General features: G+C 74.0%; 24 protein-coding genes and 7 pseudogenes (2 of these 31 only partly in view). 18 read left to right on the top strand and 13 right to left on the bottom strand.

From position 1 onward, the window contains the following. The 5 genes in view from ACXKR8_RS47395 to ACXKR8_RS47415 are tightly spaced (at most 13 nt apart) and all read right to left on the bottom strand, a layout consistent with a single transcriptional unit that may run on beyond the window. Positions 1 to 2392, bottom strand: the 5' portion of a protein-coding gene (locus tag ACXKR8_RS47395; protein ID WP_462100164.1) for a dipeptide ABC transporter ATP-binding protein. Its footprint begins 83 nt before the window's first position; the window shows 2392 of its 2475 coding nt (coding positions 1–2392); the start codon lies at positions 2390 to 2392; its stop codon lies beyond the left edge, outside the window. Next, positions 2386 to 3249 carry an ABC transporter permease gene (locus tag ACXKR8_RS47400; protein WP_458270742.1) on the bottom strand — a complete coding sequence of 288 codons (864 nt, stop codon included), beginning with the start codon at positions 3247 to 3249 and terminating at the stop codon, positions 2386 to 2388. The genes ACXKR8_RS47395 and ACXKR8_RS47400 overlap by 7 nt, the downstream gene beginning before the upstream one ends. Then, a complete protein-coding gene (locus tag ACXKR8_RS47405) occupies positions 3246 to 4202 on the bottom strand; it encodes an ABC transporter permease (protein WP_458270743.1) in 957 nt (318 codons plus the stop codon). Before ACXKR8_RS47405 ends, ACXKR8_RS47400 begins: the two co-directional genes overlap by 4 nt. A 13-nt stretch (positions 4203 to 4215) precedes the next feature. Beyond that, entirely contained in the window at positions 4216 to 4731 is a 516-nt protein-coding gene (locus tag ACXKR8_RS47410) for a hypothetical protein (protein ID WP_462100165.1), read from the bottom strand. Beyond that, positions 4728 to 5870 (bottom strand): ABC transporter substrate-binding protein, encoded by a 1143-nt coding sequence (locus ACXKR8_RS47415; RefSeq protein WP_462100166.1) that lies wholly within the window; start codon positions 5868 to 5870, stop codon positions 4728 to 4730. The genes ACXKR8_RS47410 and ACXKR8_RS47415 overlap by 4 nt, the downstream gene beginning before the upstream one ends. Before the next feature lie 418 nt (positions 5871 to 6288). Between ACXKR8_RS47415 and ACXKR8_RS47420 the strand changes: the two are divergent. Both ACXKR8_RS47420 and ACXKR8_RS47425 read left to right on the top strand, forming a co-directional pair. Further along, positions 6289 to 6705, top strand: a pseudogene (locus ACXKR8_RS47420) (rhodanese-like domain-containing protein); the annotation flags it as partial. 102 nt (positions 6706 to 6807) lie between these two features. Continuing rightward, positions 6808 to 7035, top strand: a pseudogene (locus ACXKR8_RS47425) (winged helix-turn-helix domain-containing protein); the annotation flags it as partial. A 40-nt stretch (positions 7036 to 7075) separates the two neighbouring features. Here ACXKR8_RS47425 and ACXKR8_RS47430 read toward each other — a convergent pair. Beyond that, positions 7076 to 8100, bottom strand: a pseudogene (locus ACXKR8_RS47430) (phosphotransferase). A gap of 588 nt (positions 8101 to 8688) precedes the next feature. Between ACXKR8_RS47430 and ACXKR8_RS47435 the strand changes: the two are divergent. The 14 genes and pseudogenes from ACXKR8_RS47435 (at position 8689) to ACXKR8_RS47500 (ending at position 50319) form a co-directional block, all read left to right on the top strand. Next, positions 8689 to 9897 carry a cytochrome P450 gene (locus tag ACXKR8_RS47435; RefSeq protein WP_458270746.1) on the top strand — a complete coding sequence of 403 codons (1209 nt, stop codon included), beginning with the start codon at positions 8689 to 8691 and terminating at the stop codon, positions 9895 to 9897. 69 nt (positions 9898 to 9966) lie between these two features. Next, the gene (locus ACXKR8_RS47440; RefSeq protein WP_458270747.1) at positions 9967 to 11343 is read left to right on the top strand and encodes a serine hydrolase domain-containing protein; all 1377 of its coding nucleotides are present in this window, start codon (positions 9967 to 9969) and stop codon (positions 11341 to 11343) included. 66 nt (positions 11344 to 11409) lie between these two features. After that, complete coding sequence (locus ACXKR8_RS47445) at positions 11410 to 12210, top strand: AMP-binding protein (protein ID WP_462100167.1); 801 nt, start codon at positions 11410 to 11412, stop codon at positions 12208 to 12210. Continuing rightward, positions 12108 to 12815 (top strand): annotated as a pseudogene (locus ACXKR8_RS47450) (AMP-binding protein); the annotation flags it as partial. The gene ACXKR8_RS47445 and the pseudogene ACXKR8_RS47450, both read left to right, overlap by 103 nt. A gap of 164 nt (positions 12816 to 12979) precedes the next feature. Then, positions 12980 to 14479 (top strand): annotated as a pseudogene (locus tag ACXKR8_RS47455) (condensation domain-containing protein); the annotation flags it as partial. 84 nt (positions 14480 to 14563) lie between these two features. Next, positions 14564 to 28458, top strand: a pseudogene (locus ACXKR8_RS47460) (amino acid adenylation domain-containing protein); the annotation flags it as partial. 13 nt (positions 28459 to 28471) lie between these two features. Continuing rightward, a complete protein-coding gene (locus tag ACXKR8_RS47465) occupies positions 28472 to 32998 on the top strand; it encodes an amino acid adenylation domain-containing protein (RefSeq protein ID WP_462100168.1) in 4527 nt (1508 codons plus the stop codon). Between the two features lie 89 nt (positions 32999 to 33087). Then, positions 33088 to 39840: pseudogene (locus tag ACXKR8_RS47470) on the top strand (amino acid adenylation domain-containing protein); the annotation flags it as partial. Between the two features lie 98 nt (positions 39841 to 39938). Further along, the gene (locus ACXKR8_RS47475; protein WP_462100169.1) at positions 39939 to 42224 is read left to right on the top strand and encodes a condensation domain-containing protein; all 2286 of its coding nucleotides are present in this window, start codon (positions 39939 to 39941) and stop codon (positions 42222 to 42224) included. Beyond that, positions 42221 to 44374, top strand: a complete 2154-nt coding sequence (locus ACXKR8_RS47480) for an amino acid adenylation domain-containing protein (protein WP_462100170.1) — start codon at positions 42221 to 42223, stop codon at positions 44372 to 44374. Before ACXKR8_RS47475 ends, ACXKR8_RS47480 begins: the two co-directional genes overlap by 4 nt. Positions 44375 to 44385: 11 nt before the next feature. After that, the gene (locus ACXKR8_RS47485; RefSeq protein WP_462100739.1) at positions 44386 to 48339 is read left to right on the top strand and encodes an amino acid adenylation domain-containing protein; all 3954 of its coding nucleotides are present in this window, start codon (positions 44386 to 44388) and stop codon (positions 48337 to 48339) included. A 29-nt stretch (positions 48340 to 48368) separates the two neighbouring features. Beyond that, positions 48369 to 48572 carry an MbtH family protein gene (locus ACXKR8_RS47490; RefSeq protein ID WP_458270750.1) on the top strand — a complete coding sequence of 68 codons (204 nt, stop codon included), beginning with the start codon at positions 48369 to 48371 and terminating at the stop codon, positions 48570 to 48572. 20 nt (positions 48573 to 48592) lie between these two features. Then, on the top strand, positions 48593 to 49105 hold the full coding sequence (locus tag ACXKR8_RS47495) for a GNAT family N-acetyltransferase (protein WP_458270751.1): 513 nt from the start codon (positions 48593 to 48595) through the stop codon (positions 49103 to 49105). Then, positions 49102 to 50319, top strand: coding sequence for an MFS transporter (locus tag ACXKR8_RS47500; protein ID WP_458270752.1), 1218 nt, complete (start codon positions 49102 to 49104; stop codon positions 50317 to 50319). The genes ACXKR8_RS47495 and ACXKR8_RS47500 overlap by 4 nt, the downstream gene beginning before the upstream one ends. Here the strand turns inward: ACXKR8_RS47500 and ACXKR8_RS47505 are convergent. Continuing rightward, positions 50316 to 50702: a hypothetical protein gene (locus ACXKR8_RS47505; protein ID WP_458270753.1), complete on the bottom strand. Its 387-nt coding sequence runs from the start codon at positions 50700 to 50702 to the stop codon at positions 50316 to 50318. The two genes, ACXKR8_RS47500 and ACXKR8_RS47505, sit on opposite strands and share 4 nt — an antisense overlap. Positions 50703 to 50824: 122 nt before the next feature. Next, the gene (locus ACXKR8_RS47510; protein WP_458270754.1) at positions 50825 to 51178 is read right to left on the bottom strand and encodes an STAS domain-containing protein; all 354 of its coding nucleotides are present in this window, start codon (positions 51176 to 51178) and stop codon (positions 50825 to 50827) included. Between the two features lie 203 nt (positions 51179 to 51381). On the opposite strand from ACXKR8_RS47510, the gene ACXKR8_RS47515 reads away from it, so the two are divergent. Further along, positions 51382 to 51789, top strand: coding sequence for an ATP-binding protein (locus tag ACXKR8_RS47515; RefSeq protein ID WP_458270755.1), 408 nt, complete (start codon positions 51382 to 51384; stop codon positions 51787 to 51789). On the opposite strand, the gene ACXKR8_RS47520 is transcribed toward ACXKR8_RS47515, so the two are convergent. Next, positions 51782 to 51997 carry a hypothetical protein gene (locus ACXKR8_RS47520; protein ID WP_458270756.1) on the bottom strand — a complete coding sequence of 72 codons (216 nt, stop codon included), beginning with the start codon at positions 51995 to 51997 and terminating at the stop codon, positions 51782 to 51784. The two genes, ACXKR8_RS47515 and ACXKR8_RS47520, sit on opposite strands and share 8 nt — an antisense overlap. A 28-nt stretch (positions 51998 to 52025) precedes the next feature. Next, the gene (locus ACXKR8_RS47525; protein WP_458270757.1) at positions 52026 to 53024 is read right to left on the bottom strand and encodes a hypothetical protein; all 999 of its coding nucleotides are present in this window, start codon (positions 53022 to 53024) and stop codon (positions 52026 to 52028) included. Between the two features lie 102 nt (positions 53025 to 53126). On the opposite strand from ACXKR8_RS47525, the gene ACXKR8_RS47530 reads away from it, so the two are divergent. Continuing rightward, positions 53127 to 53507 (top strand): VOC family protein, encoded by a 381-nt coding sequence (locus ACXKR8_RS47530; RefSeq protein WP_458270758.1) that lies wholly within the window; start codon positions 53127 to 53129, stop codon positions 53505 to 53507. Between the two features lie 38 nt (positions 53508 to 53545). Here the strand turns inward: ACXKR8_RS47530 and ACXKR8_RS47535 are convergent, their stop codons facing one another. From ACXKR8_RS47535 to ACXKR8_RS47545, 3 genes are all read right to left on the bottom strand, one after another. Beyond that, positions 53546 to 54205 carry an HAD family hydrolase gene (locus tag ACXKR8_RS47535; RefSeq protein WP_458270759.1) on the bottom strand — a complete coding sequence of 220 codons (660 nt, stop codon included), beginning with the start codon at positions 54203 to 54205 and terminating at the stop codon, positions 53546 to 53548. A 46-nt stretch (positions 54206 to 54251) separates the two neighbouring features. After that, a complete protein-coding gene (locus ACXKR8_RS47540; RefSeq protein WP_458270760.1) occupies positions 54252 to 57092 on the bottom strand; it encodes a penicillin acylase family protein in 2841 nt (946 codons plus the stop codon). Between the two features lie 214 nt (positions 57093 to 57306). Next, on the bottom strand, positions 57307 to 57671 hold the 3' end of the coding sequence (locus tag ACXKR8_RS47545) for a pyridoxal phosphate-dependent decarboxylase family protein (RefSeq protein WP_458270761.1). Its footprint extends 1183 nt past the window's final position; only the last 365 of its 1548 coding nucleotides appear in the window; the start codon falls outside the window, past its right edge; it ends in the stop codon at positions 57307 to 57309.

Consider the following 57671-nt stretch of genomic DNA (forward strand, 5'->3'; position numbering starts at 1 on the left):
AGCCCCGCCGCGAGCCGCCGGGGGCGGTGGTCCGGGCGGGAGCGCCGGCTGGAACGGCCGTGGCCCGGCAGGTCCACCGCGACGGCCGGGCGGTCCAGGGCGAGCAGCAGCTCGTCCCAGGACCTGGCGTCCGCGCCGAGGTCGTGCAGCAGCAGCAGGTCCGGGGCGGCGGTGTCCCAGAAGACCCCGCTGACATGGCCGCCGGTGGCGACGGTGACCCAGCGGCGCTGCACGGTCGGCAGCGGCGCGCCGGGATCCGCGGCGCGAGGCGAGCAGGTCGGCGAACTCGTCGGCGACGGGGACGGCGGCAGGGACGGTGGTCGGCTGGGTCACGGATGCTCCCAAGGTCGGTTCGGAAGGAAACGGGGTCAGGGCGCGTCGACGGCAGCGGCCTCGGCGCGCCACACCGGCAGCGCCTCGATCTCCAGGTGGCAGCGGACCAGGTGCCCTGGCCCACCGTGCGCTCCGGCGGCAGCACCTCGGCGCACAGCCCGTCGATCCGCAGCGCGCACCGGTCGGCGAAGCGGCACCCGACCGACCGCCCCGCCGCGCCGGAAGCCGCGGGCAGCGGCTCGGGCAGGGCGGCGGCGGAGTGGCCGACGGTCCGTGAGGCTGCCGCCATCAGCACCGCCGTGTAGGGGTGGGAGGGCCCGTGCAGCACCTCCGCGGCGGGACCCTCCTCGACGATCGCCCCCCGGTACATCACCGCGATCCGGTCGGCGAGGTAGCCCACCACCGCGAGGTCGTGCGAGATGAACAGGTAGGAGGTGCCGGTGCGGTCGCGCTGCTCCGCCAGCAGTTCCAGCACTCCCGCCTGCACGCTGGCGTCCAGCGAGGACACCGGCTCGTCGCAGACCACGAGTTCGGGCTCGCCCGCGAAGCTGCGGGCGATCGCGACCCGCTGCCGCTGGCCGCCGGACAGCCGCCCTGGTCTGCGGTCCAGCAGGTCGCTGTCGATCCTGGTGCGCTCGGTGAGCCGGTCCAGCGGGGCGGGGCCCTCCGGTCCGGCCAGGGTGCTGAGCGCCCTGCTGAGCACGGTTCTGACGGTGTGGCTGGGGTTGAGGGTGGTGTCCGGGTTCTGGAACACCATCTGCACCCGGCGGCGGTCCTGCGGGCTGCGCCGGGACAGCCGGGACGGCAGCGCGCGGCCGCGCAGCCGCAGCGTGCCGGCTCCGTCCGGGCCGAGTCCTGCCACGGCCCGGGCGAGGGTGGTCTTGCCGCTGCCGGACTCGCCGACCAGGCCCAGCACCTCCCCCTGATGGATGGTCAGATCGACGTGGTCCACAGCCGTGGTGCGACCGAAGCCGCGGACCAGGCCACGGGCCTCCAGCAGTACTGCGGGACCGTCCCCGGCGTCGGGCACCGGGACGGACTCGGCGAGCGCCGGCGGTTCCGGGGCTGTCCGCAGCGGGTGCAGGCAGCGCACCGCGCGTCCGGGCAGGGCGTCGCTGTCGAGCGGCGGTTCGGCGGCGCGGCAGGCGTCCTCGGCCCAGGAGCAGCGCGGGGCGAAGGCGCACCCCGGCTCGGCGGAGCCGGGCAGCGGCAGCCGTCCGGGGATCGGCCGCAGCGGGCGGGTCCGCCGGGTGGTGCCGAGCTGCGGCACGGCTCCGAGCAGCCCCGAGGTGTACGGGTGGGCCGGCGCGTCCAGCACCGGGCCGGCCGGGCCCACCTCGACCAGCCGTCCCGCGTACAGCACCCCGACCCGGTCGCACATCCGGCCGACCAGGCCCAGGTCGTGGCTGACGAAGACGACCGAGGCGCGCAGTTCCTTCCGCAGCTCGGCGAGCAGGCCCAGCACCTCGTGCTCGACCGAGGCGTCCAGTCCGGTGGTCGGCTCGTCCAGGACCAGCAGCCGGGGCTCGACGGCCAGCGCGGCGGCGATCACCACGCGCTGCTGCTGACCGCCGGAGAGCTGGTGCGGGTAGCGCCGGACCACGGACTGCGGGTCGGGCAGCCGGACCTGGCGCAGCAGTTCCAGGGTGCGGGCGGAGGCCTCGGCCCGGGTCAGCCCGCGCTGTCGCAGCACCTCGTCGAGCTGGGCGCCGATCCGCATGGTCGGGTCGAGCGCCCCGGCCGCGTCCTGGTGCACGAAGGCGAGGTCGGCGGCGCGCCAGCGGCGCAGTTCGCCGGGGGCGAGGGTGAGCAGGTCGGTGCCGTCGAGGCGGACGCTGCCCCGGTCGATCCGGCCGCCGGGGGCCAGGTGCCGGGCCAGGGCGTAGGCCAGCGTCGACTTGCCGCAGCCGGACTCGCCGACCAGGCCGAAGATCTCACCGGGCGCGACGGTGAAGGAGACCTCGTGCAGCACCTGGGCCGGACCGGCCGCCGAGTCGTAGCTGACGCTCAGCCCGTCCACCACCAGGCCCTCGGTGCTCTGTCCCGACGGCGTCACCATGTGCGGTCCCTTCTGTTCCTGAGCGTGTCCGCGACCAGGGCCACGCCCACCACCAGCGTGCCGATGGCGAGCGCGGGCGCCAGCACGGTCCAGGGCGCGTTCTGCAGCCAGACCCGGTTGTCGGAGATGGACGAGCCCCACTCCGGGGAGCCCGGCGGCTGCCCGAGGCCGAGGAAGGACAGCGTCGCCGCCGCGAAGACCGCGTCGCCGAGCCGGGAAGTGGCCTCCACCAGCACGGTGGCGCGGATGTTGGGCAGGATCTCGCGCAGCAGCAGCGAGAGACCCGGCTCGCCGCGCAGCCGGGCCGCCTCCACATAGGGCTTCTCCCGCTCCACCAGCGTCGCCGCCCGCACACTGCGGGACACCAGCGGCACGAACGCCGCACCGATCACCAGCAGCAGTACCAGCACCGAGTGCCCGAGCAGGGCGACGAACAGCACCGCGGCGATGATCGCGGGGAACACCACCACGGCGTCCACCAGGCGCATCACCACCTCGTCCAGCCAGCCCCCGTAGGCGCCGGTGACCAGGCCGATCGCGGTGCCGACCAGCACCGCGAGGGCGGTGGCGGCGGGCGCGACCTCGATCACCGGGCGGGAGCCGGCCAGCACCCGGGACAGCACGTCCCGGCCGAACTGGTCGGTGCCCAGCCAGTGCGCGGTGCTGGGGGCGAGGAAGCGGTCCTGCGGCAGTTGGGCGTCGGGGGCGTAGGGCACCAGGTGCGGCCAGAGCAGCGCCACCAGCGTCCAGCCCACCAGGACGGCCGCGCCCAGCAGCAGGAGCAGCGGTGGACGCCGCCGTCGCGGCCGCTCTACCAGCGCCAGAGGCTCGGCCGGGGGCGCGGTGAGGGCGCTCATGCGGCGGCCCCCAGCCGGACCCGGGGGTCGAGCAGCCGGTAGACCAGGTCGGCCAGCAGCACCACCAGCATCGAGAGCAGGCCCAGCACCATCGCGGTGGCCTGCAGCGTCGGCAGGTCCTTGTCGACCGCGGACTGCAGCAGCAGGGCGCCGACGCCGGGGTAGTTGAACAGCAGCTCCACCACCACGATCCCGCCGAGCAGGTACTGCAACTGCACCCCCAGCGCGCTGGTGGCCGGGACGGTGGCGTTGCGCAGCACATGCCGCAGCACGATCCGCCGCTCCGGCAGCCCGCGCAGCCGGGCCGCCCGGACATGCGGTCCGGCCAGCACCGCGATGGTGCCGGCCCGGACGTGCCGGGAGACATAGCCGAGGCAGACCAGCACCAACGAGACCGCGGGCAGCAGCAGGTGATACAGCGTCTGGCCGAGGCCGCCGTTGCCCGGATCGGTCTGCGCCGAGGCCGGCAGCCAGTGCAGGTTGACCGAGAACACCACCAGCAGCACCACCCCGGTGACGAACTCCGGCGTCGCGCCCAGGGCCAGGCCAGCGGTGCTGATCACCCGGTCCAGCGGCCGGTCGTGGTGCAGCCCGGCCAGCACGCCCAGTGTCAGCGCGACCGGGACCAGCAGGGCGAAGGCGAAGAGCGCCAGCACCAGCGAGTTGCCGAGCCGGGTCAGCAGCAGCTCCCTGACCGGGGTGTGCAGGGTGTAGGAGGTGCCCCAGTTCCCGGAGAGGAACTGGCCGAGCCAGTGCCCGTACTGGGTCAGCAGTGGCTTGTCCAGGCCGAGTTGACGGTTGATCTGCTGCACCGAGGCGTCGCTGGCCTCGCGGCCGAGGATGGTTCGGCCGACGTCGCCGGGCAGGACCTGGGTGGCGGCGAAGACCAGGAACGACAGGATGAACAGAGTCAGCGGGACGGCGCCCAGCCGGCGCAGCAGAAAGGTCCTCATCGCCGCCGCCCCCTCAGGCCCGGGAGACCGTGCTGAAGTCCACGAACTGGCTCGGGTGCGCCTTGATCCCGGTGAACTTCTTCTTGTTGAAGGCGCGCACCGCGCCGGACCAGTAGGTGACGACGATCGGCGCGTCCTCGTACAGCGCCTTGGCGATGATCTCGGCCTGGGCGTCGCGCGCCGCGTCGGTGGTCGCCGCGTCATAGGCGTCGGCGGCGGCGTCCAGGGCCTTGTTGGCGTACTTGGAGCCGTTCCACACCGCGCCGCTCTTCACCATCGGGGTGATGAACTGGCTCGGCACCGGACGTCCGGCCCAGGCGACCAGGTTGGCGGTGGTGAACAGCCAGGGGGTGTCCTTGGCCTGGTCGCCGCCGTAGAAGTCGCTGGAGGAGCGCTGGTCCAGGTCGACGGTGATGCCGACCTGCTTGAGCTGGGACTGGACGGTGACCGCGTAGTTCTTGTTCGGCGGGTCGAAACTGAGCGTGAAGCGCAGGTTGCCGACACCGGCGCTCTGCAGCAGCTGGGTCACCTTCGCCTGGTCCTTGGCGCGCTGCTCGATGTCCTTGGGCGCGGCGGGAACAGCGGGGCGAACAGGTGGTCGTTGCCGAGGTCGCCGACGCCGGCGCCCACGCCCTCCTTGATCGCGGGACGGTCCAGCGCGTAGGCGACGGCCTGGCGGACCTCCTTGCGGTCGAACGGCGCCTTGTCGACCCGCAGCGTGAGCACCGTGACCCCGGTGCTCTTCACCTGGTCCACGGTGATGTCGCCGCCGGCCGAGGCCAGCGGCTGGGTCAGGTCCGCCCGGCTCAGGAACTGGGTGTCGATGCTGCCGCTCTGCAGGGCGACCAGGTCGGCCTGGTCGTCGGCGAAGAAGGTGACGTCGACCCCGTCCAGGTAGGGCTTGGGGGCGTCCCAGTAGGCGGGGTTGCGGGTGAGCACCGCCCCGGTGGACGCGTCGTAGGACTTCAGCAGGAACGGTCCGGTGCCGACGGCCTTCTTGGTGAAGTCCCCGGCGTAGTCCTGCTTCAGGACCACCGCGTTGTAGTTCCCGGCCGAGACCAGGTAGGGGAAGTCCGAGAACGGACGCTTGAGGGTGAAGACCACGGTCGCGGCGTCCGGGGCGGTGACGCCGCCCTGGGCCAGCACGGTGTCGAAGGCGGACAGCGCCGAGGACTTGTTGGCGGGGTCGAGCAGCCGGTCGAAGGTGGCCTTGACGGCGGCGGAGTCCAGCGCCGTCCCGTCGGAGAAGGTGACGCCCTTGCGCAGGGTGAAGGTCCACACCTTGGCGGCCGGGTCGGAGGTCCAGGCGGTGGCGAGCTTCGGGACCAGCTTGAAGTCCTCGTCCAGCCAGACCAGGTACTCGGCCACCAGCTGGATCAGCGCGACCGCGGTGCCGTCGTAGGCGGTCACCGGGTCGACGGCGGTGGGCGGCGGCGGCGAGCCGACCCGCAGCGTGCCGCCGTGTCTCAGTGCGGCGCCGCTGCCGCCGGTGGCGGGTGCGGCGGCGCCACCGGAGCTCTGGCTGCCGCAGGCGGCGAGCAGCGCGGCGACCGCGCCGCCGGCGCCGAGGGCGAGGAAACCGCGCCGGGAGGTGCCGGGGAGCAGGTCCTGCCAGCGTTGCGACGCGGGGTCGGCAGCCGGGGAGGCGGAAAGGGGGGATTCAGGCATGGGGGTCTCCAGGGAGGTGTTCAGGCATGCCGGCAGGGCAAGGCGACAGACCGTCAGTTGCCTTCGGGCGCACTGCGGCTGTGGGGAAAGGAGGGGCCTGACGGAAGGGCCGGTTCTACCGGCGGCAGAGCGGACACACGGACGCACCGACGCGCTGGAGGTCCACGTGGAGCCTCCGGGTCAGTGTCTCGGTCCTGGTCACAAGGTCATTGATAGCACCGGGCGGAGGACGTCCACAACGGTCGGCGTGTATCGGAATCGAGACGCAGGCCCGGTGTGGGACGGGACCGGTCCCGTAGGGTGGCCCCGTGACCTCCACCGCGAGCCCCGTGCGTGCCGACGCCGAGCGCTGTTGCCCCTGCGGCGACCGACGACGAGTCAGGCGAAGCCTCCGCACCAGGCCCAGGAGCAGTCACCCATGCAGACGTACCCCGACCAGGAGCAGCCCCCCGTGCTGCGCCGTCCCGCCACCTCGGTGGACCAGCTGCTGCGGGACGCCCGTTCCCGGCTGAGCCGGTTGACGCCGCAGCAGGCCGCCGCCGAACTGGCCGAGGGGGCGCTGCTGGTGGACATCCGCTCCGAACTGCTGCGACGGGTGCACGGTGAGATACCCGGCTCGCTGGTCATGGAGCGCAATGTGCTGGAGTGGCGGCTCGACCCGTCCAGCGAGTGGCGGGTGGAGGAGGCGGTGGACCATGCGCTGCGGGTGGTGGTGGTCTGCCCGCAGGGCTATATGTCCAGCCTGGCCGCGGCTTCGCTGCACGATCTCGGGCTCTACCGGGCCACCGACCTGATCGGCGGCTTCGAGGCCTGGGCCGAGGCCGGTCTGCCGGTCCTCCCCGGGCCCACCCTGACCGGCTCCTATGTCGCCGCCGCGCCCGCCAGGATCGCCCTGGACCCGGGCGGCAGCCGGCTGCTGGTGGACGGCAGGGCGGTCGCGCTGACGCCGCTGGAGTTCCGGCTGGTGAGCGAACTGCTGCGGAGCAACGGGCGGGTGGTCACCCGGGAGGAGCTGAGCAGCAGCATCGGCGACTGGTCCGGCAGCCGCAGCCGTTCGGTGGACCTGCACATCCACCGGATCCGCCGCAAGCTGGAGCCGTGTGCGGCCGCGCTGCTGACCACCCAGCGCGGCGTCGGCTTCCGCTTCCGGGCCCGCCCGGAGTAGCGCCCGCCGGGAGTAGCGACCACCGGCCGGAGGCCCGTGGTCAGCCGTGGGCCGCCGGGAGTTGGGCGAGTGCCTGGTGGAGGTTGTACTCGATGATCTCCTCCATCCCGGCGCGGTCGGGGAAGTCGCCGTCGAGGAGCCGCAGCGGCCCGGCGACGCAGGACAGGTGCAGGGCCAGGGCGTAGAGGGCCAGTCGCCGCTGGTCCAGGCCGCCGCCGTCCAAGGCCGGGTAGTGCTCGCCGAAGCGGAACCGCAGGAAGGCGTGCTCCCACTCGACGTCGAAGAACATCAGGTCCTCGATGTCGATCAGCACCGGCTGTCCCTCCCGGTCCACCAGCACATGGTCCGGGCCGAGCTCACCGTGGACCAGCCCGTACTCCGCGCGGGGGAGCACGGCGGCGGCCCGGGCCCGGAGCGTTTCCTCCAGGCCGTCCCGGGCCGCGGCGACCCGGGGGTCGCGCGAGGCCGCCTCGGCGAGGTCGTCCAGCGCCCGGTCCAGGACCAGTTGCTCGCACGAGCGGCCCCGGGAGGTTCCGCCCGCGTCGATCAGCGCGACCTTGCCGAACCGCGGCCCCCGGTGCGCCTGCATCAGCGCGAGCGCCTCGGCCAGCCGCGCCAGGGCGCCTGCGCGGCGCTCGGGTCGCGGTCGAGCAGGTCGTCCAGGTTCTCGCCGGGCACGTCCTCGACCACCGCGAGGTCCGCCGGGTAGTGGGTCCGGCTCCGGTCGGTAAGATGGATCCGCGGGACCCGGATCCCCAGGGCGTCCAGTCGGCCGTGGGCGGCCAGGAACAGGTCGAGGCCGCCGGCGGGGGAGAAGGGGTCGGCGTGGTCGTCCGACGGATCGGGCTGACCGGCCTGAGCGGTCTGAGCGGTCTGCGCGGTCTGCGCCGCAGGCCAGTAGCTCTCGGTGTCGTCCCAGAGGTAGGCGATCGCGCTGGAGGCGTCGTCGAAGGTGAGCCGGTACACCCCCTTCTTGCTGCCGCCCCGGAGCCGGGACACGCCGACGAGGCGGTGCCCGTCCCCGAGGGCCGCTCGCGCGACGGCGTCCAGACGCTCACGCGTCACAGTCCTGCGTTCCACAGCAGCCCCTTCGAGAGTGGTGTTGCTCACCAGCACACACAGTCCCACACCTGGCAACGGGATTTTTCGGTCATCAACTGGCGCTTTGGCATATGCATATGACGAGTATTCGGGACATGTCCGGACGGACCTCGATGGCGTCCCGCCGGGATTGCGGTGCCACCCGGTTCGATGCGGTTCAACTGCGGCGCGACGGGAGCAATCGCCTGACCGGTGCTGCGGAGGAGCGGACGGATTCGCCTCTCACTGCGGCGGGACGGACCCCTCGGTGGGGAGCTCTTCTCGGCCAACTCTGGTTTGTGTCGCATCGCTTGGGCACACGCATGAGTGAGTTGTCAGGACACGACTCGCACATGAAGACTAAAGTTGCTTCGTGTCCGAGCGTTCGGGTCGTCAGGTCCACGCCGCCTGTGCCACCCGCAGTTGCAGGGCCTCGCGCAGCGGTTGCGCGGAGGGGGATCACCGGGGAGTTGCTGTATCGGGTCTGTAGGCAAAGGGCTGCATTGTCATGGACGGGACAATTCCGTTTTTCCGCTGACTCCACCACGGCTGCGAAGCAACCAGGGAGAAGACGTGACCAGCAATCAACTCGATCGCCCGTCCGTTCTGTTGGAGGACATACCCGACCGCTGGCGGCAGCTGCGCGAGGCGGGACCGATGCGCTACGAGGAGGGCCAGAACGCCTGGCAGGTCATGGACTACGAGACGGTCGCCACCGTGCTCGCCGATCCGGCCACCTTCTCCTCGGACCTCTCGTCCCTCGCCCCCACCCAGGAGGACTTCGAGACCTTCCGTGAAGGCAGTTTCGTCGGCATGGACCCGCCGGAACACCGCAGGCTCCGCACCCTGGTGAGCCAGGCCTTCACCCCGCGGGTCGTGCAGGGGCTGGCACCGCGCATCGAAGCCCTGTGCGCGCGACTGCTGGACGCCGTCGCGGACCGCGACCAGTTCGACCTGGTCGACGCGCTGGCCTATCCGCTCCCCATCATCGTCATCGCCGAACTGCTCGGCGTGCCGGCCGAGGAGCACCGGCTCTTCCAGGAGTGGGCGGGCATCCTGTTCGGCGGTGACCTGCTCGGCGACGCACCCGACATGGCCGAGCTGGAACGGGCGCTGGAGGCCATCGCGCCCACCATCCGGGAGATGAACGGCTATGTGCTGGAGCACATCCGCAAACGCCGCGCAGATCCGGGGGACGACCTCACCAGCATGCTGATCGCCGCGGAGGTGGACGGCGTCCATCTGGCGGACCAGCAGATGGTGGGCTTCATCGCCCTGCTGCTGGTCGCCGGGCACGTCACCACGACCGCGCTGCTGGGCAACGCCGTGGTGACCTTCGACCGCAACCCCGGCACGGACGCCGCCCTGCGGGCGGACCCCGACCGGCTTCCGCAGGCCATCGAGGAGGTGCTGCGCTGGCTGCCCCCCTTTCCCGAGCTGGGGCGCCGGGTCACCCGGCCCACCGTCCTCGGCGGTCACGAACTGGCGGCCGATTCCATGGTGATGGCCCATCTCGGTCTCGCCAACCGGGATCCCGCGCGCTTCGCCGCGCCCGAGGTCTTCGACGTGGCACGCGACCCCAACCCCCACCTGACCTTCGGCCACGGCATCCACTTCTGTTTCGGCGCACCGCTGGCCCGGATGGAAGCGCGGATCGCGCTACGCATGCTGCAACAACGGTTCCGCTCGCTGACGGTCCCCTCCTACGACGAGGTCACCTACCAGAACCCGTCCGTCATCATCGGCGTTCGCCGGCTGCCGGTCGAGGTCGTCAGGCCGTAGCCGGCCCACCACACCCGCACCGGAGACCCACCCAACGCCGGAGACCCACCCAACGGGAGTTCCTTTCTCATGCCCTCCACCACCGACGCCTCGCTCGCCGAGCGCGTGCCGTTCCGCTTACCCCGCGAACCGCGCCGGGAGTTGCGCCGCGAGTTGCAACACCGGCTGGACACCCTCGCGCGGGTCCACCGGGTGCCCGGCGCCCAGCTGGTCCTGGACACCGGATCGGAGGTCGTCGCCCTGCACACCGGGGCCGCCGACGCCGCTTCCGGCGCCTCCTTCACCGCGGACACCGCGGTGCCGCTGGGGTCGCTCACCAAGCCCTACACGGCCGCCCTGGTGATGCTCCTCGCGGACGACGGGGACCTCGATCCGGACGCCCCCGCCGCCGACCACCTGCCGGAGCTGCGGGACCTGCCGGAGGTGACGATCCGCCATGTGCTGAGCCACACCGGTGGCCTGCCCACCGGGCCGGACTCCGACACTGCCGCCCTGACCACGACGGCCCGCTACCTGTCGTCCGTGTGCACCGCCAGGGACGCGCTGTTCCCGGCCGGGACCGACTTCTCGTACTCCAACGCCGGCTATGTGGCCGCCGGACGGCTGGTGGAGACGGTGACCGGGATGCCGTGGCACGAGGCCGTGGAGACCCTGCTCCTCGGGCCCCTCGGCACCCTGCCCGCGTTCCTCGGTGCGAGGGCCCACGCCCGTCCGGTCGCCGCCGGTCACGCCCGCAATACCGCGACCGGCCTGGTGCGCCCGGTCCGGCAGAACCTGGCGCCGATCGAGGCGCCGGCCGGAGCGCTCCAGGGGAGCGCTGCCGACCTCGCCGCGCTCGGCAGCGCCCTGATCGGCAGGACCCCGGTGCTGCCGACCGCGGTCGCCGCGGAGATGCGCCGCCCGGAATCCGCCGCCGGGCCGAACGCTCTGGCGGACGGCTGGGGGCCGGGTCTGGCCCTCTACCGGCAGGACGACCGCCTGTGGTGCGGTCACGACGGCAACGCCCAGGGCACGTCCTGCCATCTGCGGGCCGAACCCGACAGCGGTGTGGTGGTCGCGTTCACGGGCAACGCCGGCGCCGCCACCGCGCTGTGGCGCGAGCTCGCCGAGGACCTGGCCGGGATCGCCGGGGTGCGGGTGCCCGCCGCGGCCTCGCCGACGAAACCCGGCGACCCGGTCGCCGTGCCCGGGTGCGCGGGCAGCTATGCCAACGGCGGCACCGAGTACCGCGTCACGCTGGAGCCGGACGGCTCGCTGGCGCTGTCAGTGAACGGTGACGTGCCGATACCCCTGCTCTGTTACGCCGACCTGTCGTGCGACCTGGTCGACCCGGACACCGGCCGCCGTGAGTCCGGCGGACGCTTCCACCGCGATCCCGCCACCGGCGCGGTCGATCGGGTGCAGATATCCGGGCGCACCGCCCGCCGCACCAACGGCCTCGGCTGAGCCCGTCGGCTCTCCGCGGCCCCTCTCGCTCGCGCTGCCTCCTCCCCACCCGGAAGGACCTCACCCATGCCCGACCTGCCCTCGATCGTGGCGTCCGCGCAGCCGTACCCGTCGCTCGGCGAACTGTTCGGGGACTGGGCCGCGCGTACTCCGCACGCCCCCGCGGTGACCGACGGCCGGCGCACCTGGAGCTACCGGGAACTGGCGGCTCGGGCCGACCGCCTGTCCCACCGTCTGCTGCGCGACGGCGCCGGGCCGGACCGCACCGTGGCGCTGGTGCTGCCGCGTTCGATGGAACTGATCGCGGCGGAGCTGGCCGTGGCGCGAGCGGGTGCCGCCTTTCTGCCGGTGGATCCGGCCTATCCGGCCGAGCGGCGGGCGCTGATGCTCGCGGACGCGGCACCCGCGGTGGTCCTCGACGACCTGGCCCGGGTCCGCGACTTGCTGGAGGACACCGCAGTGGAGGACACCTCGGCGGATGCCGGCCGCCCGGGCCCGGCCGTCGATGCCGACCACACGGCGTATGTGATCTACACCTCCGGCTCCACCGGGACGCCGAAGGGGGTGGCGGTCACCCACCGCGGCATCGCCGGGTTCACCGCGGCCGCGAGGGAGCGCTACCAGGTGGGTCCGGGGGACCGGGTGCTGCAGTTCTCCTCGCCGAGCTTCGACGCCTCCGTCCTGGAGCTGTTCATCTCGGTCCTGTCCGGCGCCACGCTTGTGGTCCCCCGGACGGTCCCTGGCTGGGCGACGAACTCGCCGCCGTGCTGGACGAGCACCGGATCAGCCACACCCTCATCCCGCCGGCCGCCCTGGCCACGCTCCCCGCCCCGACCGCGGACACCGCCCGTCACCCGCGCACGCTGATCGTCGGGGCCGAGGCCTGCCCGGCCGCCCTGGTCGACCGCTGGGCGCCGGGCCGACGCATGATCAACTCCTACGGCCCCACCGAGGCCACCATCGTCGCCACCTGGACCGGGCCGCTGTCGGCCGGCACCGGCACGCCGACGATCGGCAGCGCGCTGCCGCACACTCAGGTCCACGTCCTCGACGCCGCGATGAGGCCCCAGGCCCCCGGCGCCGACGGTGAGTTGTACATCGGCGGCGACGGAGTGGCCCGCGGCTACCTCGGCCGCCCCGGCCTGACCGCCGGGCGCTTCGTCGCCGACCCGTTCGGCCCCCCGGGGGCCCGGCTCTACCGCACCGGTGACCGGGCGCGCTGGACCACCGACGGGGAGGTGGAATTCCTCGGCCGGCTCGACCGGCAGGTGAAGTTCCACGGCTTCCGGATCGAACCGGGTGAGGTCGAGGCGGCCCTGCGGCGACAGGCCGACGTCGCCGAGGCCGTCGTCCTGGTGCGGGCCGACGAGCCGAACCGGGAACGCCTGGTCGGCTACGTCACCCCGGCCGACCCGGACCGGGCACCGGACCCCGCGGCGCTGCGCACTGCCCTCGCCACCACCCTGCCGGCCCATCTGGTGCCGTCCGTGGTCGTGGTCCTGGAGGCACTGCCGCTCACCGCGCAGCACAAGATCGACCATCGGGCCCTGCCCGCTCCGGCCCGGCCGCCCGCGCCCGGCCAGGTGCCCCGACCACCCCGCAGGAGCGCGCCCTGGCCGCGATCTGGGCGGACGTTCTGGACGTCGGACCGGTCGGGGCAACGGACGACTTCTTCGAGCTGGGCGGTGACTCGATCCTCGCGGCGCGGACCCTGGGCCGGGTGCGGGACGAGCTGGGCATCCGGCTCACCCTGCGGGACGTCTTCACCGCGCGTACCGTCGCCGCGCTGGCCCCGCTGCTGGACCAGCAGCACACCGCTGCGCTGCCGGAGCCGATCCCGGCCGCCCCGCGCGGGGTACCGCTGCCGCTGTCCCACGCCCAGCGCCGACTGTGGTTCCTGGACGACCTCAGCGCCGGCGGGTCGGAGTACAACACCGGCGTGGCCCTGCGGCTGCACGGCGCGGTGGACCCCGAAGCCTGCCGCCGGGCCCTGCACCGGCTCGCCGCCCGGCACGACTCGCTGCGCACCACCTTCGGCACGGTCGACGGGCAGGGGGTGCAGCGGATCGCCGCCGAGGGCGTCCTGCCGCTGCGGACCGCCGACCTCGGCGACCTGCCCGCGGACCAGCGGGCCGAGGCCGCCGAGGCACTGCTGACCGAGGAACTGGACCGGCCCTACGAGCTGACGGTCGGTCCGCTCACCCGGGCCCTGCTGGTCCGGCTGGCCGACGAGGAGCACCTGCTGCTGCTGGGACAGCACCACATCGTCACCGACGGCTGGTCGGTGGGCGTCCTCACCCGTGAGCTGGCCGCGCTCTACCACGCGGAGGCCACCGCCGGTCCTGACCCCCTGCCCGCGCCGGCCGTCCAGTACCCCGACTTCGCGGTGTGGGAGCAGGGGCGGCGGGCGGCCGGGGACGGGCCCGGCGAGGCCGAGGATCTCGGCTACTGGAAGCGGCAGCTGTCGGGGCTGCCGCAGCTGCGCCTGCCCACGGACCGGCCCCGGCCCGCGCTGCGCACTACATTCGGCGCGGCGCACCGGCACCTGCTCCCGCCGGAGCTGGTGGCGCGGCTGCGACACCTCGCCACCGGGCGGGGCACCACCCTGTTCGCCCTGCTGGCAGGAGCGTCCGCGCTGCTGTTCTCGCGCTACTCCGGCCAGCGGGACGTGGTGTTCGGCACCGTCACCAACGGACGGGACCGACCGGAGCTGGAGCAGGTCACCGGCTTCTTCGCCAACACCGTCGTGCTGCGCGGCGACGTGGACGAATCCGCCACCGTGGACCGCTTCGTCGAGAGCATGGGCGCCACCGTGCTGGACGCGTTCGTCCACGCCGGGCTGCCGTTCGACCGGGTGGTGGAGGAGCTGGCCCCGCCGCGGAATCCCGGCCGCACCCCGCTGGTGCAGGTGATGGTGGTCCAGCAGACCGCCGCGGTTGCTCTGCCGCAGGCCGGCGGGCTGCGGTTCGAGGAGCATCCGCTGCCGCGCCCGGCCGCCCGCTTCGACCTGGTCCTCGAGTTCGCACCGGACAGCGCGGGAGGCTGCGCGCTGACGGTCGAGTACAACACCGACCTGTTCGATCCGCGGACCGTGGCCGGGATGTCCGGTCATCTGCGGCGGCTGCTGGAGGGGATGGCGGACGGCCCGCAGCGGACGCTGGCCGAACTGCCCATGCTGGCGGACGACGAGCAGCGCCCGGTGTACGTCGGCCCGGTCGAGCCGGAGCCGGTACCGGCCGTGCGGGTCGTGCGCCATGTGCCGCCCCGCACGCCCACCGAGCGGATCCTCGCCGCCATCCTCGCGGACGTGCTGCAGGTGGAACGGGTGGGAGCGGACGACAACTTCTTCCAGCTCGGCGGCGACTCCATCCTGAGCATCCAGGTGGTGGCCCGGGCCCGGCAGGCTGACCTGCGGGTGACCTCGCGGGACGTCTACCAGCACCAGACGGTCGCCGCGCTGGCCCGCTGCGTGGACGACGCGGGCCGACCGCAGCTGGCCGTCCCCGCCGCAGCCGTTGCCGCCACCGGACCGAGCCCGCTGACGGCCATTCAGCGCTGGTGGTTCGACCGCGCGGCCGAACAGGCCGGCCACTTCGCGCAGACCCTGTCCGTCCTGCTGCCCGAGGACCTGGACCCGGCGGCACTGGAGGCGGCGCTGAACGACGTGGTCGACCACCACGACGCCCTGCGCTCCGGCTTCCTGGCCGAGGACGCGGGCGTGCGCTGGCACATCGGGGAGCAGGCGCCGCGGATCGTGCTGGCCCGGCACAGCGGCCCGGACACCGACACACCCCACTTCGGTCCCTTCGAGCTGTCCCAGGGCCCGCTGCTGCGCGCCGTGCTGCACGACCGCGGACCCGGCCGGCCGCGGGTGCTGCACCTGGCCGTGCACCACCTGGTGGTGGACGGGGTCTCCTGGCGGGTGCTGCTGGAGGACCTCGACCGGGCCTACCGCGCCCGGCGGGTCGGCGGCGACGGGGCGAGGGCCCTGCTGGCCAAGTCCTCGCCCCTGCGGCAATGGGCGCTGCGGCTCGACGCCCACGCCGCCGACGGCGGCTTCGACGACGAGCGGGAGTACTGGTCGCGGGCGGTCCCGGACTGCGCGGACCCGCTCCCGGCCGACCTGGCCGGCGCCGACACCTACGCCTCGGCCCGGTCGGTGACCGTGCGGCTGAGCCCGGCGGACACCTCCGTGCTGCTGCGCACCCTGCCCGACACCTACCGCACCCAGGTCAACGACGTGCTGCTGAGCGCCCTCGGCCGGGCGCTGAGCGGGGTGAGCGGCCAGGACGAGGTGCTGGTGGACGTCGAGGGGCACGGCCGCGAGGAGCTCTTTGCCGACCTCGACCTCAGCCGCACCGTCGGCTGGTTCACCACCCGGCATCCGGTGGCCCTCGCCGTGCCCGCGCAGGCGGGCTGGGACGCCGTGCTGAAGCAGGTCAAGGAGCAGCTGCGCGCCGTTCCCCGGCACGGCCTGGGCTACGACGTGCTGCGCCACCCGGCCGAGCCAGGGACCTTTTCGGGGCCGCACGTGCAGATCAGCTTCAACTATCTGGGGCGGATGGCCTTCCCGGACGGTCCGGACGGCCTGTTCCGCGGCGAGTTCCGGCCGCTGGAACTGGACGCCGACCCGGCGGGTCGGCGTCCGCACGCCCTGGAGCTGGTCGGCCGACTCGACGGCGACAGCCTGGAGTTCACCCTGTTCTACTCCGACCGGGTGCACCGGGCGTCCACGGTCGAGGCCCTGGCCGAACGGTTCGCCGAGGCGCTGGCCGACCTGGCCCGGCACGCGGCCCGGCCGGGCGCCGGCGGGCGGACGCCGTCCGATTTCCCGCTGGTCCGGCTGGACCAGGCCGCGGTGGACCGGATCGTGGGGGACCAGCCGGCTGCCGTGGAGGACGTGCTGCCGCTGACGCCCACCCAGGCCGGCATGCTGTTCCACGGCCTCTCCCAGGAGGACAGCGGCGTCTACTTCCAGCAGCTGACCTTCCTCCTGGAGGGCGTCCCGACCCGGACGCGCTGGCCGCGGCCTGGCAGCGGGTGACCGACCGCACCGCGGTGCTGCGCGGCCGGGTGGTCTGGCAGGATGTGCCCGAGCCGCTGTTGGTGATACAGCGTCATGCTCCTTTGCCGATAATCCAGTTGGATTGGCGTGAACTGACCGAGGGCGAGCGCGGCGACCGGCTGCGCGACCTCCTGGACCGTGACCGCGCGCGTGGCGTCGACCTGGCGGCGGCCCCGCTCAGCCGACTGCTGCTGGCTCGGCTCTCCGACACCGCGGTCCGGGTGGTGTGGTCCTTCCACCACCTGGTGCTGGACGGCTGGAGCCTGTTCCAAGTGCTGTCGGACGTCTTCGCCGCCCATGGCGCACTGGCCGGGACCGACCCGAACGCCGTGGACCTCCCCGACCGCCGCCCCTTCCGCGACTACGTGGCCTGGCTGGGCGAGCGCGACTGGGCCGAGGCCGAGGAGCACTGGCAGGGCCGTCTCAGCGGCCTGACCGAAACCACCCCCTTGCCCTGGGACCGCGAAACCCGCGAGTCCCACCGCGCGGAGTCCACCCGGGCCGTGCGGGTCACCGTGCCCGCGGCCACCACCCGGGCGCTGGAGGAGCTGGCGAAGAGCTCGGGGCTCACTCTGAACACCCTGGTCCAGGGCGCCTGGGCGCTGCTGCTGGGCCGTCAGGCGGGCTCTGACGAGGTGGTGTTCGGCACCACCGTGTCCGGACGGCCGGCCGAACTGCCCGGATCCGAGGCGATGACCGGCCTGTTCATCGCCACCCTGCCTACCCGGGTCGCGCTGCCGGCCGACGGCACCCTGCTCGACTGGCTGCGCCGGCTCCAGCAGGAGCAGAGCGAGGACCGCCGCTTCGACTACGTGCCGCTCACCAGGATGCGCACGTTCACCGGTCTGCCCGAGCGGGTCGCCCTGTTCGACAGCATCGTCGTCTTCGAGAACTACCCGGTCGACCACGACCTCGCCGCCGCGCACGGTCTGCGGCTGAGCGAGCTGGACGGCATCGAGACCACCAACTACCCGCTCAGCCTGGTCGCCTACCCGGGGCCGGAGCTGGCGCTACGGCTGTGCTACGACCCGGAACTGTTCGACGTCGGCACGGTGGAGCGGATGGCGGAGTACCTCACGGTCCTGCTGGCGGGCATGCCCGACGGCCGTCACACCCCGGCGGCGCGGCTTCCGCTGCTGACCGCCGAACGCCGCGAGCAGGTGCTCGGCGCCTGGAACGACACCGCCACCGAGCCTTCGGAGAGCAGCGTCGCGGAGCTCTTCGCGGCACAGGTGCGCCGTACGCCCGACGCCGTCGCCCTGGAGGCCGGCGATGAGCGGATCACCTACCGGGACCTCGACCACCGTGCCGCGGCCCTGGCCGGCCGGCTGACCGCGCTCGGGGTGCGGGTGGAACAACCGGTCGGGGTGCTGATGGACCGTTCGGTCGAGCTGATCGTCGCTCAACTGGCGCTGGTGCGTTCCGGTGGGGTGTATGTGCCGCTGGACGGCAGGGCACCGCGGGAGCGGCTGCGCCGGATGCTGGCCGAGGTCGGCGCGGACCTGCTGCTCACCGACGCGGAGTGGGCGGAGACGGCCGATGACCTGAGCCCCGCCGGTGGCGTCCTGCGGCTCGACCAGGATCAGCCGGAGCCGACCGGTCCTGCAGCGGCCCCGGCGGTTCACCCCGACAACCTGCAGTACCTGATGTTCACCTCGGGCTCGACCGGCGCCCCCAAGGCCGTCGCGGTGCGCCAGCGGGATGTCGCCGCGCTCGCCCTGGACCGGGCCTTCACCGGCCACGACCGGGTGCTGGTGCACTCCCCGCACGCCTTCGACGCCGCCACCTACGAGGTCTGGGTGCCGCTGCTGCGCGGCGGCACGGCGGTACTGGCCCCGCCGGTGGACCTGGACGCGGCCCTGGTCGCCCGCGCCATCACCGAGCAGGGGGTGCGCTGCCTGTGGCTGACCGTGGGCCTGTTCCGGCTGCTCGCCCAGGAGGACCCCGGCTGCCTGCGTGGCGCCCGGGAGGTGTGGACCGGCGGCGAAGCCGTCCCGGGCGCGGTCGTCCGCCGGGTCCTGGAGGCCTGCCCGGGGCTCACCGTGGTCGACGGCTACGGCCCGACCGAGACCACCACCTTCGCCACCCGCCGGGTCTTCCGCGCCGGCGACCCGCTGCCCCCCGTACTGCCCATCGGACGCCCGCTCGACAACACCCGCGTGTACGTCCTGGACGACGCGCTGCAGCCGCAACCGCCTGGCATCGCGGGGGAGTTGTACATAGCCGGGGCCGGCTTGGCCCGTGGCTACGCGGGACGGCCGGCCGAGACCGCGGCCCGCTACCTGGCCGACCCCTTCGGCCCGCCCGGGGCCCGGATGTACCGCACCGGCGACACCGTCCGCTGGAGCGACGACGGCGAGCTGCACTTCGTGGGCCGTGCGGACGACCAGGTCAAGATCCGCGGGTTCCGGATCGAACCCGCCGAGATCGAGGCCCGGCTCACCGCCCACCCGGACGTCGCCGAGGCGGTCGTGTCGCTGTACCAGGACGCCGGGCGCAAGCGCCTGGCCGCGCACCTGGTGCCGGCCGCCGGCTCCGTGCTGCCGTCCGCCACCGCGCTGCGCGCCCATCTGGCGGTCGAACTGCCCGACTACATGCTGCCGGCCGCGTTCGTCACGGTGCCGGGACTGCCGCTGACGGCCAACGGCAAGGTGGACCGGCGGCAGCTCCCGTCCCCGGACTGGTCCGCCGCCGGGGACAGCGCCTACCGCGCCCCGCGCACCGGGACCGAGCGCGTCCTCGCGGGGATCTGGGCGGAACTGCTCGGCGCGGACCGGGTCGGGGTCGACGACAACTTCTTCATGCTGGGCGGCGACTCGATCCTGAGCATCCAGGTGGTCTCCCGCGCCCGGGCCGCCGGGCTCGCGCTGACCCCGCGCGACCTGTTCCGGCGTCCCACGGTCGCCGCGCTGGCCGCCGCCGCGGGTACCGCAGGGTCGGTGGCGGGTACCGGGCCGGTCAGCGGCGAGGTGGGTCTGACACCCGTTCAGCACTGGTTCCTGGACCCTCACCCGGCCCAGGCAGGGTTCTTCAACCAGTCGGTCGTGGTGGAGGCGCCCGGCGCGGTCGACCCGCAGCTGCTGCGCCGGGCCCTGGTGGCGCTCTGGGAGCACCATGACGCCCTGCGCTCCCGGTTCACTACCGGGGACGACGGCAGCTGGCAGCAGCACTGCGCCCCCGCCGACGATCCCGCGCCCGAACTGCTGGAGGTCTGCGACCTGAGCGGTCTGGACCCGGCGGCAGCCGAACGGGCCGAGGCCCGGGCGACGGAAGCGGCGCAGGCCGGGTTCCGGTTGGACACCCTCCCGCTGCTCACTGCCCGGCTGTTCACCAGCGGCGGGGCTGGTCCCGACCGGCTGCTGCTGGCCGCGCACCACCTGGTGGTGGACGGCGTCTCCTGGCGGGTGCTGCTGGAGGACCTGGAGACCGCTTACCGGCAGGCCGCGGCCGGGCGACCGCTGCGGCTGCCGGCCCGTACCACCTCGGTCCAGGAGTGGACCCGCCGGTTGCGCGACCGTGCCGAGGCCATCGGCCTCACTGAACCGGAGCAGCGCGCGCACTGGGCGGCGGTCGCCCGGCACTGTGCGGAACCGCTGCCGGTGGACGGCGACGGTGGCAACACCAGCGCCGAGCTGCGCGCGGTGACGGTCCGGCTGGACCGGGAGCGCACCGGGGACCTGCTGCGCAAGGTCCCCGAGGTCTACCGCACCCGGATCGACGACGTGCTGCTCACCGCCCTCGGCCGGGTGCTGGCCGAGTGGGCCGGACGGCCGACCGTCGCGGTCGCGCTGGAGGGGCACGGCCGCGAGGACCAGCTGTTCGAGGACATCGACCTGTCCCGGACGGTCGGCTGGTTCACCAGCCTCTACCCGGTCGCCCTGGAGGTCCCGCCGGGGGACTGGGGCACCGCGCTGAAGTCGGTGAAGGAGCAGCTGCGCGCGGTGGGCCACCGGGGCCTCGGCTACGGCGTCCTGCGCTACCTGGCCCGGGACGAACAGCTGGCCGGAGCGGCGGGCCCCGGCGTCAGCCTCAACTACCTGGGCCGGTTCGACTGGTCCGCCGACGACGCCGCCCTGGTTCGCGCGGTCCCCGGCGGTCTCGGCGGCGCGGAGGCGCCCGGCACGGCGCGTCCGCACCTGCTGGACGTGGTGGCCCGGGTGGAGGACGACCGGCTGGAGATCAGCTGGTACTACAGCAGCGGGCGGCACAGCGAGCAGACCGTCAGCAGGCTCGCGGACGGCATGCTCCGCGCGCTGGAGGAGATCGTCGCCCACTGCGCCCGCCCGGACGCCGGCGGCCGCACGCCGTCCGACTTCCCGCTGGCCCGGCTGGACCAGGCGGCCGTGGACCGGGTGGTCGGGAACGGACGCGCCGTCGCCGACGTCCACCCGCTGACGCCGATGCAGGCGGGCATGCTCTTCCACAGCCTGCTGGACCCGGAGGCCCGCACCTATCTCAACCAGGTGCAGTTGGTGCTGTCCGGGGTCACCGACCCGCACGCTCTGGCCGAGGCCTGGCAGCGCACCGCGGACGCCAATCCGGTCCTGCGCACGCGGCTGACCTGGCAGGAGACCGCCGAACCGGTTCAGGTCGTGCAGCAGTCGGCCACCGTGCCGGTCACCCACCACGACTGGACCGGGCAAGCCACCGACCGCGAGGGGCCGGAGATGGCCCGGCTGCTCGCCGAGGACCGGGCGGCCGGTATCGACCTGAGCGCGGCACCGCTGATGCGACTGACCCTGATCCGGCTGTCACCGACCCGGGTGCGGATGGTGTGGACCTTCCACCACGTCCTGCTCGACGGATGGAGCGCGGCCCAGGTCTTCGACGAGGTCTGCGAGCGCTACGCCGCGCTGACCTCGGGACGCCGCCCGCAGCTGACCGAGCGCGCCCCCTTCGCCGACTACCTGCGCTGGCTGGCCGCTCAGGACACCGCCGGGGCCGAGCGCCACTGGCGGGGGGTGCTCGCCGGGTTCCGCGCTCCCACCGAGCTGCCCCGGGACCGGCGGCCCGCCGAGGCCCACCGCACCGCGTCCTCTGAGTCGGTGCGGGTGACCCTCGACACCGCCCGGTCGGCCCGGCTGCGGGAGACCGCCCAGCAGGCCGGACTGACCGTCAACACCCTGCTGCAGGGCGCCTGGGCGCTGCTGCTGTCCCGCTACGGCGGCGGGGAGGACGTGGTGTTCGGCACGATCGTCTCCGGTCGGCCCGCCGAACTCCCGGGGGTGACCTCGATGGTCGGCCTGTTCATCAACACCCTCCCGACCCGGGTGCGGATCGACGGGCGGAGCCAGGTGCTGGCCTGGCTGCGCGAGCTGCAGGCCGCCCAGTCGGAGGCTGGACGGCATGACTTCGTCTCGCTGGCGCAGCTGCAGACCTGGAGCGAGGTGCCCGGCGGCACCAGCCTGTTCGACAGCATCCTGGTCTTCGAGAACTACCCCTTCGACGCGGACGCGGTGGCCCGGCACGGCCTGGCCCTGGAACAGGAACGCGATCTGGAGCCGACCAACTACCCGCTCAGCGTGGTGGTGGCCCCCGGGGACGCCCTCACCGTCAATCTTGACTACGACCCGGCCGCCTTCGACGCCGCGACCGTGCAGGGCCTCGGCGCGAGCCTGCGCACGCTGCTGGCAGAGCTGGCCACCGGCCTCGACCGACCGCTGGCCGAGCTGTCGCTCACGGACACCGCTCGGGGACGCGAGGTCCTCGAACGCTTTGGCGGAACGGTGACCGGGGCGCCGGACCGCACCCTGTCCGAGGCCTTCGCCCGGCAGGTGGCGCGCACCCCCGACGCCCCGGCCGTCCTGGCCGGATCCGAGCAGCTCAGCTACCGGGAGCTCGACCAGCGCAGCAACCGGCTGGCCCGGCTGCTCATTGCGGCCGGGGCCGGTCCCGAGCGCTTCGTCGCGCTGGCGCTGCCCCGCACCGCGGATCTGGTGGTGGCGCTGCTGGCGGTCCTCAAGAGCGGCGCCGGCTATCTGCCGGTGGACCCCGGCTACCCGGCCGAGCGCATCGCCTTCCTCCTCGAGGACGTCCGGCCGGACGCCGTTGTCACCAGCACCGGGACGGCCGGGCGGCTGCCGGACGGCGGGTTCACCCGGATCATGCTGGACGGCCCCGGCTGCGCCGCCAGTTTGGCCGCCGCCTCCTCGGCCGGTCTCGGCGACGACGAGCGGCACGGCGCCCTGCTGCCGGAGCACCCCGCCTATGTCATCCACACCTCGGGGTCGACCGGCCGTCCCAAGGGCGTTGTGGTCACCCATGCCTCGGTGCTGGCCCTGACCGACTGGGCGGCTCGGGAGTTCACCGGCCGGGGACTGGCCCATGTGGTGGCCTCCACCTCGTTGAACTTCGACGTGTCGGTCTTTGAGATCTTCTCGCCGCTGCTGTCCGGCGGCTGCGTGGAGATCGTCCGCGACCTCCTTGCTCTGGCCGAGCGTCCAGGGCCGTGGCGGGCCGGGCTGCTCAGCGCGGTGCCCTCGGCCCTGGGCCGACTGCTGGCGGAGGACGCGGTGCGGGTCACCGCGGACACGGTGGTGCTGGCGGGGGAGGGCCTGCCGGCCCGGATCGTCCGCCAGGTGCGGGCGGCGGTCCCCGGCTGCCGGGTCCTGAACATCTACGGCCCCACCGAGGCCACCGTCTACGCCACCGCCGCCCTCTGCGACCCGGCCGATCCCGACCGGGACCCGCCCATCGGCCGTCCGGTCGGCGGCGCCCGGGCGTACGTCCTGGACGACCGGCTGCGCCCGGTGCCGGTGGGTGCGCCCGGGGAGCTGTTCCTGTCCGGGACCGGCGTGGCGCGCGGCTATCTGCGCCGCCCGGGCCTGACCGCGTCCCGGTTCCTGGCCGACCCGTTCGGACCGCCCGGTGCCCGGATGTACCGCACTGGCGACCTGGTGCGCTGGACGGCCGACGGCGACCTGGTCTACCTCGGCCGGACCGACGACCAGGTCAAGGTGCGCGGGTTCCGGATCGAGCTCGGCGAGGTCGAGGCCGCGCTGGCCCGTCACCCGAGGGTGGCGGGCGCCGCGGCCCGGGTGGTGGAACAGGACGGCCACCGGCGGCTGGTGGGCTACGCGGTGCCGCGCGGCGAGGGTTTGCCGGACGCGGTGGAATGGCGTGCCTTCCTGGCCCGCACGCTGCCGGACCACCTGGTCCCGTCCCTGGTGCTGCCGCTGGAGCGGCTGCCACTGGGCGTCACCGGCAAGCTGGACCGCCGGGCGCTGCCCGAGCCGGTGTGGGCCGCCCCTGCCGCGAGCGGGGGCCGCCCGCCCGGCACCGACGCGGAGCGGACGCTCGCCGCGATCTGGTCCGAGGTGCTCGGTGTGCCCGAGGTGGGCGCGGACGACAACTACTTCGCGCTCGGCGGCGACTCGATCCTGGGCATCCAGATCGTGTCCGCCGCCCGCCGGGCCGGCCTGGTGCTGACACCCCGTCATCTGTTCACCCATCAGTCCCTGGCCGAACTCGCCCGCGCCGCCGAGCAGGCGCCGGTCACCTCGGTCGTCGCCGAGCAGGGCACGGTGCTGGGCGAGGCCCCGCTCACCCCCGTGCAGCACTGGCTGTTCGACACCCTCGGCGGGGACCCGGCCCGTCTCACCCAGGCGGTCTCCTTCCAGCTCGCGGCTGACACCGACGAGACCCTGCTGCGGGCGGCCCTGGCCACGGTCCTGGAGCAGCACGACGCGCTGCGGCTGCGGTTCGAACCGGTCGGCGGCGGGGAGTGGCGGCAGTACGGCACCGCGCCGGGTGACGCGGCTGACCTGCGGGTATACGACCTCCCGACGGAGCAGCCGCGCGAGCTGGCCGAGGAGTTGGCCAGCGGTTTCGACCTGGGCGCCGGGCCGCTGCTGCGGGCCGCGCTGTGTCGTTTCGGGGGTGACCGGCACCCGGTGCTGCTGCTGGCCGCGCACCACCTGGTGGTGGACGCGGTGTCCTGGCGGCTGCTGCTGGAGGACCTGGACACCGCCTACCGGGCCCTGCGCGCGGGAGAGCCGCCCGATCTGGGGCCCAAGAGCACCTCGTTCCGGGCCTGGGCGGAGCGGCTCGCCGCGCACACCGCGGCCGGCGGCTTCGACGACGAGCTCGACCACTGGCACGGCCTCGACAGCGGCGCCCTGCCCACGGACGGCAGCGGCGCCAACACCGGCGCCGTCGAGGAGACGCTGACCGTGGGGCTGGATGCCGAGGACACCCGTAGGCTGCTGCAGGACGTGCCGGCGGTCTACCGGACCAGGATCAATGACGTGCTGCTGTGCGCCCTGGGTCGGGTGCTGGCCCGCTGGGCCGGACGGGACCGGGTGGCGGTGGCCCTGGAGGGACACGGCCGCGAGCAGCTGTTCGAGGACGTCGACCTGAACCGCACCGTCGGCTGGTTCACCACCATATACCCGGTCGTGCTGGACGTCCCCCGGGACGCAGCCGACCTGGGCACCGCGCTGAAGGCGGTCAAGGAGGGCCTGCGGGCCGTGCCGCGCGGCGGCCTGGGCTACGGCGCCCTGCGGTATCTGCGGCCCGCAGCCGACCAGGGGCTGCCGGAGCTGCCGCAGGTCGGCTTCAACTACCTGGGCCGGCAGGACTGGACCGGCTCACCAGGCGGCTTGCTGCACGCACCGTACGGGACCCTGACCGGCGGCATGGACCCCGCGGCGCCCCGGCCGCACCTGCTCGACGTCCTCGGCCGGGTCAGCGACGGGCGGCTGGGGTTCACCTGGTCCTACTCCCGCGAGCTGCACCGGCGCGAGACCGTCGCCCGGCTGGCGGCCGAGACGCTGGAGGAGCTGCGGGCGATCGTCCGGCACTGCGCCGAGCCCGGCGCGGGCGGCCGCACCCCGTCCGACTTCCCGCTCGCCCGGCTGGACCAGGCGGCCGTCGACCGGCTGGTCGGCAGCGGACGGGAGGTGGCGGACCTCTATCCGCTCACGCCCACCCAGACCGGCATGGTCGTGCACGCCATGGACGAGGCAGCGCACGGCCTGTACCTGGAGCAGATCAGCTTCGTCCTGGACGGGGCCCGCGACCCGGGCCTGCTGGCCGCCGCCTGGCAGCACGTGGTCGACCGCACCCCGGTCCTGCGGACCTGCGTCGCCCTGCAGGACGGGCCGGTGCCGCTGCAGGTGGTGCGGCGGAGGGCGACCCTTCCGGTCACCGAGCACGACTGGAGCGCGCTGACGGCGGACCAGCGCGCCGTGGAACTGGAGCGGCTGCTCAGCGAGCAGCGGGCCCAGGGCCTGCCCCTGGACCGGTCCCCGCTGCTGCGGCTCGCCCTGGTCCGGCTGGGATCGGACGCGGTGCGCGTGGTGTGGACCTTCCACCACGTGCTGCTGGACGGCTGGAGCGTCTTCCACGTCCTGTCGGACGTCCTGGCCGCCCATGCCGCGCTGGCCCGCGGCGAGCAGCCGGGGTTGCCCGAGCGCCGGCCCTTCGCGGACTACGCCGGCTGGCTGGCCGCCCGCGACACCGGCCGAGCGGAGGAGCATTGGCGGAGCGTCCTGGCGGACCTGACTACGCCCACCGCTCTGCCCTACGACCGACGGCCCGCCCAGGACGCCACGGCGCGCTCCGGGACCTGGCTGTCGCAGCGGCTCAGCGAGGCCGAGACGGGCCGGCTGCAGGAGTTCGCCCGGCGGCACCGGCTCACCCTCAACACGGTGGTGCAGGGCGCCTGGGCGCTGCTGCTGTCGCGCTGGAGCGGTGAGCCGCGGGTGTGCTTCGGCACCACCGTGTCCGGGCGGCCCGCCGACCTGGCGGGCGCCGACACCGTCATCGGCCTGTTCATCACCACGCTGCCGGCCCGGGTCACCGTCGACGGCGGTGCGCGCTGCGACAGCTGGCTGCGCGCGGTGCAGGTGGCGGCGTCCGAGGACCGCCGCTTCGACCACCTGCCGCTGGCCGGAATCCAGGCCTTGAGTCGACTCCCGCACGGGGCGGCCATGTTCGACAGCCTGGTGGTCTTCGAGAACTACCCGGTCGGCGACGCCACGGCCGGTGCGCACGGCCTGCGGATCCGGGAGCTGGACGCCAGGGAGGCCACCAACTACCCGCTCACCGTGGTCGTCTCACCCGGCGACCGGCTCAGTGTGGAACTGGGCTACGACCCGCGGTACTTCGACCGGAGCACGGCCGGCTCGCTGGCCGGGCAACTGCTGCACACCCTGTCCGCGCTGGTGGACTCGGACGGCGCCGTCCGGATGGACCAGGTCGACGTGCTGCCGCCCGAGGCCAGGGCCCGGCTGCTGCGCGGACCGGTGCGCCCGTCGCTCGGCCCGGTGACCCCGACCACGCTGCCCGCCCTGGTCGAGGCCGGCGTGGACCGGTGGCCGGACGCGCCGGCGCTGAGCGCCCCAGGCCTGGAGCTGTCCTTCGCCGAGGCCGAGGCGCAGGCCAACCGGCTGGCGCACCGGCTGATCGCCCGCGGCGCGGGTCCGGGCGGGATCGTCGCCCTGCTGCTGCCGCGCTCGGCCGAGATGGTGCTGGCCGAGCTGGCGGTGGCCAAGACCGGCGCCGCTTTCCTGCCGGTCGACCCCGACTACCCGGACACCCGGATCGAGCTGATGCTGCGGGACGCGGCCCCCGCGCTCACCCTGGACGCCAAGGAGGTCGCCGTCCTGCTGGCCGCGCCCCGGGACGGGGTCCCCGGCCACCGGCCCACCGACGCCGACCGCCGTCGACCGCTCGACCTGGACGACCCGGCCTATGTCATCTACACCTCCGGCTCCACTGGCACCCCGAAGGGGGTCGTCGTCACCCACCGCGGTCTGGCCGCGTTCTCCGCGGCCGAGGCCGCGCACTACCAGGTCGCGGCGGGGGACCGGGTGCTGGCCTTCGCCACCCCCAGCTTCGACGCCTCGGTGCTCGAACTGTGCATGTCCCTGCCCCACGGCGCCCGGCTGGTGGTGCCCGCCCCCGGTCCGCTGCTCGGCGCTCGGCTGGCCGAGGTGCTGCGGGACTTGCGCATCAGCCACACCCTGCTGCCGCCGGCCGCCCTCGGCACGATGCCGTCCGGCACCCCCGGCACCCTGCCCGACCTGAAGACCCTGGTGGTCGGCGCCGACGCGTGCGGCGCCGACCTGGTGGCCCGCTGGGCCCCGTACCACCGCATGGTCAACTCCTACGGCCCCACCGAGGCCACCGTGGTCGCCACCTGGTCCGCGCCGCTGACCCCGGACGGGGCGGCGCCGCCGATCGGCCGTCCGCTGCCCGGCACCGGTGCCCATGTGCTCGACGGGCTGCTGCGGCCTGTTGCTGACGGCGTGGCGGGCGAGTTGTGGCTGAGCGGACCGGCCCTGGCCCGCGGCTACCTGGGCCGTCCCGGCCTGACCGCCGCCCGCTTCACCGCCGACCCGTTCGGGCCGCCCGGCACCCGGATGTACCGCACCGGCGACCTGGTGCGCCGTGACTCCGCCGGGGAACTGCGCTACCTGGGCCGCACCGACCACCAGCTCAAGCTGCGCGGCCACCGGATCGAGGCGGGCGAGGTGGAGGCGGCCCTGGTGCGCCATCCGGGCGTGCTGGACGCCGTGGTGAGCGTGCGGGAGGACGAGCCCGGGCTGCAGCGCCTGGTCGCCCACCTGCTTGCCGCTCCCGGCACCGAACCACCGGCCGGGGCCGAACTGCGGGCGCTGGTCGCGAATGTCCTGCCGGGCTGGATGGTCCCCTCGGCGTTCGTGGTGCTCGACCGCTTCCCGCTCACCGAGAACGGCAAGACCGACCGGGCGGCCCTGCCCGCCCCCGCACCGGAACCGGAGGCCGAGGCGCCGGCAGACCAAGTGGCGCCCCGTACGCCGACCGAGGAGGCGGTGGCGGCCATCTGGGCGGAGACCCTGGGCACGGCCGTGGGCGCGGAGGACGACTACCTGCTGCTGGGCGGCGACTCCATGCGCGCCCTGCTCATCGCCTCCCGCGCCAACGACGCCTTCGGCGTCACGCTCACCCCCCGCGACGTCCTGGTCTGCCGCACCGTGGCCGCCCTGGCGGAGCTGGTGGAGGAGCAGGTGCTGAGCGAGTTCGAGGACGCCGCGGACGGCGGTTCCGACCATGACGAACGGTGAGGACCCGACGACCATGACGCCTTCGAAGCGAGACCGCGCCGAGGCCCTGCCCGGGGATCTGCGGGAGGCGCTGCGCCGCCGGCTGGCCGGGCAAGGGGTAGGCAAACCGGCGATTCCACGGGCCGACCGCAGCGGCCCGCTGCCGCTGTCCTTCGTGCAGCAGCGACTGTGGTTCCTGGACCGGTTGCGGCCCGGCGACCCCCGCTACAACAGCGCGGTGGCGGTGCGGTTCACCGGGGAGCTGGACCGCGAGGCGCTGGCCGCCGCCCTGACCGCGGTGGTGGCCCGGCACGAGGGGCTGCGGACCGTCTTCGACCTCGACGAGGCCGACGGCCGTCCGGTGCAGACCGTGCGGGCGGCCGAGCGGTTGCCGCTGCCGGTACGGGAGTTGAGTGCGTCGGCGGACCTGGCGGCGGTGCTGCTGGAGGAGTACGCGCGGCCCTTCGACCTGCGGTGCGGGCCGCTGCTGCGGGCCGTGCTGGTGCGGGAGTCGGACACCTCGCAGGTATTGCTGCTGACGGGCCATCACATCATTACTGACGGATGGTCGATGGGCGTAGTCCTGGACGAGCTGTGTACGGCCTACGAGGCCTCGGCGGAACTGCCTCCGGTCGCCACGCAGTACCCGGACTACGCGGTATGGCAGCGGGAGCAGATGTCCGGTGCCCGACTGGAGCAGCAACTCGATTACTGGAAGGGTCAGTTAGCTGGGGCAGTGGTGCCGGAGCCGCCGCTGGACCACCCCCGGCGCGGCGAGGAGGCCGGGCCTGGCGCGGTGCACAGTTTCGCCGTCCCGGCGGGCGTGACGGCCCGGTTGCGTCAGCTCGCGGCGCAGCAGCACACCACGCTCTACACCGCCCTGGTGGCGGCGACCCAGGCGCTGCTGGCCCGTTGGTCCGGCCAGGAGGACATCTGCGTCGGCTCACTGACCTCGGGGCGGTCCCGCACCGATCTGGAGCGGGTGGTCGGCTGCTTCGTCAACACCGTGGTGCTGCGCACGACGGTGGAGCGGTCCGGGTCCTTCCGCGAGCTGCTGGGGCGAGCGGCCGGCACCGTCAACGACGCCTTCGCGCACGGTGACACGCCCTTCGAGCGGATCGTGGAGGCGGTGCGGGCGCCCCGCGAGGCGGGCCGCAACCCGCTGTTCGACGTGATGGTGCTGCTGCATCCGGCCCCGCCCGCCGCCACCGCCCCGCGGGGGCTCGGTGCCACCCTGGTCGACGTGCCCCGGCAGGCCGCCACCTTCGACCTGAGCGTGGAGTTCGTGCCGGACGGGGAGGGCCTGACCGGGCTGCTGGAGTACCGCAGCGATCTGTTCGACGCTCCGACAGCGCAGCGGACGGCCGAGCAGCTGCTGCGGCTGCTGGAGGGCGCCGCAGCCGACCCTGACCTGCCCCTGGGCACCCTGCCGCTGCTCTCCGCGCAGGAGGTCGACCGGGTGACGCGGGAGTGGAACGGCGCCGTGCTGCCTGTCCCGGACACCACTTACGTTCAGCTGTTCGAGAGTCGGGCGGCGCTGACGCCCGATGCCCTCGCCCTGGTGGCCGGGGACGAGCGGCTGGACTTCGCCACGCTCAACGCCCGTGCCAACCGGCTCGCCCACCAGCTGATCGCCGACGGCGCCGGCCCGGAACAGCTGGTCGCGCTGCGGCTGCCACGTACTGCCGACATGATCGTGGCCATCCTCGCGGTCTGGAAGTCCGGCGCCGGCTATCTGCCGCTGGACCCGGCCCTGCCGGAGGAGCGGATGCGGTATCTGCTGGCCGACGCCCGGCCGGCGCTGGTCCTGGACCAGGCCGCACTGCGCGCGGTGCCCGCTTCGGCACCGAACACCGACCCCGGCGACGCGGACCGGTCGGCCCCGCTGCGTCCGGCGAACACCGCCTACGTCATCCACACCTCGGGTTCCACCGGCCGACCCAAGGGCGTGGCCGTGACGCACCGCTCGATGGTGCACCTGCTGGCCGCCCACCGGGCCGGATTCGTCGCCGACGCGGGCGGCGGCCCGCTGCGGGTGGCGCTGACCGCGTCCTTCTCCTTCGACACCTCCCTGGAGGGGGTGCTGCTGCTGGCCGACGGCCACCCGCTGCACCTGGTCGACGAGGTGACCCGGATGGACCCGGCCGCCCTGGTCGCGTACGTGGTCCGGCACCGGATCGACTTCCTCGACGTGACCCCGTCCTACCTGGGTCAACTGCTGCCCGCCGGGCTGCTCACCGACCCCGGCCACCGGCCGCGGGTGCTGATGCTCGGCGGCGAGGCGGTCGGTCCCGGCCTCTGGCGCGAGCTGGCCGGGCGACCGGACCTGGCCGCGTACAACTACTACGGCCCCACCGAGTGCACGGTCGACGCGCTGGCCTGCCGGATCGAGGGCGAGGGCCGTCCGCTGGTGGGCCGTCCGCTGCCCAACACCGCGGCCTATGTGCTGGACGACCGGCTGCAGCCAGTGCCGGCCGGTGTCGGCGGCGAGCTGTACCTGGCGGGGGAGCAGGTCGCCCGCGGCTATCTGGACCGGCCCGGGCTCACCGCGGCACGGTTCCTCGCCGACCCATACGGACCGGCTGGCACCCGGATGTACCGCACCGGCGACCTGGCCCGCTGGACCGCCGACGGCCGCCTGGACTACCTCGGGCGCGCCGACGACCAGGTCAAGGTACGCGGCCACCGGATCGAACCGGGCGAGGTCGAGGCGGCCCTGCTGGACCTGCCGGGGATCGACGCAGCCGCGGTCGTGGCAGTGCCGGACGCGCACGGCCGGCTCCGGCTGGCTGCCTATGTCGTCCCCGCGGTCGGCACCGAACCGTCCGGGGCTGAGTTGCGGGCGGCCCTGCGACTGGTGCTGCCGGACCACCTGGTGCCGTCCTCCTTCACCGCGCTCGACGCGCTGCCACTGACCATCAGCGGCAAGCTGGACCGGCGTGCGCTGCCGGCCCCCGACCTCGAAGGGGACGGCAGGACACGGGAGTTCGTCGCACCGCGCACCCCCGACGAGGAGACCCTGGCCGGAATCTGGGCCGAGGCGCTGGGCGTGGCGCGGGTGGGCGTCACGGACAACTTCTTCGAGCTGGGCGGCGACTCGATCCTGAGCATCCAGACCGTCTCCCGGGCCCGTGCCGCGGGCCTGCCGCTCAGCTCGGGCGACGTCTTCCGGCACCAGACCGTCGCCGATCTCGCCGCCGCCGCTCGGCGGACCACCGAGCCGGTCGGGCCTCGGCGTCAGTACGGCGACGGGCCGGCTCCGCTGACGCCGGTTCAGGAGTGGTTTCTCACCACCCACGGTCTGCTGCGGCACTTCAGTATGTCCATGCTGCTCGACCTGCCGGGCGACCTGGACGAGCGGGCGCTGGAGCGGGCGGTGGAGGCGCTGGTGGTGCGGCACCCGGTCCTGCGCACCCGGTTCACCCGCGAGGCGGACGGCTGGCGCCAGCACCCGGGCACGGGTCCGGTCAGCGGGCTGCTGACCCGCCACGACCTGGCTGACGTCAGTCCTGAGCAAGCCGCCGACGCCGCCCGCGCGGCCCTGGATCCGGCCGCCGGCGCCCTGCTGCGCACGGCCCTGCTGGTGCCGCCGGGGACCGCCCGCCCCCAGTTCTTTGTTACGGCTCATCACCTGGCCGTGGACAGTGTCTCCTGGCGGGTGCTGCTGGCCGACCTGCGGCTGGCCTACCGGCAGGCGACCGCGGGCGAACCGCCGCGGCTGGAGCCCGAGCCCACCCCGTTCAGCGACTGGGCCGCCCACCTGGCCGAGCGGGTCCGCGCCGGGGACCTGGACGACGACCTGCCGTACTGGACCGCCGAGGCCTCGGCGCCGTCCGTCCCGCTGCCGGTCGACCACCCGGGCACCCCCCGCGCCGGGTCGGTCTGCACCGTCCGCACGCAGCTGGACCGGGCCACCACCGAGGCCCTGCTGCGCCGGGTGCCCGGGGTCTACCGGACCCAGGTCAACGACGTGCTGCTGAGCGCGCTGGGCCGGGCGCTCGCTGACTGGACCGGCGCCGAGCGGGTCACCGTCGCCCTGGAGGGCCACGGCCGGGAGGACCTGGGCGGCCAGGACCTCGACCTCTCCCGGACGGTGGGCTGGTTCACCACCCAGTACCCGGTCACCCTCGCCCCGGTCGGACCGGCCGACGCGCCGGACTGGGCCGCCACGCTGAAGGGGGTCAAGGAGCGGCTGCGGGCCGTGCCCCGGCGCGGCCTGAGCTACCAGGCACTGGCGGGTCCGCTCGGTTCGCCCGTGCTGCCCCAGGTGTGCTTCACCTATCACGGGCAGTGGACCGCCCCGAGGGCGGCGACTTCGCCCCGGCCGGGGAGGCACCGGGCCGGGACACCGCCCCGGACGAGCCACTGGACCACCTTCTCGACGTGTCCGCCGTGGTGGCCGACGGCCGGTTGGAGACCACCTGGCACTACAGCGACCAGGTACACGACCAGGAGACCGTCCGCGACCTGGCCGACGCCATGGCCGCCGCGCTGGCCGCCATCGTCGAGCACTGCGCCCGCCCGGACGCCGGTGGGCGGACCCCCTCCGACTTCCCGCTGACCCGGCTCGACCAGGCCGGCCTGGACCGGCTGGTCGGCGACGGACGCGCGGTGGAGGACCTGCTGCCGCTGACCCCGCTCCAGGAGGGCATGCTCTTCCACCGCCTGGTCGGGGGCGCCGACGACGTCTACGTCGACCAGGCCGCGCTGCTGCTGGAGGGCGTGCACGACCCCGAGGCCCTCGCCGCTGCCTGGCAGCGGGTGGCCGACCGCACCCCCGCCCTGCGCACCTCGGTGGTGTGGGAGGGCGTACCCGTGCCGCTCCAGGTGGTGCACCGCGCCGCCCGGGTGCCGGTGACCCAGGTCGACCTGCGGACCGCGGAGCGGGCCGAGCGGGCCGAGCGGCTGGCCCGGCTGCGCGCCGAGGACCTGGCCCGCGGCGTGGACATCGGCACGGCCCCGCTGATGCGGCTCACCCTGGTCCAACTGCCCGACGCCCGGCTGCAGCTGCTGTGGACCTCGCACCACCTGGTCCTGGACGGCTGGAGCCTGGCCCAGGTGCTCACCGACGTGTTCGAGGAGTACGCGGCGCTCACCACCGGCGCCGAGAGCCGACCGCCGGTGCGCAGGCCCTTCGGCGACTATGTGCGCTGGCTGGCCGTCCAGGACGCCGACGGCGCCCGGGCGTATTGGCAAAGGGTTCTCGGCGGCTTCGCCACCCCGACCCCGCTGCCGGTCGACCGGGTCCGGCGCGGGATCCACCGGGCCCGGTCGGCGGAGGTGCACACGGGCGGGCTGTCCGAGGAGGTGTCGGCCCGGCTGGCCCGCACCGCCCGGCAGGCCGGGCTGACCCTCGGCACCGTGGTCCAGGGCGCCTGGGCCCTGCTGCTGTCCCGCTACAGCGCGGAAACCGACGTGCTGTTCGGGACCACCGTCTCCGGACGCCCGGACGAGCTGCCCGGCGTGGAGTCGATGGTCGGCATGTTCATCAACACCCTGCCCACCCGGGTCCTGGTGGACGGCGACCGCAACGCCGCCGGCTGGCTCCGGGAGCTCCAGGAGGCGCAGGCCGAGGCCCGCCGTTTCGCCGCGGTGTCCCTGGCCGAGCTGACCGGCCTCAGCGAGGTGCCGTCCGGCAGTGCGCTGTTCGACAGCATGGTCGCCTTCGAGAACTACCCCTTCGACGCCGCCCGTGCAGCGGATTCCGGTGTGCGCCTGGTCGAGGTCTCCTCCCACGACGCCACCAACTACCCGCTGGTGCTGCGCGCCTACCAGGGCGACCGGCTGGGCTTCGACCTCGCGTACGACCCGGAGCTGTTCGACGCGGCGACCGTGCGCGCGCTCGCCGACCGGCTGTGCCTGCTGCTCACCGAGCTGGCCGACGACCCGGACCGCCCGCTGCGCGCCCTGGCCTGGACCACCGCAGAGGAACGGCGGCGGATGCTGGTCGACTGGAACGGCACCGTGCGGGGCCGACCCGCGGAGACCCTGGTCGACCTCTTCGAGGCCCAGGCCGCACGCACCCCCGCCGCCGAGGCGGTCTCCTTCGGCGAGGACCGGCTCGACTACGCCACCCTGGACGCCAGGGCCAACCAGCTGGCCCACCGGTTGGCCGAACTCGGCGCGACCCGCGAGCAGTTCGTCGCCCTGGCGCTGCCCCGCTCGGTCGACCTGGTGGTGGCCGTGCTCGCCGTGCTCAAGACGGGCGCGGCCTATCTGCCGGTCGACCCGGCGCTGCCCCCCGAGCGGATCGCCCAACTGCTCTGGGACGCCGGACCGGTGGCGCTGGTGACGTCGGCTGCCGGCGGCGGCGCCGAGGGTGTGCCGGTGCTGTCGCTGGGCGACGCCGAGGTGCGCGCCGACCTGGCGCGGCGTCCGGGCACCGGTCTCGGCCCGGCCCACCGGCCGCTGCCGGAGAGCCCGGCCTACGCCATCTTCACCTCCGGCTCGACCGGCCGCCCCAAGGGCGTGGTGGTGCCCCACGCCAACGTGGTCCGGCTGTTCAGCAGCACCCGGGACCGGTTCGGCTTCGGCGTGCACGACGTGTGGACGCTGTTCCACTCCTACACCTTCGACTTCTCGGTGTGGGAGCTGTGGGGCGCGCTGCTGCACGGCGGCCGGCTGGTGGTGGTGCCCGAGGACACCGCCCGGTCCCCGGAGGACTTCCTGCGCCTGCTGGTCGACGAACAGGTCACCGTCCTCAACCAGACCCCGTCCGCGTTCTATCCGCTGGTGCGCGCGGACGCCGAGAACCGCGGGCTCGGCGACCGGCTGGTGCTGCGCACGGTGGTCTTCGGCGGTGAGGCCCTGGAGGTGGACCGGCTCGCCGGCTGGTACGCCCGCCACCCGGACACCGCACCGCGGCTGGTGAACATGTACGGCATCACCGAGACCACCGTGCATGTCACTTACGCCCCACTGGACCGCGCGAGTGTGCGGGCCGGCGGCGCCGGTCCGATCGGCACCGGACTTCCCGACCTGCGGGTGTATGTGCTCGACGCCGGCCTCGCCCCGGTCCCGCCGGGCGCGGTGGGGGAGATGTACGTGGCGGGGGAGGGCCTGGCCCGCGGCTACCTCAACCGGCCCGGCCTGACCGCGACCCGCTTCACCGCCGACCCCTGGGGCCGCCCCGGCACCCGGATGTACCGGACCGGCGACCGGGCCCGGTGGCGGGCCGACGGCACCCTGGAGTACCTGGGCCGCGCCGACCTGCAGCTGAAGATCCGCGGCTACCGGATCGAGCCCGGCGAGATCGAGGCCGCCCTGCACACCCATCCGGGCGTGGGCGCCGCGGCGGTGGGTGCGTACGAGGACGGCTCGGGGACGCGTCGGCTGGTGGCGCACGTCGTCGGCTCCGGCAGCGGCTCAGGCTCCGGTGGCGGCGGGCACGGGACGCCGCCGTCCGCGGCCGAGCTCCGCGCGCACCTGGAGCGGCTGCTGCCCGCCTACATGGTGCCCGCCGCCTACGTCCCGCTGGCGGCCCTGCCGCTGACCGTCAACGGCAAGCTGGACCGGCGCGCCCTGCCCGCGCCCGGCCCGGACGGCTTCGCCGCGGGCCCTGAGCGCACTGCCCCGCGCACCCCGGCCGAACGCCTGGTCGCCGCGGCCTGGACGGACGTCCTGGACATCGACGAGGCCGGCGCCGAGGACAACTTCTTCGCCCTCGGCGGCGACTCCATCCTCGCCATCCGGGTCACCTCCCGGCTCCGCGCCTCCTTCGGCGCGGACGTCTCACCCCGGCTGCTGTTCACCCACCCCGCGCTGGCGGACCTGGCCGCGGCCCTCGGCGACCCGACCGGGGACGGAAGCCCCTCGGTCGACGCCATCCCGGCCGCTGACCCGGCCGCCGAGCCGCCGCTGTCCTACGCCCAGCAGCGGCTGTGGTTCCTGGACCGCTTCGAGCCGGGCAGCACCGAGTACACCACCCTGTCCGTGCTGCGCCTGCGCGGCCCGCTGGACGCCGTAGCCCTGCGGACCGCCCTGGACGGCCTGGTGGCCCGGCACGAGGCGCTGCGGACCACCTTCGCCGAGCGGGACGGGCGCGCGCGGCAGGTGGTGCACCCGTCGCACCCGGTCGAACTGCCCTGCGACGACCTGACCGCAGCGCCCCCGGCGGCCCTCGACGCCCTGGTGGAACGGGTCGCCGCCACCCCGTTCGACCTCGCCGCCGGGCCGCTGCTGCGGGCCCGGCTGGCCCGGTCGGCCGAGGACGAGCACGTGCTCCTGCTGGCCGTGCACCACATCGCCACCGACGGCTGGTCGATGGCCGTGCTGGGCCGGGACCTGGGCGAGCTGTACGCGGCGGCCTGCGAGAACCGTCGCCCGGAGCTGCCCGAACTGCCGGTGCGGTACACCGACTACGCCGCCTGGCAACGGGCCCGCACCGGCCGCGCCGAGGAGGACCTCGCCCACTGGCGCGGGGTCCTGGACGGCATGGCGCCGCTGGAGCTGCCCACCGACCGGCCGCGGCCCGCCGTCCGCACCCGCGAGGGCGCGCTGCTGACCTTCACCCTGTCCGCCGCGTTGACCGGACGGCTGCGCGAGCGGGGCCGGGAGGCCGACGCCACCCTCTACATGACGCTGCTGACGGCCTGTCAGATCCTGCTCGCCCGCTGGGCCGACCAGCAGGACCTCACCGTCGGCACCGTCGCCTCGGGCCGGGAGCAGCACGGACTCGACGACGTGGTCGGCATGTTCGTCAACACCCTGGTGCTGCGCGCCCGGGTCCGACCGGAACTGACGTTCCGTGAGCTGTTGGCCGAGGCGCGCGGCACCGTACTGGAGGCGTTCGCCCACCAGGAGGTGCCCTTCGAGCGGCTGGTCGACGCCCTCCAGCCCGAGCGGGACACCAGCCGCACCCCGCTGTTCCAGGTGATGGTGGCGCTGCACAACCTGGGCGCCGAGGCGCCGACGCTGCCGGGCCTCGAGGTGGAGCCGCTGACCCCGCCGGTCCACCACGCCACCTTCGACCTCGCCTTCGACTTCGTCGAGCACGACGGCGGCCTGACCGGCTACCTGGAGTACAACACCGGCCTCTTCGACGCGGACACCGCCGAGCGCCTGGCGAGCCGGCTGCGGACCCTGCTGGAGGCCGCGGCCGAGGACCCGGGCGTCGCCGCCGGGGCGCTGCCACTGATGGACGCCGAGGAACGGGGTGAGGTGCTCCGGCTGGGAGCGGGCGAGTCACTGCCCGAGGCGGACACCACCCTCACCGAGCTGTTCGAGGCCCAGGCCGCCCGCACCCCTTGGCTCACCGCCCTGGTGGCCCGGGACGCCACCCTGGACTTCGCCGCCCTCAACGAGCGGGCGAACAGGCTGGCCCACCACCTGGTCGCCCTGGGCGCCGGTCCCGAACGCGTGGTCGCGGTGCGACTGCCGCGCAGCTCGAACCAGGTGGTGGCGGTGTTCGCGGTGCTCAAGGCGGGCGCCACCCTGCTCTGCCTCGACCCCGAACTGCCCGAGCAGCGGGTCCGGTTCATGCTCGACGACGCCCGGCCGCAGACCCTGCTGACGGCGGACGCGCTGCGGGAGGTGCCCTGGGACCGGCTGCCCGCCCACGACCTCACCGATGCCGACCGAACAGAACCCCTGCTGCCGCAGCACACCGCCTACATCGTCTACACCTCCGGATCCACCGGCCGGCCCAAGGGTGTCGCGGTGGAGCACCGGCAGTTGGCCAACCTCTGCCAGGACCACCGCGCGGGACTGGTCGAGTCGCACACCGCGGACGGGCAGCGGCTGCGGTTCGCCCTCAGCGCCTCGTTCTCCTTCGACACCAGCTGGGAGGGCCCGCTGCTGCTCGCGCTCGGCCAGGAGGTCCACCTCATCGACGAGGAGGTGCGGCTCGACCCGGAGGCGTTCTGCGCCCGGATCGTCGAACGCCGGCTGGACCTGGTCAATGTCACCCCCTCCTTCCTGCGCGAACTCATCGGCGCCGGACTGCTCGCACCCGGCCGGCACCACCCGAGGCTGCTGCTGGTCGGCGGCGAGGCCGTCCCGCCCGCCCTCTGGCAGGAGCTGTGCGCGGTGCGGCAGGACCTCGGCGTGACCGTCCACAACATCTACGGGCCCACCGAGTGCACCGTCGACGCGGTCTACGGGCCCTGCGCGGACAGCCCCGACCGCCCGGTGATCGGCCGTCCCGGCCGCAACCTGATGGCCTATCTGCTCGACGGCGCGCTGCGGCCGGTGCCGCGCGGGGTGCCGGGGGAGCTGTACCTGGCCGGGGCCCAGGTGGCCCGCGGCTACCTCCACCAGCCCGGTCTGACCGCCGCCCGCTTCCTGGCCGACCCCTTCGGAGCGCCGGGGACCCGGATGTACCGCACCGGCGACCGGGCCCGCTGGGACGCACGGGGACGGCTGGAGTTCCTCGGCCGGGTCGACGAGCAGGTCAAGATCCGCGGCTTCCGGATCGAGCCGGGCGAGGTGGAGGCCGCCCTGCTGGAGCACCCGGACGTCGCCGAGGCCGTGGTCACCGCACGTGAGCACGCCGGGCGGCTGATGCTGGTCGGCTATCTGGTGCCGGCCGGGGACCGGGTTCCGCCGGCCGAGGAACTGCGGGCCGGGCTGCGGCGGACGCTGCCCGACCACATGGTGCCCGCCGCGTTCGTCCCGCTGGCCCGGATCCCCCGCACCACCAGCGGCAAGACCGACCGCGGCGCGCTGCCCGCCCCGCCCGCCCAGCCGGACAGCGGCGAACCCCATGTGCCGCCGCGGCCCGGCACCGAGCAGCGGCTCGCCGCGATCTGGGCCGAGGTGCTGGGCGTGGCACGGGTGGGCGCGCAGGACAACTTCTTCGCGCTGGGCGGAGACTCCATCCTCAGCATCCAGATCGTCTCCCGCGCCCGCGCGGCCGGTCTCGCGCTCACCACCAAGGATGTCTTCCGCTATCAGAGTGTGGCTGAACTTGCTTTGCAGGTAGGCGAGTCGGCCGCACGGGCGATCGATGGCGACACCGCGCCCGCCGAGGCGCCGCTCACCCCGATCCAGCGCTGGTACCTCGATGACCGCCGCCCTGGCGACGCACTGCGCTTCAGCATGACCCAGCGGCTGGAACTGGCCCCGAACGCCGACCCGTCGGCGCTGAGCACGGCGGCCCTGGCACTGGTACGGCACCACCCGGCCCTGCGCACCCGGTTCGGCCACCACACCGGTACCGGCTGGCGCCAGGAGGTCCTGGCCGAGGCGCCGGACGGGGTCTTCACCCGGCACGACGTGGCAGGCCTGGATCCCGCGGCGCTGGAGGCGGAGGTGCAACGGGTCACCGACCACGCCCAGGCCTCGCTCGACCCGACCGAGGGCCGGGTGGCGCGGGTGCTGTTCTTCGACCGCGGCACGGGGCAGCCGGGGCAACTCGTTTTCACCGTGCACCATTTGGTCGTGGACGGCGTGTCCTGGCGGATCCTGCTGGCCGACCTCGAGGCTGCCCACCGGGCGGCCGGGGACGGGCGATCCGTCGAACTGCCCCGGCGGGGACCTCCTTCGGCCACTGGGCCGCCCGGTTGGACCAGCACACCCGCTCCGGTGCGCTGGACGCCGACCGTGACCACTGGACCCGCACCGCCGCTGCCCCGGCCGAGCTGCCCGCCGGGCGGCCAGGACCCAACACCCACGGCAGCGCCGCCACCGTCACCGTGACCCTGGACGCCGACACGACCGACGCGCTGCTGCGCCAGGTTCCCGCGGTCTACCGGACCCAGGTCAACGACGTCCTGCTCAGCGCCCTGGGCCGGACCCTGGCCCGCTGGTGCGGGCGGGACACCGTCCTGGTCGGCGTGGAGGGGCACGGCCGCGAGGACCTCTTCGACGACCTGGACCTGTCCCGGACGGTGGGCTGGTTCACCGCCGAGTTCCCGCTCGCCCTGGACGTCGCCCCCGATGCCGACTGGCACGACACCCTGCGCTCGGTGAAGGAGCAGCTGCGCGCGGTCCCGCGGCACGGGCTGAGCCACGGTGCGCTGCGCCACCTGCTGCCGGACAGCCCGGCGCCTCAGGTGGGCTTCAACTACCACGGGCGGTGGGACGCCGGCTCCGGCGACGACGGCCTCTACCGTGCCTCGCTGCCCCCGGCCGGCCGCGACACCGACCCGGACGAGCCCCGGCCCTACCTGCTGGACATCACCGGGGTGGTGCAGCAGGGCCGGCTGGAGCTGGGCTGGACCTACCCGGCGGACGTCTACGACGAGGCCACCGTCCGCGGCCTGGCCGAGCAGATGTGCGCCGCGCTGCGCGAGATCGCCGCGCACTGCGCCCGCCCCGAGGCCGGCGGCCGCACCCCGTCCGACTTCCCGTTGGCCGGCCTGGACCAGGAGCGGCTGGACCGGCTGGTCGGCGACGGACGCCAGGTCGTCGACGTCCTGCCGCTGACACCGCTGCAGTCCGGGATGCTCTTCCACGGGCTGGTCGACACCGAGGGGGCCTACTTCGACCGGACTGCGGTGCGGCTGTCCGGAGTGGCCGACCCGCAGGCCTTCGCCGAGGCCTGGCAGCAGGTCGCCGACCGTACCCCGGCGCTGCGCACCAGCGTGCGCTGGCGGGGGCTGCCCCATCCGGTTCAGCTGGTCCACCAACGGGTTGAGCTGCCGGTCACCCAGCTGGACTGGCGGCGGCTGACACCCGAGCAGACGGCGGCGGAGACCGGGCGCCTGCTCGCCGCGGACCGCGCCGCCGGCCTGGACCTGGCCACCGCGCCGCTCACCCGGCTCACCCTTGCTGCTCTGCCGGACGATGAGCTGCTGCTGCTGTGGTCCACGCACCACCTGATCCTGGACGGCTGGAGCACCGGGCACCTGCTGACCGAGGTGTGCGAGCAGTACGCCGAGCTGACCGGCGGCCCGCAGGGGTCCCGGCCGGTCCGGCGGCCGTTCGCGGACTTCCTGCGCTGGCTGGACGACCAGGACGAAACCGCGGCCGAGGCCCACTGGGCCGACGCCCTGGCCGGCTTCACCGCGCGCACCCCGCTGCCGTACGACCGCAGGCCCGCCGAGGCGCACCGTGCCCGCTCCGCCGAAGCCGTCCACCGGGAGCTGGACCAGGCGGTCTCCCAGCGGCTGCGGGAGACCGCCGCTGGGGCCGGACTGACCGTCAACACCGTGCTGCAGGGCGCCTGGGCGCTGCTGCTGGCGCGCTACAGCGGCGGTGACGACGTGGTGTTCGGCACCACCGTATCCGGACGCCCGGCCGAGCTGCCCGGCGTCGAGTCGATGATCGGCATGTTCATCAACACCGTGCCGACCCGGGTCCGGGTGCCGGCCGGCGCGGTCCTGCCCTGGTTGCGGGAACTGCAGCAGCGGCAGAGCGACAGCCGCCGCTTCGACCACCTGGCGCTGTCCCGGGTGCAGGCGCTCAGCGAGCTGCCGGTCGGCGAGCCGCTGTTCGACAGCATGCTGGTGTTCGAGAACTACCCCGTCGACGAGTCGGTGACGGCCAGGACCGGCGTGGGCGTGGAGGAGGTGCGGGCCGACGACGCCACCACCTTCCCGTGGTGCCTGCGGGCCCAGTCGGCCGAGCTGCTGGGCTTCGACCTGGCCTACGACCCCGCGCTGTTCGACCGCACCACCGTGGAACGCGCGGTGGACCGCCTGGCCGTCCTGCTCACCGCCCTCGCCGACGGTATGGACGGCGACCTCGGCGATCTGGACCTGCTCACCGCGGCCGACGCGGAGCTGCTGGCGTCCTGGAACACCACCGCCCGCCGGACGGCTCCGCGCAGCCCGGTGCAGCTCTTCGCCGAGCAGGCGTCCGCACCCCTGACGCGATCGCGGTGCGTTCCGAGGAGGGCGAGTTGAGCTACCGTCAGCTCGCCGACTGGTCGGACCGCCTGGCCGGTCGACTGCTGGCCGACGGGCTGGCGGCCGAGGGCCGGGTGGCGCTGCTGATGGAGCGTTCGGCCGAACTCGTGGTGGCCCAGCTGGCGGTGCTCAAGGCCGGCGGCGCCTATCTGCCGGTGGACGCCCGGGCTCCCGAGGAGCGCCGCCGGGAGCTGTTCACCCGGGCGGGCGTCGCCGTTCAGCTCACCGCTGCCCGGGTGGCTGCCGCCCGCACCGGTCCGGCCCGACCGTTCGTGCCGACTGCCGACCCCGACCGGCTGGCGTATGTGATGTTCACCTCCGGATCCACCGGCCGGCCCAAGGCGGTGGCGGTACGGCACCGCGACGTGGCCTCGCTGGCCACCGACAGCCGCTTCGCGGACGGCAGCTCGGCCGGCGTGCTGCTGCACTCGCCGGTGGCCTTCGACGCTGCCACCTTCGAGGTATGGGCACCGCTGCTGAACGGCGGCTGCGTGGTCGTGGCCCCGGACGGCCCGGTGGACGCGGCGCTGCTGCGTCGGCTGGCCGGCCCCGGCGGCCTGACCGCCGTGTGGCTGACCGCCGGACTCTTCCGGCTGCTGGCCCAGGACGCGCCGGACTGCTTCGCGGGCCTGCGCCGGCTGTGGACCGGCGGCGACGTGGTGCCCGCGCCCGCTGTCCGCCGGGTCCTGGCCGCCTGCCCCGGTTTGAGCGTGGTGGACGGTTACGGGCCCACCGAGACCACGACCTTCGCGACCTCCTTCGCTCTGGCCGACCCGGCGGCGGTGCCCGACACCGTGCCGATCGGCCACCCCCTGGACGATGTGCGCGTCCACGTCCTCGACGGCCGGCTGCGGCCCGTCCCGCCGGGCTGCGCGGGGGAGTTGTTCGTGGCCGGCGAGGGTCTGGCGCGCGGTTACCTGGGCCGTTCCGGCGACACCGCAGCGCGCTTCCTGGCCGACCCGGCCGGCCCGCCCGGGGCCCGGATGTACCGCACCGGCGATCTGGCCAGGCGGCGTCCGGACGGTGCGGTCGAGTTCCTGGGCCGCGCGGACGACCAGGTGAAGATCCGCGGGTTCCGGGTGGAACCCGGCGAGGTGGAGTCCGCGCTCGCGGCCCACCCGGGGGTCGCCGACGTCGCCGTCCTGGCCCGCGCGGACCGGACCGGCGGCAAGCGGCTGGTGGCCTATGTGGTCGGCCCGGCCGGGGACGACCCGGACCGGCTGCGGGCCTTCGCCGCCCGCGCCCTGCCCGACTACCTCGTTCCCACCGTGTTCGTTCCGCTCGCCGCCCTTCCGCTGAGCGGCAACGGCAAGGTCGACCGAGCGGCGCTGCCGGTGCCCGACGCGGAGCACGGCGGCAGCGAGCACCGCGAGCGGGTCGCGCCGCGGACCGAGGCCGAACGCCGCACGGCGGAGGTCTTCGGCGAGGTCCTGGGCATCCGCCCGCCCGGGGTGGAGGACGGCTTCTTCCAGCTGGGCGGCGACTCGATCCTCAGCATCCGGCTCGCCGCCCGCCTGGCCGAGGCCTTCGGCGCCGACCTCACCCCCCGGGCGGTGTTCACCCATCCCACCCCGGCCGGGCTGGCCCGGCTGCTCACCTCGGGGCAGGACCGGCCCGCGGGACCGGCCGTCGTCCCGGTCGCCCGTGAGGCGGCGATGCCCATGTCCTACGCCCAGCAGCGGCTGTGGTTCCTGGAGGAGTTCGCACCCGGCGGCACCGAGTACGTCACCGCGCTCGCCCTGCGGCTGCGCGGCACCCTGGACATCGGCGCGCTCGGCGCGGCCCTGCGCGCGCTGACGGACCGCCATGAGGCGCTGCGCACCACCTTCGACGATGTCGACGGCCAGGGCGTGCAGATCATTCACCCGCCACAGGAGGTGCCGCTGCTTCTGCATGACCTGTCCGAGCTGCCGGAGCAGCAGCGCGGGTCGGCGCTGCGCGCGCTGCTGGCCGGGGAGCGGGCCCGTCGCTTCGATCTGCGCCGCGGACCGCTGCTGCGGGCCGGCCTGGTGCGGCTGGCCGAGGACGACCAGGTGCTGGCGCTGAGCCTGCATCACATCGTCACGGACGGTTGGTCGACCTCGGTCCTGCTCAACGACCTGGCCCAGCTCTACCGCGCCGAACTGGCTCCACCGAGCCCCCGTTGACCCCGCTGCCGGTGCAGTACGCCGACTATGCGCACTGGCAGCGGGGGGTCGGCGGCAGCGAAACGGACAAGCAGCTTGTCTATTGGCGGAAACAGCTGAGTGGCACCGAGCCGCTGCGGCTGCCCACCGACCGGCCCCGTCCCGCCGTGCGCACCAGCAACGGCGGCACCGCCCGGCTGGAGCTGCCGGCCCGGACCGCCCGCCGCCTGGCCCGGGTCGGCCAGGACCGGGGAGCCACCCTGTTCACCACCCTGGTCGCCGTCGCCCAGGCCTACCTGGCCCGACTCAGCGGCGACGCGGACATCGCCGTCGGCACCGTCACCGCCGGCCGCGACCGGCCCGAGACCCAGCACCTGATCGGGTTCTTCGTCAACACCCTGGTGCTGCGCTCGCGGGTCGAGACAGGACAGCCCTTCACCGAGTTCCTCGACGACGTGCGGCAGACCGTGCTGGACGCCTTCGCGCACCAGGATGTGCCGTTCGAACGGGTGGTGGACGAGCTGCACCCGGTCCGCGACACCAGTCGCAGTCCGCTGTTCCAGGTCATGGTCGTGCTGCAGAACACCCCCGCGGTCGAACCCGATCTGCCGGGCCTCGCCGTCACCGAGGTCGAGTCCGCGCTGGAGCAGGCGGCCTTCGACCTCACCCTGGAGTTCGCCGAGACGGACGCGGGCGCGCTGCGCGGCCTGATCACCTACAACACCGACCTGTTCGACCCGGCCACGGCCGAGCGGATGGCCGAGCAGCTCGGCACCCTGTTGGCCGCCGTCGCGGAGGATCCCGGACGCCCCCTCGGCGCCTTGCCGCTCACCGACGACGATGAGCTGAAGGCCCTGCTGGACCAGGCCCAGGGCGGCTTCCGGCCGGTGCCCGAGGCCACCCTGCCGCAGCTGTTCGAGCGGCAGGCAGCCCGGACCCCCGACGCGGTGGCACTGGCGGACGGCGACCGGGAGCTGACCTACGCGGAGCTGGACCGGGCGGCCAACCGGCTGGCCCACCGCCTGATGGCCCGCGGCGTGGGACCGGAACGGCTGGTGGCCCTGGCACTGCCCCGCACGGCGGCGGCGGTGGTGGCGCAGCTCGCCGTCACCAAGGCCGGCGGCGCCTTCCTCCCGGTGGACCCGGACTATCCCTTGCGGCGCAGGGAGTTCCTGGTCCGCGACGCGGGCGCCCACCTGGTGCTCGACGACCCGGCCGAGGTCTGGCTCGCGGAGGGCCCGGAGACCGCACCCACTGACGCCGACCGCATCGCCCCGCTGCTGACCGCCCACCCCGCCTATGTCATCTACACCTCAGGATCGACCGGCACCCCCAAGGGCGTGGTGGTGACCCACCGCGGGCTGGCGAGCTTCGCCGCGGCCGCCGCCGAGCAGTACGCCGCCGGACCCGGCGACCGGGTGCTGCAGTTCGCCTCGCCCAGCTTCGACGCCTCCGTGCTGGAACTGTGCGTCTCGCTGCTCAGCGGGGCCGCGCTGGTCACCGGCGAGGAGGGGCCGCTGGTCGGGGAGCGGCTGGCCGAGGTGCTCGCCGACCGGCGGATCAGCCACACGCTGATCCCCCCGGCGGTGCTGGCCACCGTGGAGCCCGGGACGGCCGACGCGCTGCCCGCACTGCGCACCCTGATCGTCGGCGCCGAGGCCTGCCCGGCCGAGCTGGCCGACACCTGGGCACCCGGCCGCAGGATGGTCAACTCCTACGGTCCCACCGAGGCCACGGTGGTGGCGACCTGGACCGGCCCGCTGGCCAAGGGCGCGGGCACCCCGCCGATCGGCCGCCCCTCCGGCGCCACCCGCTGCTACGTCCTCGACACCGCGCTGCGACCCGTCCCGCCCGGGGTGCCGGGGGAGCTGTACCTGGCCGGGCCCGGCCTCGCCCGCGGCTACCTGGGCCGCCCGGGCCTGACCGCCCAGCGGTTCCTCGCCGACCCGTTCGGGGCGCCGGGCGCGCGCATGTACCGCACCGGCGACCTGGTGCGCCGGCACGCCGACGGCGACCTGCGCTTCGTCGGACGCGCGGACGACCAGATCAAGCTGCGCGGGTTCCGGATCGAGCCGGGCGAGATCGAGAGCGCGCTGCGCCGCAGCCCCCTGGTGCGCGACGCGGTCGTCGTCCTGCGCACCGACCGGGCCGGGTCCGCCCGCCTGGTGGCCTATGCGGTCCCCGCCGACGCATCCGCCGACCCCGTCCAGGAACGGCTGCCGGTCGCGGAACTACGCGGCTTCCTGGCTGGTCTCCTGCCGCCGCACCTGGTCCCGTCGCTGTTCGTGCCGATGGAACGACTGCCGCTCACCCCGAGCGGCAAGACCGACCGCCGGGCCCTGCCCGAACCCGGTCCCGGCCTCGGGCAGACCGCCGCCGGGCCCCGGGCCGAGCCGCGGACCGACACCGAACGCCGGGTGGCCCGGGTCTGGGCCGATGTGCTGGGCATCGAGGAGATCGGCGCCGAGGACAACTTCTTCGTGCTCGGCGGCGACTCCATCCTGAGCATGCAGGTGGTGTCCAGGCTGCGCCGCGACGGCCTGCAGTTGGCGACCCGGGACCTGTTCACCCATCAGACCCTGGCCGAGCTGGCCGCGGTCGTGCGGGTGGTCGCCGAGGGCGGCGACGAGGGGCCGGTTACCGGGGAGGTGCCGATGACACCCATTCAGGAGTGGTTCCTGACCACCCCGCGCGCCGCCCACCACCACTTCAACCAGTCCACCCTGCTGGAACTCACCAGGCCTCCCGATCCGCAGGCCCTCGCCGCCGCGCTGGACGCCCTGCTGGAGCACCACGACGCCCTGCGCATGCGGTTCACCCGGGACCAGGACGGCTGGCACCAGTTCAACCCGCCGCCGGCCCGCACCGGCGACGTCCTGGTCCGCCACGACCTGACCGGGCAGTCCGCAGAGGAGGCCGACGCGGCCATGGCCAAGGCCGCCGACGAGCTGCACGCCGGCTTCGACCTGGCCCGGGGACCGCTGCTGCGGGCGGCCCTGTTCGCCGGCGATCCAGACCGGCCGGTGTACCTGCTCCTGGTCGCCCACCACCTGGTCGTCGACGCCGTCTCCTGGCGGGTGCTGCGCGACGACCTGGAGCGTGCCTACCAGCAGGCCGTGCGGGGCGGACCGGTCACCCTCGGGGAGCGCGGCACCTCGTTCCGGGAGTGGTCGCACAAGCTCGCGGCCCATGTCGCCGAAGGCGGCCTGGACCACGAACTCCCCTACTGGGAGCAGGCGGTGGCCGCCGAGTCGGGCCCGCCCGAGCAGCCTGCGGGTCCGGATCCGACCGAGACCGCGGCGGTCACCGTCGAAACTGGGGGAGGAGGACACCGAGGCCCTGCTCCGCGCCGCGCCGACGGCCTACCGGACCCGGGTCAACGACGTGCTGCTGGCCGCACTCGCCCTGGCGCTGGCCCGATGGACCGGCCAGCAGCGGGTCCGGCTGGACCTGGAGGGACACGGCCGCGAGGAGGTGGTCGACGGGGTGGACCTGTCCCGCACCGTCGGCTGGTTCACCACGGTCCACCCGGTGCCCCTCCAGGTGCCCGATCCCCAGGAACTCGACGCGGGCCGCGACTGGCGCGCCCTGGTGAAGTCGGTGCGGCGCCAGCTGCGCGCGGTGCCAGGGAACGGACTGGGCTTCGGCGCCCTGCGCACCTTCGGCCCGCCCGAGGTCCGCGAACGCCTCGGGCCGCCGCGCACAGCCAGGTGGTCTTCAACTACCTCGGCCAGTGGGACGGCCCCGCGGGGGCCGCCGGCGACGGCCTGGTGCGGGCCGAGCACGGCTCCTTCGGCCAGGATCACGACCCCGGGGACGGCGGCTCCCACCTGGTGGAGGTGGTGGGCGCGGTGCAGGACGGCCGACTGGCCTTCACCTGGCACCACCGCCCCGCCGTCCACGACACAGCCACCGTGCGCCGGGTGGCCGAGGAGTTCGCTGAGGCCCTGCGCCACATCGCCCGGCATGCCCGCGGCACCCGATGAGGAATCAAACAACGACAAAGGAGCCAGACATGGACGAGAACACCCGCTACCAGGTGCTGCGCAACGACGAGGAGCAGTACTCACTGTGGCCGGTCGACATCGAGGTCCCCGCGGGCTGGCAGCCCGTCGACAAGGAGGGCACCGAGGCGGAGTGCTCCGCCTACGTCGACGAGGTCTGGACCGACATGCGTCCGCGGAGCCTTCGCGAGCGCATGGAGAACACCGGAGCCTGACCCTCTCGGAGGTAACCGCCATGACCCCTGTTCTGCGCACCGAGCACCTGGAGTTCATCCCGTACCGCGCCGAGGACGAGGACGTCTTCGTCGCCCTGCTGCGCAACGAGGAGGTGTGCCGCTGGATGGGCCAGGAACGCTCGCCCGAGGCGGAGATCCGCACGCTGTTCCGCGCGATCCAGACCGATGTGTACCCCAAGCAGCTGTTCGACGTCTGGGGCCTGTGGCTGGACGGCGTCTACGCGGGCCACGCGGAGGTGAAGAAGACCGGCAACGTCGACGGCCATGAACTCATCACCGCGCTCGCCCCGGAGTTCTGGGGCCGCGGCCTGGGCACCGAGGTGGGTCGCGGCCTGCTGCGCCACGCGGCCGAGAACCTCGGCCTCAAGGAGGTCTACGGGATGGTGGGCGCGGAGAACACCGCCAGCCTGGCGGCGTGCCGAAGGCTGGGCTTCCGGCATCTGCGCGACGTGGTCGCCGACGACGGTTCGGTGACGAAGATGCTGGTCGTCTCGACGACGGAGCCGGAGTGACGCAGCCGCCCGGCCTGTGGCGCAACCGTTCCTTCAACCTGCTCTGGACCGGTCAGTGCCTCTCCGACCTGGGCAGCGCCATGTCCGACCTGGCGCTGCCGCTGCTGGTGTTCCAGCTGACCGGGTCACCGGCGCAGGCCGGTCTGGTCGGCACGGCCGGCCTCGTCGTCGCGACCGCCTGCCGGCTGCCGGCCGGCGTCCTCGTCGACCGCTTCGACCGACGGCTGCTGATGATCGTCTGCGACGCCTTCCGGCTGGTCGCGTACGCGGTCCTCGGCTGTGCGGTGGTGGCGGGTGCGGCCGGCCCGGCGGTGATCCTGGCCGTGGTGGCCGGTGGCGCCGCCGCGACGGCCGTCTTCAGTACCGCCGAACACGCCGCGGTCCGCAGCCTGGTGCGCCAGGACCAGATCTTCGGTGCCGTCGCCCGCAACGAGGCGCGGGCGTACGGCACTTCGCTGGCCGGGCCGCCGTTGGGGGGCCTGCTGTTCGGGCTCGGCCGGGCGCTGCCGTTCTTCGGCAACGCCCTGAGCTTCCTGCTGTCGCTGGGGGCCGTCCTCAGCATTCGCCAACCCCTGCAACAGCCCCGACCGGACCCGGCCACGGCCGAGGCCGCGGGCGGGGGCGGGGGTTGGTGGCAGGGCCTGCGGTTCGTCCTCGGCAATCCGTTCCTCCGCGCCCTGCTGGTGGTCGCCGCCCCGCTCAACATGGCCTTCACCGGCATGATCTTCGCGGTGATCATCTCACTGCGGCGCTCCGGGCTGTCGCCGGTCCTGGTCGGCCTGGTCAGCATGATCTTCGGCCTGGGCGGCCTGCTCGGGGCTTTCGCTGCCCCGGCCCTGCAGCGCCGGCTGAGGCTGCCGACGCTGATCGTGGTGATCTGCTGGTCCGCCGCCGCGCTGATGGCGGTCGCCGTGCTGGTGTCCGACAGCATCGTGACCGCGGTGCCCCTGGCCGCCGCCGTGTTCCTCGGCCCCAGCGCCAACGCCGCCCTCTTCGGCTACCAGGCGGCCGTCACCCCGGACCACCTGCAGGGCCGGGTGGTCAGCGTGATCCTGCTGGCCGCCACCTCGGCGGCCGCGCTGGCGCCGGCCCTGGCCGGAGTGCTGCTGGCCCACGTCGCCGGGCGCACGGCGCTGCTGGCCTTCCCCCTGCTGGTCACCGCCGCCGCGCTGGCGGCCAGCTTCAGCCGCGGCATCAGAACCATGTCGGGCTAGTCGGACGGCGCGGCGATCGACACGGTGTCGCCGGCGGTCACGGCGAAGGCGCCGGACGAGCCGGAGGCCACCGTACCGCTGTGCGCCACCGAGCCTGCCGGGGTCTTCTCGGTCAGGGTGACGGTCTTGTCGGTGAGGTTGGTGACGGCGAACCGGGTGGCCCCGGCCTGGACGCCGTCGCCCTGTTCGGCGATCCCGGGGAGGAACAGGTACGTCTGCAGGGAGACCAGGTTGCCCGTGCTTCCCTCCTGGAGGATCAGCACGTCCCCGGTGGCCGCGACCGCCGGACCCGCCGCGGCCACCGCCCCGCCGGCGCCCGCCAGTAACGCGACGGCGGCCAGCACCATGGTGCGGCGTCTGCCTCTGCCGTTCCTCGTGCCCATGGGTGTTCCCCTTCCGGTGGTGTCGGTGCGGGCCCACAGTCTCGTGGCCTCGGAGGCACCCGGTAAGGGGCGTGCGGGGGCGCACACATGCGTCCGGACGGCGCTGGCGCCCACGGCACCCTTCAGCCGGGGACACTGTCCAGGGCGAGGGCGACGGTGGGATACATGGTGATGACCGCGTCCACGCCGATGATCTCCAGGACCCCCTGGACCCGCGGCGTCGTGGCGGCCAGCGCGAGGGACCCGTTGTCCTGTCCGGCACAGCCCAGGGCGCGGATGAGCGTGTTGATGCCGCAGGAGTCACAGAAGGTGACAGCGGCCATGTCCAGGACCAGGTGCCGGGCCCCGTCCTGGACCAGGGCGGCCAGCGCCTGTTCCAGCGCGGGGCTGGTGTCGTAGTCCATGGCACCGCTGACCTGGACCACAGCCCACGCGCCGGCGCGCTGCTGAACAGTGAAGGACAGTTCGGGGGACATGAGGGGAGCGCTCCCACAGGTGAGGTCGGATCGGACCTCCAAGGATCGCGGACGACAGGGGTCCGGGGCCAGCGCGCTGACCGACCAGTAGGTAAGGGTTCCACTCTGTGGACTGTTCCTGTGTAGGAGCATTGAGGCGGGCGACCGGGGCAGATGCACGGTCCGGCACCATTTCCGGCACAAACCGATCACGGGGACCAGCAATGGACCACCAACCCCCGCCCGCGCAGACCACCTTCCACCTGGACGGCGCTCCCGGCAGCACCACCGCGGCACGCCACCACGCCGAGGGCTTCCTGGAGCGGTTGCGCCCCCCGCTACCGCAGGTGCTGGTGCAGGACGCGGTGCTGGCCGTGAGCGAACTCGTCTCCAACGCGGTCCGCCACGCGCCCGGGCCCTGTGCCCTGGACCTGCTGCGCCAGGACCACCGCCTGGTCATCGCGGTCACCGACACCAGCCCCGAACCGCCGGTGCTCCGGGAACCGGACCTGGCGGGCGGGAACGGTGGCTTCGGGATGAACCTGCTGAACCGCGTGGCTGAAGAGACCACCGTGCGCACCCATCGCGACGGGAAGACCGTCACCATCACCCTGAGCACGGCCTTCAGCTGACCGGGGTGCGGCCGGTCGCCTTGCGGAGGTAGAGCGCGTCGTCCCAGGGGAGGGGTACGGGTCGGCCCAGGAGGCTGTCCAGGGTTCGGCGTGCTTCGCTGAGCCCCAGCTCGGAAGGGCCCGGCGCGTCGGGCAGGGACCGGGTCAGGTCAAGATGGTGGATCGTCGCCTCGACGGCGAGGGTGCGCAGCAGGTCGGCCGTGGTCACCGCCGCCGCATACCGTCGGGCTGCCGGTTCAGGACGGCGTCTGCAGCGACCATTCCCCGCCCTCGGGCAGGTGCACCAGCAGCCAGCCGGCTGCGGGGACGGCGAGCTCCTTGGTTCCGTCGCCGAGTCCGTAGATCCAGTCGGTGCCGTCGCGGCTGGCGCGGGTCGGCGAGCGGTATTTCACCTGCCAGGTGCCGGTGGTCCTGACCTGGACGGTGACGGTGGTGCGGCCGCCGCTGTGCACCAGCACCTCGTGCGGGTTCCGGCCGTGGGCCACTCCCTCGAGCGGCAGCGCCTCAGCGATCGGCAGGAAGCGCACCGACCAGCGGCAGGCGCCCTCGATGTTCAGCAGTTCCACCTTGAGATGGGTGGTCGAGTCGTCGATCAAGTGCCGGCCGCGGTAGGCCTTCTGGAAGTTCACCAGGGCCTGCCCGGTCTCGAGCTGCCTCGCCGTCCGGGTCACCGGGTGGACGAAGAAGTTGCCGTTGCCCTTGAAGCTGATCTCGGCGATGGTGGGGCGCCCCGGCTCCGGCCGGTCCACCAGCACCTCGAACGTTCCGGCGGCGGTTCCCGCGTGCAGGAAGCGGTCGGCGTCCGCCCGCACCGCCGGCGCCGGGGCGAGTGACCCCTCCAGCGCCTCGATCGGGATCGGCCGGTGCTCGATCCGGGCCGACAGCCGGACCAGCGCGGCCCGACCCTGGTCCAGGGCCCGGGCGATCCGCGGCTCCTCGCCGACCGGAAGCAGCTTCGCCCGGTCGTAGGCGTCCAGGGCGGCCTGGTAGTCGGCGAGCATGGCCTCGGTCACCGCGGCCGCGGCCGGGTCGAAGTCCAGATGCTCCAGTTCCTCGCCGAAGGCGGTGACGGCCTCGTCCACGCGCGTCGTACCCCGGTCCGCGCCGCGCGGACGCCGACCACCGCCACCGCCACCGGGGCCGACCGCGGGGCGCGCGGGTCGACGGTCCAGCAGCCGGGTCAGGGCGAAGGTCACCACGCAGCCCGCGAGAAACGCCGCCACCAAGCCGATCATGTGCGGCCTCCGAAGCCGTGCCGAGGTGCTCGAACGCGTGCACGCTACCGTGCCTGCGGCCCGGCCGCCCGGAAGTTGACCCAGACCGATACCGTGCAGGGCATGCATCGGAGCCGTGTCTACGCCCTGCTGATCGACACCCCCGCGGCCGAGGCCGCCCGGGCGACGTCCTTCTGGTCCGCCGCTCTGGGCGTCGCGGCCCGACCGGACCCCCGCGAACCGCAGTTCACCGTCCTGCCGCAGGCGCTGCCGGGGCTGGCCACCATCGTCCAGTCGGTCGATGACGAACCTCGCTTCCACCTCGACATGGAGACCGACGACGTCGAGGCCGAGACCGCCCGCCTGCTCGCCCTGGGCGCCACGCAGGTGTCGCAGTGGCTGGACTGCCGGGTCCTGCGCGCGCCCGGCGGCCACCTGGTGTGCGTCGTGCCGGTCCACAGCGACCCCGGCGTCTTCGAGGCCCGAGCCACCACCTGGACCTGACACCACCTGGACCTGACACCACGGCAGGTTGCAGCGGGTCAGTTCCGGGCCTGCCACGCCCGGAGGGCGGGGATCACCGTGCGCAGGTCGTCGCCGTCCACGGCGGTCGAGGCCGCCGCCCGTGCTGCCGGGGTGGCGTTGAAGGCGATGCTCAGGCCCGCCGCGGCAAACAGCGGGAGGTCGGAGCGGCTGTCCCCCACGGCGGCGCAGCGGGTCGGGTCGACGCCGCCCTCCCGGGCCTGGCGCAGGGCGAAGTCGCGCTTGTCGTACTCGTCGAAATCCCGGCGCACGCGTCCGGTGTAGCGGCCCGAGGAGACCTCCAACTCGGCCCCGCAGAAAGCCCGGAAGCCGAACCGCTCGGCGATGTGCCGTCCGACCGGGTCCCAGGCGAGGGTGGCGAGCACCGGCGCCAGCGCCTGCTCGCGGCACCAGGCGACGGTCTCGGCGATGCCGTCGACCAGCGGCAGGTCCACGAGCCAGCCGCGGACCTGCTCCTCGCCGTGGCCGGTCCACCCCTCGGCATCGGTCACGGACACCTGCTGGTTCGTCAGCTGCCCCGCCGCATAGGCGTCCTCGGCCACCATGAGAGCCCGCTGGTGGCCGAGGAACCCGGCCAGGAACACCGAGGAACTGGTCCCGGGGACAAGCGTCCCGTCCACGTCGAAGAAGACGAACCCGGCCGTGTCTGCAGTGGTCACCGCCCCATGATCGCACCGCAGCCGCCCACGCCCGTACCGCAGGCGCCTATCGGTGCGAGGTGTACTGCACGACCTGCTGGTACGTCGGCCGGTTCTGCCAGTTGCTTGCAGCGTCGGTGACCCCGCCCAGCGGCCGCTGGACGATCGAGTCGGCACACCACTGGTCGCCCGCCGAACAGCCGCTGTCGCCGGGGTAGACCTGGGCCGGAGTCTCGGCCGCGGCCTGCTGCAGGGAGGTCAGCAGTACCTGTCGGCACTGGGCCAGGACCCCGCCGCCGCAGTAGGGCTGCGCCAGGCCGCCGGCGACCGGGTCGCCGAGGACGGAGCGCAGGTCCTTGTCGGTGTAGGACCACCACCCGTACTGGAACGAGGAACCCTTGTGCGGGATGGACTCATTGGCGTCCGCCGTGCCGCTCACCGGCCCGGTCTGGCCACCGGAGGGGGACTCGTTGATCTGCAGCGCGCCGGTCATGGCGGTGAACAGGTCGGACCCCATGCCGGGGCCGAACTCGGCCTGGACCAGCAGCGGCCACCAGGCGTCGAAGATCCGCACCGCGTCGGCGTCGGCGTAGGTGTGGCTGCCGGGCGAGGTCTCCCGCCGCTGCGCGCCGTGCTGCAGCCAGGCCTGCAACTGCTGCACCACCGCGGCCTGGGCCGGATCGGTGACCGGGGCGCTCTGCAGCACCCGCAGCAGCAGCGGCAGTTCGTCCTGGCCGCGGAGGTCGGTGACGGCGGCGTTCTCCATGGCCTGCACCAGTGAGGCCCGGCTGATTTTCTGACCACTCGTCACCAGGGCCTTGACCCGGGAGTCGAGCAGGTTGGCGCGGTGGACCGAGCCGTCGCCGAAGCCGGCCGCGGCGTAGTCGTCGGCCTGCTTGTTGTTCCAGGAGACGTAGTAGTCCTGGTCGATGCTCTGCGGGTGCTGCGCCGGCGGGGTGTAGTCGGCGGTGTAGGCGGCGGGGTCCAACCCCAGCCAGGCGTACTGGGGTTGGGCGAGGACGGGCAGGTCCGGCGCGACGTCGGCCGGGCGCACCGGGTTGTATCCCGAGTTGTAGTAGGCGGTGTGCGCGTCGTCGGCGTAGAACCAGTTGAAGGTGTAGCCGATGTGCTGGACGGCCTGTTGGAAGGTCTGCGGCGAGTCGACGGCGCCGGGGTCGTCGAGCATCTGGAAGCCGATGATGGAATCGACCTCGTGCATGTAGGTGGAGCGCAGCGAGGTGTAGGCGACGGGGGCGCCGCCGATTGTGGCGCGGGCGGTGACCAGGCCGTACGCGGTCCGGTACATGATCAGCTTGTAGGAGCCGGCGGCGGTGGAGTCGGCAAGCGTGGGGCCCCAGGAGTCGTCGCGTTCCAGGGCCTGCATGGGTGTGCAACTGCCCTGGTAGAGGTAGCCGGTCGAGGCCTTGGTGGCGGGTGTGCCGTCGGTGTTGCACAGGGTCACCGCGTAGGTGTCGGTGATGTCCTGGCTGGCGGAGGTGGCGCTCCAGGAGTAGTCCTGGCCGCGGCCCAGCTCGACGTAGAAGCTGAGGCCGGCGAAGGCGGCGCCCCTGGCGCTGATGCCGGGGCCCTGGATCTCCTCCAGCATGAGCAACTGGGGGGCGAAGTAGCCGGTCTGCGGCCCGAACACGGCCGCGGGGTGGCCGTCGTCGGTGTACTTTCCGGACACCACCAGGGCGTTGGACATGCCGTGCTTGGCGGTGAGCAGGTCGCCCGGCAGCACGCCGTTGTCGAACACGCCCTGCAGCGGCTTCAGCGCCGCCGGGGCCTTGACCGCCGCGCGGGCGTTGCTGACGGCGCTGCCGGTGGGGTCGTAGACGAGCTGCTGGGCGGTCACCGAGCCGGGGTCGGGCATGGCGGTGCCCTGGGGATCGGCGGGGTCCTGGGCGTAGGGGAAGCTCTGGCCCTGGTGCAGGGTCTGCACGGCCTCGGGGTCCTCGCGTTCGCGGAAGGAGTTCCAGACCCGGTCGCCCTGGGCGGTGCCGTACTTGGCCTCGGCGGCTTCCTTGACCAGCGCGGACTGCACTTCGCCGCCGCCGCCGGAGCCGAACAGCGCGCCGATCACCGAGGCCAGCGCCACCAGGTCGGTGAGTTTGAAGGGCTGGATGGCGCCGGCGTTGGTGATGGCGTTGATCTGGCCGGTGAGGTCGTACTCGCCGGGGAAGGTACGGGAGTTGTACGCACGGGAGATGTACTGGTTGATGCCGTCGACGTAGGCCTGGGCGTCGCTGAGCGCCTGCTGTCCCCGGGCGCCCTGGCCGGCGATGGAGTCGATCTGCTGCTGGAGTTCGGCCTCGGTGTAGGGAGCCGCCTGCCAGAAGCTCTGCTCCAGCTGCCGGTTGGCGGCCGCGCCGCCGGCGAAGCTGCTGAGCTGGCCCCGGCCGACGTGTCGGAACAGGTCCATCACCCACAGCCGGTCCTGGGCCGCGGCGTAGCCTGCGCCGTACTCGGTGCCGTAGCGGGTGGTGCCGGTGATGTGCGGGACCCCGGTGGCCTTGTCGCGGACGATGGTGACGTCGGCCCGGGGGTGGATGGTGCTGGCGACCTGGTCGGCCGGGACGCCGAAGGAGGCGTCGTCGAAGAAGCTGCCGAGGCTCGCGTCGGTCAGGCCGGTGTAGCCGTCGACCAGGCTTGCGTAGGGGCCGAGCTGGTCGTCGGTGTGGGCGGGACGGGTGCCGAGCACGCGGTTGGCGAGGATGTCGGCGAGGGTGGCGTTGCCGTTCTCGCCCGGCGGCAGGATGTCGTTGCACTGGCCTTGGCAGTAGTCGTCGGCGGCGTAGGCGCGGTGCGCGGCGGCACCGACCGAGCTGGGCGGCAGCCCGATGGCACAGGCTGTGGCCAGGGCCGCGACCACCGCGGCGGTTCTGATTCGGGACGTGCGTCGTCGCATGGAGCGCTCCTCCCATGGATGAGTCCAATTGACGTTACGTCAGTTACTGACTGGTTGGTAAGGCTCATGACAAGACTGTTCTCGGAGGCCGGATCCTCCGCTGGGATGACGGCCTGGTGTTCGGCCTCGCCGCGCCCGGCTTCCCACGCGTCCGGTCCCGGACGTAGCCCGGGACCGGTCTGCGCGGCGGCGGCCAAGGACCTCCTGTCCGCCCTCAGCCGCCCAGGTACGGGCTGTAGAGGGCGGACAGGAAGCGGGTGACGATGACCTCGCGGGTCGCCGGCGGGAGGGCGTCGAGGAGGCGGTTGACCGGGGCCATCCGGGCCGCGTTGTCGCCGGCCAGGTCGACGCCCGCGGCGGGGAGAAGGGCCGCGAAGGAGGCGTTGTCGAGCTGGGTGAGGTCCACCTGCCCGAGCAACTCGACGATGTCGGCCGGGGGCGTCGGGGGTCCGAGCGGGCGGACCAGGTCGACGCACTCGCGGAGGACGGCGAGCAGCTCCTCGACGCCGGGTTCGCTGACGCCGGTCAGGGTCAGGTGCAGATTGGCGGGCAGGCCGTCCAGGCTGAGCTGGGGCTGCA

Source organism: Streptacidiphilus sp. PAMC 29251, from assembly GCF_054208735.2.

What these genes read in the sequence shown, in the direction of transcription:
- ACXKR8_RS47400 (WP_458270742.1), bottom strand. Translation starts at nt 3,249, where the DNA reads ATGAGCGCCCTCACCGCGCCCCCGGCCGAGCCTCTGGCGCTGGTAGAG.
- ACXKR8_RS47405 (WP_458270743.1), bottom strand. Translation starts at nt 4,202, where the DNA reads ATGAGGACCTTTCTGCTGCGCCGGCTGGGCGCCGTCCCGCTGACTCTG.
- ACXKR8_RS47415 (WP_462100166.1), bottom strand. Translation starts at nt 5,870, where the DNA reads ATGCCTGAATCCCCCCTTTCCGCCTCCCCGGCTGCCGACCCCGCGTCG.
- ACXKR8_RS47440 (WP_458270747.1), top strand. Translation starts at nt 9,967, where the DNA reads ATGCCCTCCACCACCGACGCCTCGCTCGCCGAGCGCGTGCCGTTCCGC.
- ACXKR8_RS47445 (WP_462100167.1), top strand. Translation starts at nt 11,410, where the DNA reads ATGCCCGACCTGCCCTCGATCGTGGCGTCCGCGCAGCCGTACCCGTCG.
- ACXKR8_RS47465 (WP_462100168.1), top strand. Translation starts at nt 28,472, where the DNA reads ATGACGCCTTCGAAGCGAGACCGCGCCGAGGCCCTGCCCGGGGATCTG.
- ACXKR8_RS47490 (WP_458270750.1), top strand. Translation starts at nt 48,369, where the DNA reads ATGGACGAGAACACCCGCTACCAGGTGCTGCGCAACGACGAGGAGCAG.
- ACXKR8_RS47495 (WP_458270751.1), top strand. Translation starts at nt 48,593, where the DNA reads ATGACCCCTGTTCTGCGCACCGAGCACCTGGAGTTCATCCCGTACCGC.
- ACXKR8_RS47505 (WP_458270753.1), bottom strand. Translation starts at nt 50,702, where the DNA reads ATGGGCACGAGGAACGGCAGAGGCAGACGCCGCACCATGGTGCTGGCC.
- ACXKR8_RS47510 (WP_458270754.1), bottom strand. Translation starts at nt 51,178, where the DNA reads ATGTCCCCCGAACTGTCCTTCACTGTTCAGCAGCGCGCCGGCGCGTGG.
- ACXKR8_RS47515 (WP_458270755.1), top strand. Translation starts at nt 51,382, where the DNA reads ATGGACCACCAACCCCCGCCCGCGCAGACCACCTTCCACCTGGACGGC.
- ACXKR8_RS47525 (WP_458270757.1), bottom strand. Translation starts at nt 53,024, where the DNA reads ATGATCGGCTTGGTGGCGGCGTTTCTCGCGGGCTGCGTGGTGACCTTC.
- ACXKR8_RS47530 (WP_458270758.1), top strand. Translation starts at nt 53,127, where the DNA reads ATGCATCGGAGCCGTGTCTACGCCCTGCTGATCGACACCCCCGCGGCC.
- ACXKR8_RS47540 (WP_458270760.1), bottom strand. Translation starts at nt 57,092, where the DNA reads ATGCGACGACGCACGTCCCGAATCAGAACCGCCGCGGTGGTCGCGGCC.